Origin of the sequence: Pseudomonas spartinae, assembly GCF_965197125.1 — a bacterium.
GTDB lineage: Bacteria > Pseudomonadota > Gammaproteobacteria > Pseudomonadales > Pseudomonadaceae > Aquipseudomonas > Aquipseudomonas composti_A.
In genome coordinates this window covers 1-56661 of record NZ_CBDAMB010000010.1, presented here as the reverse complement: position 1 = coordinate 56661, position 56661 = coordinate 1, and the positions used below count along the sequence as shown (strand labels likewise).

Sequence of the window (56661 nt, the reverse complement as noted above, 5' to 3'; positions counted from 1 at the left end):
GTCGTGATAGAGCTGCTTGCAGCCGATGCTGACCTTCAGGCCGCGCTCCGCCAGCCCCGACTCTATGCGATCGAGCAGACGCCGCACTTCGGCATAGCGCTGCTTCATCGGCAACTTGAGGTTGACCACCGCCTCGCGGCACAGCCCCTCGCCCAGCCAGGTTTCGATCATCGCCGCCGTGCGTGCCGGTTTCTCGACGATATCGCAGACCATCCAGTGCACCGGATGCCGCGGGCGGAAGGTGAAGCCATCGGCGCGCTGGTGCACGACGAAACCGGAATACATCAGGCTTTCGGCCATCGGCCCGTTGTCCACGGCAGTCACGCGGATTTCTCGATTGACCAGTTGCCAGGTCCAGCCGCCCGGTGCGGCGCCCAGATCCACCGCCGTCATGCCGGGCGCCAGGCGCTGATCCCACTGCTCGCGCGGAATGAAATGGTGCCAGGCCTCCTCCAGCTTGAGCGTGGAACGGCTCGGCGCCTCGCGCGGAAACTTCAAGCGCGCAATGCCCATCGGCCACATCGCCTGGTTGTCCGCCTCGGCGATGCCGGCGAACACCTCACGGCCGCTCTTGAAGGTCAGCAGCAGGCGCGGCTTCTTCGCGTCGTCCACCAGCTTGCCGGCCTTGAGCAGCGCCTTGCGCAGCGGCACCTCGAACTTCTTGCAGAAGGTCGAGACCTCCTTGCCGTCATTGGTATCCACCACCTCCAGCCACAGGCTGCCACACACCGGATAATCAGCCAGGGCCTCGAGCAACACGCTGATGCGATCGCTCTCCGGCAACATGACGAAACCACCGCGCGCCCATTGCCGCGGGAATATCAGGCTCTTGAAGCGCACACTGCGCATCAGACGCTCGCTGCCATCGGCCTCACTGCAGACGAACTCGGCGCAGGCGCTGCCAGGCTTGGTCCTGGAGTAGCCCGGTACATCCAGACGCGCAGCGAGATCACTGATCTCGGCGCAGACCTCCCCCTCGAAACCGGGGCGGCAATGCAGAAACAGGGTATTCATCAAAGGGTCTCCTTCAGGCGCGCATGATACCCGAGACCGGAACCCCGAGCCGTTAAACCTGTCCAGCTATACATGTGCTGCCAATAGATACGGATCGACACCCCGGCCGCTGGCGAATGCGCCGCGATGAAGCCTGGCGATCCGATAAACAGGCAGCGCATGGCAACCCATAAAAGGATATGCGCTAGCCAGACCGCTCAAGCCGAACTAGCTTGAAGGTCTGCCGCCATCAGACACAGCCCGAACCGTGCGGGCGCAAGGAGATGTGCAATGCCCTCCCTCGATAGCCTGAACTGCCGCCGCGAACTGAAAATCGGCGACGCCACCTACCACTACTTCAGCCTGCCCGAAGCCGCCCAACGGCTCGGCAATATCGACCGCCTGCCCATGTCGCTCAAGGTGCTGCTGGAAAACCTGCTGCGCAACGAAGACGGCAAGACGGTGATGCCCGAAGACCTGCAAGCCATGGTCGACTGGCTCGACAAGCGCGCCTCCGACCGCGAGATCCAGTACCGCCCGGCACGCGTGCTGATGCAGGACTTCACCGGCGTGCCCGCGGTAGTCGACCTGGCCGCCATGCGCGACGCCATGGCCAAGGCCGGCGGCGACCCGCAGCGGATCAACCCACTGTCGCCGGTGGATCTGGTCATCGACCACTCGGTAATGGTCGACCGCTATGCCTCCTCCAGCGCCTTCCACGACAACGTTGAACTGGAAATGCAGCGCAACGGCGAGCGCTACGCCTTCCTGCGCTGGGGCCAGCACGCCTTCGACAACTTCAGCGTGGTGCCACCGGGCACCGGCATCTGCCACCAGGTCAACCTCGAATACCTGGCCCGCACCGTCTGGAGCAAAGAGGAAGACGGCGTCACCCTCGCCTACCCCGACACCCTGGTCGGCACCGACTCGCACACCACCATGATCAACGGTCTCGGCGTACTCGGCTGGGGCGTGGGCGGCATCGAGGCGGAAGCGGCCATGCTCGGCCAGCCAGTGTCGATGCTGATTCCCGAAGTGATCGGCTTCAAGCTCAGCGGCAAGCTGAAAGAAGGCATCACCGCCACCGACCTGGTGCTGACCGTCACCCAGATGCTGCGCAAGAAAGGCGTGGTGGGCAAATTCGTCGAATTCTACGGCGACGGCCTGGCCGACCTGCCCCTGGCTGATCGCGCCACCATTGCCAACATGGCGCCTGAATACGGCGCCACCTGCGGCTTCTTCCCGGTGGATGACATCACCCTCGGCTACCTGCGTCTGTCCGGCCGCCCGGACGCCACCGTGCAACTGGTCGAGGCCTACAGCAAGGCCCAGGGCCTGTGGCGCGAGCCAGGTGCCGAACCCGTGTTCACCGACAGCCTGAGCCTCGACATGGGCAGCGTCGAAGCCAGCCTGGCCGGACCCAAGCGCCCGCAGGACCGTGTCTCGCTGAGCCAGATCAGCCAGGCCTTCGACGACTTCGTCGGCCTGCAGCTCAAGCCGGCGGCCAAGGAAGAAGGCCGCATGCTCAGCGAGGGCGGTGGTGGTACCGCCGTCGGCGGCGACAAGCAAAGCGGCGGCATCGACTATGAGGACGATGGCCACACCCATCGCCTGCAGGACGGCGCCGTGGTGATCGCCGCCATCACCTCCTGCACCAACACCTCCAACCCCAGCGTGATGATGGCTGCCGGCCTGCTGGCCAAGAAGGCGGTAGAAAAAGGCCTGCAGCGCAAGCCCTGGGTGAAGAGTTCGCTGGCCCCCGGCTCCAAGGTGGTTACCGAGTACTTCGACGCCGCCGGCCTGACGCCCTACCTGGAAAAGCTCGGCTTCGACCTGGTGGGCTACGGCTGCACCACCTGCATCGGCAACTCCGGGCCGCTGCGTGAGCCCATCGAGAAAGCCATCACCCAGGCCGACCTCACCGTCGCCTCGGTGCTCTCCGGCAACCGCAACTTCGAGGGTCGCGTACATCCGCTGGTGAAAACCAACTGGCTGGCCTCGCCGCCCCTGGTGGTCGCTTACGCCCTGGCCGGTAGCGTGCGCCTCGACCTGACGAGCGACGCTCTCGGCACCGGCAAGGATGGCCAGCCGGTGTACCTCAAGGACCTCTGGCCATCCCAGGCCGAGATCGCCGAGGCCATCGCCAAGGTCGACACCGCCATGTTCCGCAAGGAATACGCCGAAGTCTTCGCCGGCGACGAGAAATGGCAAGCCATCGACGTGCCCCAGGCCGACACCTATGCCTGGCAAGGCGACTCCACCTACATCCAGCATCCGCCGTTCTTCGAGCATATCGCTGGCGAGCCGCCGCGCATCACCGACATTCGCGAGGCGCGCATCCTCGCCCTGCTCGGCGACTCGGTGACCACCGACCACATCTCGCCAGCTGGCAATATCAAAGCCGACAGCCCGGCTGGGCGCTATCTGAGCGAGCACGGCGTGGACAAGGCCGACTTCAACTCCTACGGCTCGCGCCGCGGCAACCATGAAGTGATGATGCGCGGCACCTTCGCCAACATCCGCATCCGCAACGAAATGCTCGGCGGCGAGGAAGGCGGCAACACCCTGCACGTGCCCAGCGGCGAGAAACTGGCGATCTACGACGCCGCCATGCGCTACCAGGCCGAAGGCACGCCACTTTTGATCATCGCCGGCAAGGAGTACGGCACCGGCTCCAGCCGCGACTGGGCGGCCAAGGGCACCAACCTGCTGGGCGTCAAGGCGGTGATCGCCGAGAGCTTCGAGCGCATCCACCGCTCCAACCTGGTGGGCATGGGCGTGCTGCCGCTGCAGTTCAAACCGGGCACCGACCGCACCAGCCTGAAACTGACCGGCAACGAAGTGCTGGCCATCGAGGGCCTGGAAGGCGTGGAACTGCGCCCGCAGATGCCACTGACCCTGATCATCGGCCGCGAGGACGGCTCGCACGAGGAAGTCGAAGTGCTGTGCCGCATCGATACCCTCAACGAGGTCGAGTACTTCAAGGCCGGCGGCATCCTGCACTACGTGCTGCGCCAGATGATCGCCAACTGATGCACCTGCCCTGCCGCCACTGGCGGCAGGGCCCTCCTTATCCGTCGGGCCAGAGATGGCCGAGGTCGTGACAGAAACGTGACGCCATTCAAAAAGCGTTTACACTGCCCAAAATGGATTTCGCCCTCAACTTTGCCGTTCGTCGGCCGATGACAGGGCATTACAACGACGGATACCTGCCATGCGTAACAACCAGCCGGTCACTCAGCGTGAGCGCACCTTCCCTGCGCAACAACGCCTGATATCCACCACGGATCTCAAAGGGCAAATCACCTACTGCAACGACGCCTTCGTCGACATCAGCGGTTTCAGTCGTGAAGAGTTGCTGCGCGCGCCACACAACATCGTGCGCCACCCCGACGTTCCGGCCGCCGTGTTCGAGCATATGTGGACGACCCTGAAAAGCGGCCGCCCGTGGATGGGTATCGTCAAGAACCGTAGCAAGAACGGTGACCACTACTGGGTCAACGCCTACGTCACACCCGTGACCGAAAACAACCAGGTTGTCGGCTACGAATCCGTCCGCGTCAAACCGACTGCCGAGCAGGTGCGCCGCGCCGAAATGCTGTACAGCCGGATCAACGCCGGCAAATCAGCCATTCCGGCCAGCAACCAGTGGCTACCCATCGTCCAGGCGTGGATGCCCTTCATCCTGGTCAGCCAGATCGGTTTCCTGATCGGCCATTGGATGGGCAGCAACTGGGGCTTCATCCTCGCCGCCCTGCTTTCCGTCCCGTTGGGCCTGGCCGGCATCGCCTGGCAGACCCGCGGCATCAAACGCCTGCTGCGCATGGCCGAGCAAACCACCTCCGACCCGCTGATCGCGCAGATGTACACCGACAGCCGTGGTTCCGAAGCACGCCTGGAAATGGCCATGCTCAGCCAGGACGCACGGCTTAAAACCTGCCTCACTCGCCTGCAGGACACCGCCGAACAACTGACCCAGCAAGCGCGTGAAGCCGACAAGCTCGCGCACAACAGCTCGGCCGGCCTCGAGCGCCAGCGCAGCGAGACCGAACAAGTCGCCACCGCCGTCAACGAAATGGCCGCCACCACTCTGGAAGTGGCCAGCAATGTCGCCCGCACCGCCATCGCCACCCAGGAAGCCAACCGCCTGACCAGCGAAGGCCGCACCATCGCCGCAGAAACCCGCGAAGCCATCCAGCGCCTGTCGCAATCGGTCGGCGATACCGGAGAAACCGTGACCCGCCTGGCCCAGGACAGCAGCGAAATCGGCGGCGTGGTCGACGTGATCAAGGGCATCGCCGACCAGACCAACCTGCTCGCCCTCAACGCCGCCATCGAGGCGGCTCGTGCAGGCGAAATGGGCCGCGGCTTTGCCGTGGTGGCCGACGAGGTGCGCTCGCTGGCGCAGCGCACCGCCGAATCCACCGAACAGATCCACGCCCTGATCGCCAAGCTGCAGCGCACCGCCGAAGAGGCCGTGCTGACCATGGAAATCGGCCGCAAGCAGGCCGACGAAGGCGTCGAACGCGTACTGCAGGCCGATCAGGCGCTGTCCGGCATCAGTGACTCGGTGGCCAATATTGCCGACATGGCCAATCAGATCGCCGCAGCGGCGGAAGAGCAAAGCGCCGTCGCTGACGAGATCAACCAGAACATCACCACCATCGCGCAACTGGCCGACCAGACCGCAGGCGAAGCGCAAAGCACCGCGAAACTCAGCGAAGCCCTGACCAACACCGCACAGGGTCAATACGCCTTGGTCGAACGCTTCAACCGCTGAAACAAAAGGCGCAGCGGCTCACCGCTGCGCCTTTCCCCCCTAAGCTCCGCCGCGCTTTTTATATAAGTGAGCTTGCTCACAATCCCCCTTGCTTCCCCTCCAGCTGCCCCGTATTCGCGTAATTGCCACTTGCCCGCCGTTATGCGACATGGTGTATAACCTTCCAAACACCCCATCGCCTCGCTATCTCCCGCGAGCTAGAGAAGGATCTTGAAAAATGACCAGGAAGGTTATCCACCAAAACTGCCCGCAGGTTATGCACCATTTGATGTCTATTTATAGTTATACGAAACCAATATGAAAGGCTGGCTTGAAGTCAACGAAGAGTTTGCAGTAGATGGATCATTGCGAGACATCTATGTGCTGGATGTTTGCGTTGATGCTTGGAATGAACTCATCAAAAAAGTCAAGAATGAGAGTTTTGAGTTTAAATTTGTGCACGGCAGTTCCGAGCGAGCGCTGCCCGACAATTTTTATAAAATAAAAGAACTGCAGAAAACCAATCCGACGACTCTATGCATTTGGCTCGATAACAACATCAAGGTTAACTGCCATTTTTTCATGGAAACAGAAATTGAACTCGATATTTCACCAAGGGAGATCAGAAGCTTGGCAGAATATAAAATACTAACAAGCTTCATGAAGTGGCTATCAAACATATTGCGTAAGCCTGCTATCCTGACGCATGAGGGTTCTCAAGATCAGGTCATTTTAAGTGTCAACGAGAGCGTCGTATAACAACTGGTATATGGACTCTCCCCACAAGTAGTGAGCAAAGCTTTTTTTTTGCACTTGTCGTCAGCGCGGTTGCATTCGTATATCCGGCCTGTGTTGGGCTTTTCCGCCCTGGCCATTCTGTAGTTCGCGCAGCGGGGGCCAAGCGTTCAATCGATCACGGGGATCATCATTGTTATCGGCCTTATTCCGCTGCAGGACTCGCCTGTTCCGACAGTGCTGCTGTTCACCACAACCACAACCACAAGAAAATCATCACATCTTTACTGATCACTCCCGCCGTCAGGCGGGCTTTGTGCTCTGCCAATTGCCATTGAAGCGCCGCTCATGGCACCACACCGCCCAGCAGATCCTGACCAATTTGTTGGCCAGCGCCACAGCCGCTTTGTTGTGGCCAATATGGGCTGCCATCTCGACGGCCCAGCGCTGTAACTGGGTCAATTTCTCTGGCGTGCGTGCCTGGCAACGCTGAGCCGCCAGCAAGGCTGCACGTGAGCCGTGGATCAATAACGTGCGTACATAGACATTGCCCTGTCGACTGATATGGCCAAGCTTGCGGCTATTGCCGCTGCTGAACTCCCGCGGCGTCATGCCCAGCCAGGCGCTGAGCTGGCGACCGTTAGCAAAGCGCTCAGGCTTGCCGACAGCGGTGGTCAGGGCGCTGGCAGTCAGCAGGCCAATACCACTGACTTCATCTAGTTTGCGCACGATTTCATCGTCAGCATGCCAGCACTTGAGTTGCTGTTCGCATTCGGCCATGCACTGTTCATACAGATTGATCTCGGCCAGGACGATATGCAGCAGACGGCCCAGGGGCTCGAGTTCAGGTTGCTCAACCAGCTCGCTGGCTGCCCGGATAAATGCAGTGCTCGAGGCTGGCGCGTCGATACCGGCTTCACGCAGGAGGCCGCGTAGCAGGTTGATACGTTGGGTTCGGCTCTTCTTCCAGGTTTCCCGCAGCCCGTGCAACTGCTGGAGCTGTTGTTACTCGTGGCTCTTCACCGGCACCGGATAAATATCCTTGCAGCGCGCCGCTTCCAGCATGGCGTCACAGTCGTTGCGGTCGGTCTTGTTGCGCCGTCGATAGGGGCGGACATAGCGCGCATGGATCAGCTTCACTTGATGACCGAGTGATTGCGCCAGCCGCCCCCAATAGTGCGCTGTGCCACAGGCTTCCATCACCCACTCGACCGGCTCGGCCTGCTCCTGTATATATCGACGGAACGCCTCTCGGTTCAGCCGCTTGCGCTGCACCACCTGGCCGGAACGGACACTCTCGGCAACTTGGTAAACGGACTTGGCCAGATCAACGGCAATGCGCTTCATAACGACTCTCCCGCTCAAAGAAACCTCGACACCTTGATATAGAACTGTGGTGTGGGGAGAGTCCATTACAGCATTCAAACCGTTCGCTTCGCTCACTGAAGCGGGCTATACAAATGTAAGCGAAACCACATAGAAACCATAGCGACAACGGAGGCCCGCGACTGAACTCCGCGGAAGTGACATGAATACAAATATCACGCTGGCATCCGCAAGTAGCATCCTTCCATGCTGGAACGGGAAATATATTACTTCCTTTATTGCGGCTGTCGAGTCTGGGTTACAGGCTGAACGAAGGCGTCTAGGGGAAAATCCATATATTGCCGTAGCATCGCGCCACCAGTACGACTACGATGGACTGACTCAATATGTTGACCTAGTGGAGGCATTTCCGTCCCAAGAGCTGGCACTAGCTTTCGCACACCAGGCGTCGAAGACTGCGTTAGTGAAGGCACTGGATATGCCGACCTACGGAAGTTACAAGTGGCATCAGGTCGACGGATGGTCTGAGTATTTCAATAGATGCAAGCAGCCACAGGTTCACGTCATTGGTAGCGAGCGCTTGCACCTGGAAAACGGCTCCGGCTTCGACTTGATTTACATCGAACACTTGATTTTACACATTCAAGCCTCAGAGCCATTGGGTAACGAATTGTTTGCTTATCTCGGAGACGAGTACGAAGTCATGAGATACCTTTCCATGCGAAGTGAGCCTCGCTCCCCCGCTGGGGCGTAACATCAGATACATTACCCAGCGATATCTGTCACTTGCCAAACAGCATTAAAACCGCTCACTCCGCTCGCCGTAATGAGCTACATCCAGCCCTCCAACCAAACACCATGCAGCCATGACAATTTAGTATTCAGTTATACATGGAGTAAAAATCAAGATGAAAACCAAACGTTCACTTGGCCATAGAGCGCTCAATGCCCTCAGCGTAATCCTCCTTCTTTCATCCGTGATTTATATCCTGGTCGCAGGATTTCATTCTGTTGCCATGGCCGCTGTAGCGCTATCTGTTGCCGGCGTAGCAACACCTGTCATCCTCACTGACAGCGGTCCATTGGAGATATTGTCAGGCATTCTAGAAGCCATAGTCGATGGTGTCCTAGCGATAGTCGAAGGTATAACCAGTGCGATCTCTGGACTGTTCGGCTAAACGCATGACGTTTCACTCACCACCCAGTCAAAGGCTTCGCTTTTACCTGGTCACTATTTCAATTGCCAGGCATATCGCAATCGGATCAACAACCAAAGGAAGACCATTATGGAAGAAGTCAATCTCGTCGTCATGATCGAAGTAATGCCAGGCAAACGAGACCTCCAAATTGAGGCATATAAAAATCTTAAACCGCTAGTCCTCGCGGAACCTGGCTGCCTGCAATATGAGTTATTTAGCGATGCCGCGGATGAAAACAAGTTCTTGCTCATCGAACGATGGACATCGCAAGACGCACTAGACGCGCACGATCAAACAGAGCACATGATTGCCGCTGACGCCCATAGCCCAACATTTCGTGCCAAGCCTGCCCAAGTCATAAAAATGGCCACGGTAACCGCCTGACCATAGGTTCAGATCGCTCGCGGAAGCGGACTGAGGCCGCCTCCTTAATCAAATACCAGGTGCTTTAACTGTGCGAAAGTTATTGGAGTCCGACAGTCTCATTCAGGTAAACCTGATAGCCAGCTACCTGCAAAGCAATGGCATCACCACAAAAATATTAAATGAACACCAAGACGCTATCCGCTCGGTGATTTCCTTCAACAAACCGATACACCCCGAACTCTGGGTACATCCTGAACAATTTGAAACCGCAGCCAAATTAGTCGGACGCTACCAACATGAACAAGAATTAAATGATTCACTCAGCGAAAACGAGTGGCCTTGCAAAAAGTGCAAGGAATACAACCCTGGCAATTTCATGTCTTGCTGGAGCTGCGGAAACTCAAAGTGACCATATCCAACTCAAATCGGTAGAACCCCAATGCCCTTCCCACACGATGAACACCAGGCCCTTCTGAACGTTAAAGGCGTAGGCCCGACCGTCGTGCAACGACTCGAACAGATCGGCATCAACTCGCTTCAGGAGCTGGCCGAAGCCAGCGTCGGCGATATCGTCACGGCGGTAGCCGCTCAGTTGGGCTCGACCTGCTGGAAGAACAGCCCGCAGGCACGCGCCGCTATCCAGGCGGCTATCGACCTGGCTAAATCACGTCAGTAATCCCCCCTTTCACTGCCAAGGAACTCGGCATGCCTGCTCACGAGAAGATCAATTACGTCGAATATCCCACCCGCAACCTGCCGGCCACCAAAGCCTTCTTTCAGGCCGCTTTCGGCTGGCGATTCACGGACTATGGCCCCGACTACGCCGCCTTCGCCGACGAAGGCCTCGATGGCGGATTTTTCAGCGCCGAGATGTCCGCACGCAGCGACAGCGGCAGCGCGCTGATCGTGTTCTACAGTGCACAGCTGGAAGGCACTCAGGCCAAGGTCGAGGCCGCCGGCGGAGAGATCGTCAAACCGATCTTTGCCTTCCCAGGCGGGAGGCGCTTTCATTTCGTCGAACCGGGTGGCAACGAGTTCGCCGTATGGTCGGAACCGAACGGCCAATAGTCGCCCACACCTCTGAGTAGCGAACCGTCGTTCCTGCACAGGCGGGAACCCGGCTCCCTGCAGCCCTGCCCTCTCCGGCCCAAAATCGTTGTAGAGACAATCTGTAACGCTTAAAACCGTGCGCCGACGGACCATCGTTTGACCCGCCGCCAGTCCCCCTATTAACGTCCGCAGCCACGGAAGATCCCTGCACAAATCAAGGAGGTACAGGATGCGAATCATGGTGATCGGCGCTAGTCGAGGTCTTGGCCGCGCCTTGGTAGACGGCTTGGCGCAAGACCACGAATTGGTCGGAATTTCGCGTAGTCATCCAGCCGATCTGCCTAGGGGCATCCAGTGGATCGAAGCCGATATGAGCGACCCACTGCGGGCGGTAGAAGCCATCGAAGCCCAGGCACCGCAACAGCTGGACGCGATCATCTACAACCTGGGTATCTGGGAAGCGCGCGCATTCGAGGATGACTACAGTTTTCTGCAGGACGAGGACGCACAGATTCTCGAGATGGTCAGCGTCAATATCGGCGCGACCTTGCTGCTGCTCAAACGCTTGCTACCGCGCCTGCTCGGCCGCGCCAAACCGCAATTGATCCTGACCGGTTCCACCTCGGCGCTGCCACAAAGCGGCCGTCCGGAAGTCACGTTCGGTGCCAGCAAATTCGCCCTCAAGGGCATTGCCGAGACCCTGCGCGAAGGTTTTCGCGATCAGCGTCTGGCCGTCACCTGCCTGCAACTGGGCTACCTCAATACCCAGGACGATCTGCAAACGCCGGTCGAGCGGGCCGCGCAGCATGGCCAGGGTCAGCTGATTCCACTGCACGATGTCGTCGCCCTGGTGCGCACACTGCTGAGTCTGTCCGATGCCAGCTACGTGCGTGAGCTGGTGCTGCCGGCCATTGCTGACGAGCGCTTCTGAACACAAGGAAACCCATGCCTGATCTTTGCGTGACACTGACAACGGATCGCCTACTGCTGCGTCCTCTGCAAGCAGCGGATGCGCCAGCGCTGTTTGCGACCTTCTCCGATCCGCAGGTCATGCGCTATTGGAACACCCCGCCCTGGGACACCGAGGCCGTGGCGCTGGATTACATCCACGCAGAACGACACGCCATGCACGAGGGCGAGCGCCTGACCCTGGCTATCGTCATCAGGGAAAGCGCCGAGCTGATCGGCAAGTGCCTGCTATTCAACTACCAGCCGGAATCTCGTCGCGCGGAGATCGGCTTTGGCATTGCATCCTCTGCCTGGGGCAAGGGTTACGTTCAGGAGGCGGCCGGCGAGTTGCTGCGCCATGGATTCGAAACCCTGGGGCTCAACCGCGTCGAGGCCGAGATCGACCCGAACAATAGCGCCTCCGGGCGCGCATTGGAGCGTTTGGGGTTCAGCCAGGAAGGGTTGCTGCGCCAACGCTGGATCATCGACGGACAGGTATCGGATTCGGCACTATTCGGACTGCTGAGCGAAGACTGGCGCAAGCGCCACAATCAACGGTAAGTCGCGAACGACAGGGGCAAGCATGCAGAGAATCGACCATATCCGCCTGATGGCACGCTACAACAGCTGGATGAACGAACGGCTCTACGCGGCGGCGTGCACCCTGCCCGACGAAGCGCTGAGTGCCGAGCGTGGTGCGTTCTTCGGCTCGATCCTCGGTACGCTCAATCATCTGCTGGTGGCCGACCGTATCTGGCTGGGGCGCTACCGCGCACACCCGGCGAACTTCCGGGCATTGCAGACTCTCGCAGAGTTGCAGACACCGACGCGGCTGGATCAGCCGATGGCGGCGGACATACGTGAGCTGGCCACACTGCGAAAGCAGCTGGACAGTTGCATCGAGGCCCTGGCTGCCGAGATGGGCGAAGAACAGCTGGATCAGCCGCTGAGCTACCACAACACCAAGGGTGTCGCCGCGCAAAAGCACTTCTTCGCCCTGCTGACGCACCTGTTCAACCACCAGACGCATCACCGAGGACAGGCCACGACGCTGTTGGCTCAGGCCGGAGTGGATGTTGGCGTGACCGACCTGCTGGCGTTGATCCCTGACGAGCCTTGAGCGGTGATCAAGCGCCTATCGAGCTTCGCCCTTGTCCACGCTCACAGCCCAGCCAGTTTCAGCCAGTGCGCGTAGAAACCCTCGGCGACCCGATTCAGCGCACTGACCTTTCCGCTCAGGTCGTCGCGCATCTCGGCAATGCTCTGCTGGCTGGGCTGGCTGGCATCGAGCAGATGGGCCCAGTCGCCGAGCCAGTGCTCGACCAGCGCCTGGGTCATTTCCGGATGCCCTTGCAGTGCTAGGACCTTGTCGCCCCAGGCAAAGCCCTGATTGTCACACCAGCGGCTGCTCAGCAAAGGCTGGGCGCCGTCAGGTAGCGCGAAGGTGTCGCCATGCCACTGGAAAATGCTGAATTCTTCAGGCAAGTGCGCCAGCCAGGGGCTATCGGACGCTTCTGAGCGCCGCTGCATACTCTGCCACCCCGCCTCGGTGTAGGGCATACGGCGGATGCTCGCGCCCAGCGCCTTGGCCAGCAGTTGGCCGCCCAGGCAGTGACCGATAAGCGGAATGTCGCGCGCGATGAAGCGCTGCAGCGCCGCCACTTCGTCGGCGATCCAGGGCAGCGGGTCGTTGACGCTCATCGGCCCGCCCATCACAGCAACCGCCTTGGGCCGCTCCAGGTCGTAGTCGCGCAATTGGCCCAGATCGACGCGCAACACGTCGAAACTGCAGCCACGCGCCTGCAGCACCTGCGCCAGGTGGGCGGGTGGGCAATAATCGATATGGGTCAGGATCAGAACATCGGCCATGAGTACCTCCGCCGCGCAGTCTGCGCGAGAAGGCGTGGCAAGTCGAGGTGGGCTGGGAGTTGAAGCCATCGGCCGGGTGGCCGGCCGATGGTCTGCTGACGGATGCCGCGGCAATCCCTAACGCATGGCTGACGCTTTCACCTCCTGCGTGACGCCCCAGCCATCCATCTTGCCGCCCAGCGGGACGACGATGGACTCCAGGTCGTGTTCGAACTCGCCGATACCGGCATGGGTGGCGTACATCACTTTGCTGATCTGCAGGTGCCAGATGCCGTCCTCACGGGCAGATATCTGGGCATTGAGCGACTCGCCGCGAAAGTTTCTGGCCGCCATTCTGGCCCGCTCTTCGTCGGGAAAGATGGCGTAGAACTCGATCGGGTGAAACTGGGCGAAGTCGAATCCCCCTTCTTTCATCCGACGCAGCACCGAAGTGCTGGAGTCTTCGTGGAAGGCTGTGCTCATAAACGACCCCCTCTCAGGCTATGGATGGATTAACCGCTTTCCCAATGCGACCGTCTTGTGGACGGTGTCGCGACCCCTGTTGGCGCCGCCCCGAGAATCGAGCAGGTGCTCGATGTGTCTACTGCAAGCGTATCGACGACTGCCCGGCAGAACACCGGACTGAAGACCGTCCTCTCAAGAGTAGCCCTTAAATACGCGATTGGCTTCGTTCAGAAAGCCTTTGTGACAAAGCCGACGACCAGCGGCAACTGGCCATCCCGGGCACCTCGCCTGCACTCATGGGCGACTGAAGCAGCCCATCAGCAACCTGTTGATCCACCTCGGCGTGACCTGCCCGAGGTTGAACAGCAGCCCCACCGGGCGATGCACGATGCTGGCGTGAGCCTGCTTCCAGGCTGATTCGGCGATCTGCTCGGCCTGCAGACGCATGTCCAGGCGACGCATCACCGGTGGACGCTGCGCCTGACTGCGCAGCATCGGCGTGTCGGCGAATGGCGGCATCAGGTCCCCCACGCGGTTGCCGTGCTCACGCCACTCCAGCTCCAGTGCTTCGTCAGGCCGCGTACAGCGAACTTGCTGGCCGAGTAGCTCGCAGCCGTAGAGCCCCGAGGCGGGGCCCATGTTGAACGCCAGCGCCTCTGGCGTGGCCTGGAGTTAAGAAAGACCGCGCACGCCGAATCGATGTGGGCCTCATGCATGGTTCTAGCCCTTTCGCCCAGGCCGAAGCTACGAGCGCGCCGGGATTTGAAAGTCATCTTCACGCTGACAAGCCGCAAGCGCCGAGCTAGGGTGCCAGCCATGAACATCATCACGCTGCTTCTGCCCTACCAACCGCCCTGGGACTGGCAACAGTTCCACAGCCATTTCGCCCTGCGCGCGATTCCCGGTCTGGAGTCGCTGAGCGCGGAGAGCTACAGCCGCGGTTTCAGCATCGATGGCGCACCGGGCTGGTTCAGGGTCGCTCCGCTGCCGGGGCAGAACGCGCTGGAGTTGCGCTGTCGCCTGGCCTCGCCCGCGCATCTCGATCCACTCGAACGACGCGTGCGGCGCATGTTCGACCTCGACAGCGAACCCGAGGCGATTGCCCTGCATCTGGGCACTGATGAGCTGCTCGCTCCATTGCTGCGGCGCAATCCGGGCCTGCGCCTGCCAGTGGCATTCGACCCGTTCGAGCAGGCAGTGCGCGCTATCGTCGGCCAGCAGGTCACGGTCAAAGCCGCGGTCACCATAGTCGGGCGCCTGGTACAGCGTGTCGGCACGCCAATCGAGACGCCGGAAACACTGGGTATCAGCCATCTGTTCCCCTCGCCGCAAGCACTTGCCGAGGCCGATCTGACCGGCATCGGCATGCCCGGCAAGCGTGTGCAGTGCCTGCAGCATTTCGCCGCGCGCATCGCCGATGGCAGCCTGAAGCTGGATATGGAAAAGGGCTGCGCGGCGCTGATCGAACGACTCTGTGCCCTACCCGGCATCGGTCCGTGGACGGCGGAGTATATTGCCCTGCGCGCATTCGGAGAGGCCGACGCCTTTCCCGCCAGCGATCTGGGGCTGCTCAAGGCGCCCGTCTGGGGGGCTGAAGGGATCGATGCGCGTCGCCTGAAACAACGCGCCGAAGCCTGGCGCCCCTGGCGTGCTTATGCGGCGGCGCACCTCTGGCATAACTATTCGGGAGGCTGAAACATGCACTACCGTTACCACGACAGCCCCGTCGGCCCGCTGTTTCTCGCGGCCGATGAAAGCGGCCTGCAACTGCTGCTGATGGAGCTGGACAGCCGGCCCTGGCGCATCGAAGAGCATTGGCAGCCCGCTGGCCGTGAGCTGGACGCCGTGTGCAGCCAGCTGGACGAATATTTCGCCGGCAAGCGCCGTCAGTTCGAACTGCGCCTGGCGCCGAAGGGCACGGCCTTCCAGCAGGCAGTTTGGCAGGCGCTGCAGGCGATCCCCTACGGGCGCACCTGCAGCTACTCCGAGTTAGCCAGGGTCATCGACAGGCCACAGGCGGTGCGTGCGGTGGGAACGGCCAATGGCGCCAATCCGATTTCCATCATCGTGCCCTGTCATCGCGTGATCGGCCGTGACGGCAGCCTCACCGGTTATGCCGGTGGCCTGCCGCGCAAACAGCAATTGCTGGAGTTGGAGGGTGTGTTGCAGCCGGCGCAGGCGCAACTGGCTCTGTAACCTAGGGCGCGGGTATGCGCGCCAGAGGTTCTGCACGCGGGCGCAGCGGCAACGCCAGAATCAGCCCTTCGCCCGAGGCAGGAAAGATGCCGGTCAGCGCGGTGATGTTGACCTGATGGGAAACCAGCAGCAACGGCGCACCAAGCGGCAGCTCGTTGATCATGCGAACCAGCTCGGCGGTCTGCTCGGCACCGTCCTCGGGCTGGCCGAAGAATGAATCCAGCGCGGCGAACGGCTGCACCGGGCCGCGCAGCATGCCGCGCGCAGTGTCCAGTGCGCGGCACCAGCGACTGCTGAGAAGGCGCGGCTGCTCGATCCCCTGACGCGCGAGCAACTCGCCCCAGCGCCGGGCCTCGGCACGCCCTTGATCGTTGAGATTGCGCTGGGTTTCGCAGCGTTCCAGGCGAAAATTCGCCGGGTCGCCCGTACCCGGCGCCGTTGCGTGGCGCATGAGCATCAACGCGCGACCCTCGCGCAGTGCCTGCCAGGCATTGGCGTTATCTGCTGCCACACTGAACAGTGGCAGCAGCGCCAAGGCCAGCAGCCACAGCCGGCTCATATCCTGACGTTGCCGCGCGGCCCCATCAGCGCCCAGATGATCAGACCGATCACCGGCAGCAGCACGATCAGCAGAATCCACAGAATCTTGATCCCGGTCTCGGCGCTGCTCTTGATCACGTTGAGGATGGCCCAGATATCCAGGGCAAGGATGACCAGGCCGATCAGGCCATTGAACATGGAACCCATGACGACACTCCTGTCTGAAAGGTTGCCTGCATAGGATAGCTGGCGACTGGCGTCGGTTCCCTCAATCACCGAGCCGGGCAAAACGGCTGGCGATATCGTCATCGGTACGCACGGGTGCATCCTCGCTGGCACTCAGGCGCACTACCAGTGCATGCGGTTCCTCACCCAGGTCGAACCAGTGGCGGGTGCCGGCTGGCAGCGACAGCAGGTCGCCCCTCTCGCCCTGCAGCATGTACACGTGGCCATCGAGGTGCAGGCTGAGCTGGGCAAACCCACCGAGGAACAACCAGGCACTGGCCGTCGACTGCGCCTGCTCATCCAGATGACGCGCACGCAGCTCCAGCTTCTGCGGATCATTGCGTTGCAGGTTGAACAGCTCCTGCTGCACGTGACCTTCCTTGCTCATGAATGCCTGCAGCCACAGGCCGTAGGCCGCATCCAATTCGGCCTGCTCGCAGCCAGGGCGCAAGGCAGCCGGCAGTTCCACCTGACGATAGTCGATGCCCGCCGCCGCCAGCGTGCTGGCGATGTCGTCAGCGTAGTTCAGTACCTTATTCGGCAGTTCCGGTGCGGTATCCAGGTAGACGGCGAGGCTGCTCATGACGGGTTCACTCGATTCAGGGCTGCTCGGGCGGCAGACGGGTGGCAATGATGAAGGCGGCCAGCAAGGCTACCAGACTGGCGATGGCGAAAGTCCAGGCCGGGCCCAGGCTCTTCCAGCTGTAACCGGCATATAGCGCGCCCAACGCGCCGCCGATCCCGGCCAGACTGACATACAGCGCCTGGGCCTGGCCCTGTTGGCGATCAGCGAAACTGCGCTGTACGAAATGGATGCACGCGGCGTGGAACGCGCCAAAGGTCGCGGCGTGCATGCACTGCGCCAGCAGCAACAGCGGCAGGTACTGGGCCAGGTTGCCCAGCAATAGCCAGCGCACGGCGGTGATCAGGAAGCTGGCCAGCAACACCGCACGCAGCGAGTAACGCTGCAGCAGGCGCGCCATGACCAGGAACAGCAGGATCTCTGCCACCACCCCCAGCGCCCAGAACAGACCGATGGCGCCGCGACTGTAGCCAACGCCCTCCAGGTGCAGAGTCAGAAAGGTGTAGTACGGGCCGTTGCTCAACTGCATCAGCCCAACGCAAACATAGAACGCGAGGATACCGGGGCGGCGCAATTGGCGCACAAAGCCCTCCGACTCCAGCGTATTCGCGCGCAGCAAGGGCTGCGCATTGGGTACCCAGAGACTGCTGGCGACGATGCCGGCCATGATCACCAGCAACGCCGCCGGGTAGGCGTCCAGACTCAGCCACTCGAACAACAGGCCGAGGCCGACCACGGCGACGATGAAGCCGATGCTGCCCCACAGGCGAATCTGGCTGTAACGCGCCGCCTGCTCGCGCAGATGGGCCAGGGTGATGACCTCGAACTGCGGCAGCACCGCATGCCAGAAGAAGGCGTGCGTGGCCATGATCAACACCAGCCAGGCGTAGCTCTGCCCGAGAAAGATGCCGGCGAAGCAAACCAGGGTGCACAGCGCGCCGAAACGCACGATCAACAAGCGCTGGCCGGTGTGATCCCCCAGCCAGCCCCACAGGTTCGGTGCCAGGCAGCGCATCAACATGGGAATGGCGATCAGCTCGCCAATCCGTGCAGGGGAAAAGCCCAGGTGATCGAAGTACAGCGCCAGGAACGGCGCCGTACCCCCGAGCAGGGCGAAGTAGAAGAAGTAGAAGCCGGACAGCCGCCAGTACGGCAAGGCCGCGCGCGCCCAGATCACAGTTGCGGCAGTACCGGCGTGGTGACGCGCACGTCGGCGTTCTGCGCGCGGTGACGCAGCAGGTGATCCATCAGCACGATGGCCATCATCGCCTCGGCGATCGGCGTGGCGCGGATGCCGACGCAGGGGTCGTGACGGCCCTTGGTGATGACATCCACCGGGTTGCCGTCGACGTCGATGGAACGCCCCGGCGTGGTGATGCTCGAGGTCGGCTTCAGCGCCAGGTGGGCAACGATCGGCTGGCCACTGGAGATGCCACCGAGGATGCCGCCGGCATTGTTGGAGAGGAAACCTTCCGGGGTCAGCTCGTCGCGGTGTTCGGTGCCACGCTGGGCAACGCAGGCGAAGCCGGCGCCGATCTCCACGCCCTTGACCGCGTTGATGCTCATCAAGGCATGGGCCAGCTCGGCGTCGAGGCGATCGAAGATTGGCTCGCCGAGCCCCGGCATGACGCCTTCGGCAACCACGGTGATCTTCGCGCCCACCGAATCCTGGTCGCGACGCAGCTGATCCATGTAGGCCTCCAGCTCCGGCACCTTGTCCGGGTCGGGACTGAAGAAGGCGTTGTCCTCGACGCTGTCCCAGGTCTTGAACGGAATCTCGATGGGGCCTAGCTGACTCATGTAGCCACGGATGACGATGCCCTGGCTGGCCAGGAACTTCTTGGCGATGGCGCCGGCCGCGACGCGCATGGCGGTCTCGCGCGCCGAGCTGCGGCCGCCGCCACGGTAATCGCGCAGGCCGTACTTGTGGTGGTAGCTGTAGTCGGCGTGGGCCGGGCGGAACAGATCCTTGATCGCCGAGTAGTCCTTGGACTTCTGGTCGGTGTTGCGGATCAGCAGGCCGATGGAGCAACCGGTGGTCTTGCCCTCGAACACCCCGGAGAGGATTTCCACCTCGTCGGCTTCCTGGCGCTGCGTGGTGTGGCGGCTGGTGCCCGGCTTGCGACGGTCGAGGTCGCGCTGCAGGTCTTCCAGGGCAATCTCGATACCCGGCGGGCACCCGTCGACGATGGCGACAAGCGCCGGGCCATGGCTTTCGCCTGCGGTGGTGACGGTGAACAGCTTGCCGTAGGTATTGCCGGACATGGGAAGACGCTCCGCGAAATTCAGCTCAGGCCCGGCGCTGCGCAGGCCCGATTCACAAGGTGGGCGAGTATACCTGCCACCTTCTTGCAGTTCACCCCGAACCTTGGTGCTCGGCTAGCGTCCAATGCCAGTCTGCCACTACCCTGCCCTCATCATGCTGCGAGCCCTGCTCTTGTCCCTCACCCTGATCACCGGTCTGGCCCAGGCCAGCACCACCCGGCAATCCCCCGTCAGCCTCGATACCGACCAGGGCACCCTGTATGGCAGCCTGCTGGTGCCACAAAGCGACAAGCCGCTACCGGTAGCGCTGTTGATCGCCGGCTCAGGCCCTACCGACCGCAACGGCAACAACCCCGAAGGCGGCTATAACGACGCTCTGAAGAAGCTGGCCCAGGTGCTGGCGCGCAATGGCATCGCCAGCCTGCGCTATGACAAGCGCGGCGTCGCTGCCAGCCGCGCCGCCACCCCGGATGAGCGCGACCTCAGCGTCGAACACTACGTGGATGACGCCGAAGGCTGGGCCAGGCTGCTCCGGAAGGATCCGCGCTTCGATCGCCTGATACTCATCGGCCACAGCGAAGGTGCGCTGATAGCCAGCCTGGCTGCGCCCGCCAGCCAGGCCGATGCGCTGGTGTCCATCGCCGGCCCCGCCTACCCCATCGGCCAGGTGCTGGACATGCAACTGGCCATGCGCCTGCCACCGCCCCTGCTGGACGAAAGCCGGCACATTCTCGCCAACCTGATTCGCGGCAAGCTGCAGCCCAAGGTGCCCAAGGAGCTGCAAGCGATCTATCGCCCCAGCGTGCAGCCCTACCTGATCAGCTTGCTGCGCCAGGATCCGGCAGAGAACTTCGCGGCATTGCAGATTCCCGCGCTGATCGTGCAAGGCACCCACGACGCCCAGGTCAGCCCGGACAATGCCGAGTTGCTCAAGCAGGCCAAGCCCGATGCCGAACTGGCGCTGATCCCTGGCATGAACCATGTCATGCGCATCACCCCGGCGCCCTGGAACGAACAGGTAGCGTCCTACGACGATCCGCAGCTACCCTTGGCCCGTGCTCTGGGCGAGCGGATCGTCGCGTTCATTCGCTCCAGCGCAGAGAAAAACGGTCGATAACCTGCAAAATGACCCGACCAAGCGCACAGGACGCCCATGAGCGAGAACCCAGCCCCGGAGGCGCAGGCCCCCGCAGCCGCAGCCGCAGCCAGCGAAGCGCCCGCCGCGCCACACCCCTGGTCTGAACTGCCAGCCGAGCAGTTCAGCCTGCTGCGCCTGGCGCCGCTACCCGTCGACCGCGAAACCGGGCCAAGACCGCTGCGTTTCGTCCAGCTTGGCCGGGTGGAGCGTCACACCCGGAGTCTGAGCATGCTGCGCCTGACCATTCAGGTGCCAGGCCAACGCCTGCATCGGCAGAGCAACCTGCTGGAAGTCTGGGCCGATCATCAGAACAAGGAGGTTCGTTTCGGCCCGGACAAGGGCTTCAGCGTGGAGCCGGCCAATCGCGGCCTGGGACGTTTTCTCATGGCCCAGGGCATTGCCTGGGCACGCAAGCAATTCGCCCATTACACCGTCGAAGGCGGCGCGCTGCCGACCAAGGACAACTTCAACGACGCTGCCCGCGCCCGCCGCGACCACGCGGTCAAGGCGCAGGGCTTCACCATCGAGTACAGCGACCCACTGCAGCTCAAGCCCTTCTACAGCGCGCCACGGGTCAGTTCGCTGCATGGCGACTGGCAGGCCGAGAAGGTGCAGATCATCGAACTGCTGGATGCCGCGGCGATGCTGCAGCAGGCAGACCAGAACCTGCAGGAGCAGGACGCCAAACTGCGCAAGCTGGGAGATCGGGTCGAGCGCCTCAAGCGCGAAGACAGCGGCCTGCGCTTCACCATCACCTGCCTGGTGGCGTTCAGCCTGTTTCAGGCGGGATTGCTGATCTGGATCGCCACGCGCTGATCCATCGCGGCCGAAGCGCAATGCTGGACCAGGTCATGGCGCCTTTCTCGGCATGAACCGGTGGGCTGCTCGCTTCGCCACGAGCAGTCGGCGCCCCGATCCGCCCTAGGCCCTGATAGATATCGCGGCTGAAGCCGCTCCTACCGTAGGAGCGGCTTCAGCCGCGAAAAACCATCCGCTCAGCCCTTCACCCGCGAACGAAACAGCTCCTGATGCTCGCGGCACTGCTTGGCCGCCAGCAGGAACACGCCGTGTCCGCCACGCTGGAAGTCCAGCCAGGTGAAGTCCACTTCCGGGTAAAGCGCTTCGACATGCACCTGGCTGTTGCCCACCTCGACGATCAGCACGCCGCGTTCGGTGAGATGATCGGCCGCCTCGGCCAGCATGCGCCGCACCAGATCCAGACCATCATGACCGCAGGCCAGGCCCATCTCCGGTTCGTGCTGGTATTCGGCGGGCATGTCGGCGAAGTCCTCGGCGTCGACATAAGGCGGGTTGGAAACGATCAGGTCGAAGCGTTGGCCTGGCAATTCGGCGAAGCCATCGCCCTGCACGCAGTACACGCGATCCTCCAGGCCGTGGCGCTCGATGTTGAGGTTGGCCACCTCCAGCGCATCGAACGACAGATCGCCCAGCACCACTTCCGCTTCAGGGAACTCGTAGGCACACGCGATACCGATGCAGCCGGAGCCGGTGCACAGGTCGAGAATGCGCACCGGTTCGCTCGGCAGCCAGGGCGCGAAATGACAGTCGATCAGCTCGGCGATCGGCGAGCGCGGCACCAGCACACGCTCATCGACGACGAAGGGCAAACCGCAGAACCAGGCTTCGCCCAGCAGGTAAGCGGTGGGGACACGCTCCTCGATACGACGCTTGAGCACAGCCTGCAGGTGCGCATGCTCGTCGTCTTCCAGACGGCAATCGAGATAGGCGTCGGAAATTTCCCAGGGCAGATGCAGCGTACCGAGCACCAATTGGCGCGCCTCGTCCCAGGCGTTGTCGGTGCCATGGCCGAAGAACAGTTGCTCGGCCTGAAAACGGCTGACAGCCCAACGGATGTAATCACGCAGGGTGCGTAAACGAGTAGAGAGAGCAGTCACGGGCGGCCTCCGGGTGAAAAGTGCGGAAGTTTAGCCCAGTGCAGGTCGCTCGCGCATGAATGACAGGTTAACGAAAGCTCAGGAGCGCTCGCGTTTCTTGCGCACCAGGTCATCATCCGGGCGCCGCAGCTCGCGCAGCACGGCGATGGCCACAGCGATGGAGAACAACAGCCAGAAATATTGGGGTAACTGCGACAAAAGCGACATGGCAACTCCTTTTGCGTACGACCCCGAGTCCTTCGGGGCAGTTCCGATTCTGCTCCGGCAAAACGCACCGAGCAAGCCTTGGCGCAGATAGAGGTTCACAGAGCGCTCTGGCAAGCGGACAATGGCACATCATCACCATCAGCCAGGAGCCCGAGATGTCCCATCCGCAAACCATGTTCCAGCTCACCGGTCGTGGCCACGCACCGGCCAGCCTGAACAATGCGACCCTGCTGATCATCGACGCCCAGGAAGAGTACCGCAGCGGCGTGCTGGCGCTGCCGGGGCTCGATGCTGCGCTGGCGGAGATCGCCAGCCTGCTGGCAGCAGCGCGCAGTGCCGGTGCCGACATCGTTCACGTCAAGCACCTCGGTATTCCCGGCGGCCTGCTCGACCCCAGCGGCCCGCGTGGTCGCCACCTGCCGGAAGCGGCCCCACTGGCTGGCGAGATCGTGGTCGAAAAACGCCTGCCGAATGCCTTCGCCGGCACCGAGCTGCATGATCGCCTGCAGGCGCTCGGCCATCTCGACCTGATCGTCTGCGGCTTCATGACCCACTCCAGCGTCAGCACCACCGTTCGCGCCGCCAAGGACTATGGCTACCGCTGCACCCTGGTCGATGCCGCCTGCGCCACCCGTGACCTGCCGGCGCCAGATGGCAGCGTGATTGCCGCCGCCGAGGTGCATCGCATCGAGGTGATCACGCTGGGCGATAACTTCGCCACCCTGGTGCCGAACGCCAAAGCGCTGGTGTGAACGCGCTAGCAGTCTCGCCTGCGCGGCGGAACCCAGGCGCAACCAGCCGGTCATACCGCCGATAAGCCAAAGGAAATCGGAATGAAGCTGTCCGACGATTTCGATGCACGCCGCCTGCGCCCACGCCAGCCGAGAAACTGGCGTCTGCGTATCGGAGCCGGTCTGGGTGCGCTGCTCGCCGCCTTCGGCATTCTCCTGGCAATGGCCGGCGTCGCCTCTCTGGCCGGCCGTGCGCCGGTCCTCGGGGCGCTCAACGACACCACGGGCGAAGCCATCGTCCTGCTGCTGTTGGGCCTGTTCCTGTTGTGGGCCGGTATCGCCTTCTGGCGTCGCTGCCGCAGGCGCTTGCGGCGCCCCAGCGATCTGAGCCTGTCGCCCTCGCTAATGAAAAAGCGCGACTGACCAAGCGAAACATCACCCACAACAGCCGCAGAAGCTGGCTTGCCAGCGACGCTGTTCGCCAAGTGGCCCGGTGAGCGCCAGTAGACCGGCTGCTACAAATTCGTCTTTCTACGCTTACACGACCGGCATTTGGGTAAAATGCCAGCCTGTTTCGCGGAGCCTCCGATGCAAGACGACGACTTTTCCCTGTTCCGGGCCGAGCTGCGCGGCGTCAAGCCGCTCAAGCACGACCGTGCCGACACTGGCAAACCCAAGCCTGACCGTAAACAGTTCAACACCCTGCGCCAGGCTGCGACCATCAGCCAGGGCGAGATCAAGGTGGACGGCCTGTCCGATCAGTTCGTCATCGACGTCGGCGCCGAAGACCCGTTGTACTGGGCCGGCAACGGCGTGCAGGACGGCCAGATGCGCAAGCTCAAACTGGGCCAGATTCCCTTCGACGGCAGCCTTGACCTGCACGGCATGAGCGTCGAGAAGGCACGCGATACGCTATGGGAGTTTCTTGCCGAAGCCACCAAACTGGAGATTCGCTGCGTGCGCGTCACCCATGGCAAGGCGGTGCGCATGGACGGGCGCAAACCGATGATCAAGAGCCATGTGAACACCTGGCTGCGTCAGCACCCACAGGTACTGGGCTTCAGCTCTTGCCTGGCCAAGCATGGTGGTACCGGCGCGGTGTACATCATCCTCAAACGCACCATGATGGATGGCCGCGACGAGTAATCAGAGCACCTGGCACTCTTGCCAGGCCCCTGTCGGCGCCCTACCCTGCGCCCTTCGATACCCAACAGGATTTTCCATGTCCCTGGAACAACACTACACCGCGATCCTTGGCCAGCTCGGCGAGGACGTTTCTCGCGAAGGTCTGCTGGACACGCCCAAGCGCGCCGCCAAGGCCATGCAGTACCTGTGCCGTGGCTACCAGCAGACGCTGGAGGAAGTCACCAACGACGCGCTGTTCAGCTCCGACAACAGCGAGATGGTGCTGGTGAAGAACATCGAGCTGTACTCGCTGTGCGAACATCACCTGCTGCCGTTCATCGGCAAGGCTCACGTTGCCTACATCCCCAACGGCAAGGTGCTGGGCCTGTCCAAGGTGGCGCGTATCGTCGACATGTTCGCCCGCCGCCTGCAGATCCAGGAGAACCTCAGCCGGCAGATCGCCGAGGCGGTCGAGCAGGTCACCGGCGCGCTGGGCGTGGCGGTGGTCATCGAGGCGCAGCACATGTGCATGATGATGCGCGGCGTGGAGAAACAAAATTCCTCAATGGTCACCTCGGTGATGCTCGGCGAGTTCCGCAGCAACCCGGCGACTCGCGGCGAGTTCCTCAATCTGGTTCGCTGAGCCAGACACCCGAAGACGGCCGCTCACTTGCGTGAACGGCCGTCGGCATTTCAGGAGTTAGAAAGATGTTGCTCAAAGCCCTTCGTATCGGCCTGGGCCAGCTCGTCGTGTTCGTCGACTGGATCAGCCGCCCGCGCAAGCTCAAGCGCAGTCCCGAGGCGCAAGCCGACGTCGAGCGCGCCACGGCCAACCTGGCGCTGTACCAGTTCCACGCCTGCCCGTTCTGCGTCAAGGTGCGGCGCAACCTGCATCGCCTGAACCTGCCGGTGCAACTGCGCGATGCCAAGCACGATGCCGAGCATCGCCAGGCGCTGGAACAGCAAGGCGGCCGCATCAAGGTGCCGTGCCTGCGCATCGAGGAAAACGGTCAAAGCACCTGGCTGTACGAGTCCAAAGCGATCATCGCCTATCTGGATCAGCGCTTCGCCAGCTGACGCGGTGGGCGTGGATCAGGTTTCATCGATCCACCCGCTGCGCTGGACCCGCTGCAACCGATCCATCGCTTTGGTGGATGATAAGAGCGTCATCCACCCTACCCGAGCCCAGCTGACAGCGTAGGGTGGAACACGCCTCTGCTGGCGGACCGTGCTCCGCGAGCCTTGGAGCAGCCCAGCACCGGTTATTTCGCGGCTGAAGCCGCTCCTACAAGATCGGCGCCTCTGTAGGAGCGAGCTCTGCTCGCGAACAGCACCCTAGGGTTCGATGCCGTAGACCTTGAGCTGGTCGACAAACTGCGCTTCATCCAGCACCTTGACGCCCAGTTCGCTGGCCTTGGCCAGCTTCGAGCCGGCACCGGGCCCTGCCACCACGCAATGAGTCTTGGCCGATACCGAGCCGGCCACTTTGGCCCCCAGGTTCTCCAGCTTGCCCTTGGCCACGTCGCGGCTCATGAGTTCCAGGGTACCGGTGAGCACCCAGGTCTGGCCGGCCAGCGGCAGCCCTTCGGCGACCTTCTTCTCGCTTTCCCAGTGCATGCCGAAATCACGCAGTTGCTGCTCGATGGCGCGCGCGAGCTGAGCGTTATCGGCATTGTCGAAGAACTCACGCACGGCCTTGGCCTGCTTTTCCGGCAGGGTCTGGCGCATGTCCAGCCAATCACCAACGAGCACGCCATCCAGACTGCCGAAACGCTCGGCCAGCTTCTGCGCAGCACCGGGACCGACACTGGGAATATTCAGCTTGTCGAGCATGCCGCCCAGAGTAGCAATGGCCGAGAACTCGGCGCTCAGCTCCCCCTCCTCTTGCAGCTCGAGGCCACACTCACCCAGCAAGGCGCTGATCACCTGTTGGTTGTGCGCGTCCTCGAAGAAGCTGTGGATCTCGTGCGCCACTTCCAGGCCGATATCCGGCAAGTAGGTGAGCACCTGCGGCAGCGCCTGACGCACGCGCTCCAGTGAGGCCAGGGAACGCGCCAGCACCTTGGCGGTTTCCTCGCCGACATCGGGAATGCCTAGGGCGTAGATGAAGCGCGCCAGGGTCGGTCGCTTGCTGTCCTCGATGGCTGCCAGCAGCTTGTTGCTGGACACCTCGGCGAAGCCTTCCAGGCCGATGATCTGCTCGAAGTTCAGCTTGTACAGGTCTGCAGGCGACGCGATCAGCTTCTCGTCCACCAACTGCTCGATGGTCTTGTCGCCGAGGCCTTCGATATCCATGGCACGGCGCGAGACGAAGTGGATGATCGCCTGCTTGAGCTGCGCCTGGCAGCTCAGGCGACCAACGCAGCAGTACACCGAGCCTTCGCTGAGCGACTCCTTGCCCTTGCTGCGCTTGACCAGTTGCGTGCGCTCCACCGCCGAGCCGCACACCGGGCATTGCTCGGGAATGTGCACCGGGCGCGCGTTATCCGGGCGACGCTCGGGCACCACGGCCATCACCTGCGGGATCACGTCACCGGCGCGGCGGATGATCACCGTATCGCCGATCATCACGCCGAGGCGCGCCACTTCATCCATGTTGTGCAGGGTGGCGTTGGCCACCATCACGCCGGCCACCTTGACCGGGTTCAGACGCGCCACCGGCGTGACCGCGCCAGTACGGCCGACCTGAAATTCCACGTCGAGCAACTCGGTCAGCTCTTCCTGCGCCGGGAATTTGTGGGCGATGGCCCAGTGTGGCGTACGCGCGCGGAATCCCAGCTGCTGCTGGTCTTCGATGTTGTTGACCTTGAACACCACGCCATCGATGTCATATTCCAGACTCAGACGCCGCTCACCGATGTCGCGGTAATACGCCAGGCAATCTTCGACGCCCTTGGCCAGTTTCAGCTCACGACTGATGGGCACGCCCCAGGCCTTGAGCTGCTGCAGCATGGCCACCTGGGTGCCCGGCAGCTCGCCGCTGACCTGGCCGACGCCGTAGCAGCAGAACTCCAGCGGGCGGCTGGCGGTGATCTTAGGATCGAGTTGGCGCAGGCTGCCGGCAGCGGCGTTACGCGGATTGGCGAAGGTCTTGCCGCCACTCTCGGCCTGACGGGCGTTGAGTTCCTCGAAACCGGACTTGGGCATGAACACTTCGCCACGCACCTCCAGCACTTGCGGCCAGCCTTCGCCCTGCAGCTTCAGTGGTACGTTGCGGATGGTGCGCACGTTGCTGGTGATGTCCTCGCCGGTGCTGCCGTCGCCGCGCGTGGCGCCACGCACCAGTTGGCCATTCTCGTAGCGCAGGCTGACCGCCAGGCCATCGAGCTTGGGCTCGCAGCTGTACTCCACCTCGGCGCCGCCACCGAACAGATCGCCGCCCTGAAGGCCAAGACCGTTCTGCACGCTACGGTCGAACGCGCGCATGTCGTCCTCCTCGAAGGCGTTGCCCAGACTGAGCATCGGCACCTCATGGCGCACCTCGCCGAAGGCGCTGAGCGCCTCACCACCAACGCGCTGGGTCGGCGACTCGGGCGTCACCAGTTCAGGGTGCTCGGCTTCCAGCACCTGCAACTCGCGGAACAGACGGTCGTACTCGGCGTCCGGTACGCTCGGTTCGTCCAGCACGTAGTAACGGTAGTTGTGCGCGTCCAGTTCATTGCGCAGTTCGGTAATACGTTGGGCGGCGTTGGTCATGCTCGGTCTCTCAAACGAAAAGAGCAGCCTCGGCTGCTCTTTTGCAATGCACTGGTGTTTCAGCGTTTCTGGGTCAACTGCCGGCGCTCAAATTCGACGATGCGCTGACGGTAGTGTTCGATGGTCTGTGCGGTCATCACGCTGCGCTGGTCATCCTTCAGCTCGCCGCCCAGTTCGTGGGCCAGCTTACGCGCAGCGGCGACCATCACGTCGAAGGCCTGCTTGGGATGACGCGGGCCGGGCAGACTGAGAAAGAAGCTCACCGCGCGGGTGCTGAAGCCTTCGATGTCGTCCAGGTCGAAAGTACCCGGCTTGAGAGCGTTGGCCATAGAGAACAGCACCTCGCCATTGCCGGCCATGCTTTCGTGGCGGTGGAAGATATCCATCTCGCCGAAGCGCAGGCCACTTTCGAGAATGTTCTGCAGCAGTGCCGGGCCCTTGAAGCCGAAATCATCGCGCGCGACCACGTTGATCACCAGCACTTCCTCCACCGGAGCCGCATCGGCTGCCGGCCTGGCGGCTTTCTTCGATTCCTGGGGCTCGTCATCGACCGGATTGAGCAAGGTCGGCACCGGCTCGTCGACGGCCAGATTGAGGTCGCCCTGCTGTGGCTCGTTGCGCTGACGACGCGGCAGGTCCTTGGCGCTCATCGACGGCAGGTCGTCTTCGTCCAGCTGCGGTTCGCGGTCATGATTCACCACGCGCGGCGGGCTGAGCAGATCCGGGTCACTGTCGTCATCGGGCATGTTGGCGAAGCTGCGGTCGAGCTTGAACTTGAGCCTGCCCTTGCCACCGCGCATACGGCGCCAGCCGTCGAAAAGAATGCCAGCGATGACGATGATGCCAATAACGATCAGCCACTCGCGCAGACCGAATTCCATGAAATACCTGACCCTTAACAATTCTGGTGAAAAAAAGATCCAATCAAACGGATCACAACTCGACTATAAAGCGCGGCGCCAACTTGATGTTCTATCTGACGTTTTCCGCGTGTAACAAAAGTGGGCAATAAGCTAGCACGACGAAAGACAACTTTACACAGGGAGCCACACAAGGTTTTGCCTATATTCAGTTAATCTCGCAGCGCTCTGCCATCATGCCTCCACCATCGCCAGCGCCTCCTCGACATCCACTGCCACCAGGCGCGAGCAACCAGGCTCGTGCATGGTAACCCCCATCAACTGATCGGCCATTTCCATGGCGATCTTGTTGTGGGTGATGTAGATAAACTGCACCGTGGCCGACATCTCCTTGACCAGGCGCGCATAGCGCCCGACGTTGGCGTCGTCCAGCGGTGCATCCACTTCGTCCAACATGCAGAACGGCGCCGGGTTGAGCTGGAAGATGGAAAACACCAATGCCAAAGCGGTCAACGCTTTCTCTCCACCGGAGAGCAAATGAATGGTGCTGTTCTTCTTGCCCGGGGGCCTCGCCATGATGGTTACACCGGTATCGAGTAAATCTTCGCCGGTGAGTTCCAAATAAGCGTTGCCGCCACCGAAAACTTTTGGAAAGAGTGCCTGCAAACCGCCATTGATCTGATCGAAGGTGTCCTTGAAACGATTGCGCGTTTCCTTGTCGATCTTGCGAATGACGTTCTCCAGGGTTTCCAGCGCTTCGACCAGATCGGCGTCCTGCGCATCCAGGTAGCGCTTGCGCTCGGACTGCTGCTGGTACTCGTCGATGGCCGCCAGGTTGATCGGCCCGAGGCGGGCGATGCGAGCAGCCATGCGCTCCAGCTCTTCTTCCCAGGCACTCTCGCTGGCTTCGGCCGGCAGCGTGGCGATCACCCCATGCAGGTCGTAGTTGTCCTCGGCGAGCTGATCGGCCAACGCCTTGCGCCGCACGTTGAGCGACTGCCAGTCCATGCGCTGCTGCTCCAGCTGGCCGCGCAGCAGTTGCGCCTGCTGCTCGGCCTGGGTGCGGCGCTTCTCGGCATCGCGCAATTCGCGGTCGGCATCTTCCAGCGCCAAACGCGCCTTACGCAGCTCGTCGTCCACCGCCATGCGCCGTTCGAGCAGCTCTTCGAGCTTGATGCGCAGCTCTTCCAGCGGCGCCTCGCCCTCTTCCAGGTTCAGCGACAGCTGCTCACGCCGCTCGTGCAAACGTTCGGCCTGCAGTTGCAGACGCTCCAGCGCCTGGCGGGTGGAGTCGTGCTGGGCCTTGAGCGAGCCAACGCGCACTGCCAGCTGGTGAGCATGATCCTTGTGCTGACGCGCGTCCTGGCGCACCCGGTCGAGACGCTCACGCAGGCTGTCGCGACTGGCCAGCAGGCTTTCACGTTGCTCGTTGTCCTGCGCCATGGCATCCAGCGCGTCCTGCAGTTGCAGGCGTGATTCGCCCAATTGCTCCTGCTCGATCTGGCGCTGCTCGGCCGCTTCCTGCAACTCGTCCTGCAAACGACGACGGCGCAGGCCCAATTGCTCGGCCTTGGCCTGGCTGGCCGACAGGCGCGCCTTCAGCTCGGCCAACTGGCGCGCCAGTTCCTGCCCCTGGCGTCGCTGCTGTTCGCGCAGTTCCTCCTGGCGGCGCTGCTCGTCACGCAGCCCCAGCAAACGCTCATCCAGTTGCGCCAGACCCGCCTCACGCTCCTCGCGATCAAGCTGCAGGCGCTCCAGTTCCTGCCCACGCGCCAGCACGCCGCTATCGGATTCTGCGGCGCGACGCACACGCAGGAAATGCCGACCGACCCAGTAGCCGTCGCGGCTGATCAGGCTTTCGCCATCCGCCAGTTGCGCACGGGCAGCCAGCGCCTGTTCCAGGGACTCGACCGGGCGCACGCTGGCCAGCCAGGGGGCTAGGTCGTGGCTCGACTCGACCCTGTCCAGCAGGCTGCCGGCGCGGCGCGCACCGCCACTGGCCGGGCTGGCCAGACGCAGTTCGCCCTGTTCCAGGGCGGAGAAATCCAGGCCGGCGAAATCATCCAGCAGCACGGCCTGCAAGTCGGCGCCGAGCACGGTTTCCACCGCCAGCTCCCAACCGGCCTCCACGCGCAGCCCTTCAGCCAGGCGTGGACGCTGCTGCAAGCCCTGCTCACGCAACCACTCCCCCGCGCCCTGGCCAGGATCGAGCGCCGCCTGCTGCAGCGCCTCCAGCGAAGCCAGGCGACCGTTCAGCCGCTGCAGCTCGCCCTGTGCCTGCTGCTGAGCCTGACCTGCCTGCTGCAATTCCTCGCGCAGTTGTTGCAGGCGCTCGGCCTGCTGCTCCTCGGCCAGTTGCAGTGCTTCGTGCTCCAGCTCGCCGACGGCCAACTGTTCGTTCAGTTCTAGAATGGCGGCGTCTTCAGGGTCGGCCGTCAGTTGCTGCAGTTCTTCATTGAGACGGCGCTGGCGTTCGCTCAGGCGTTCCAGGCTCTGTTCCAGCTGGGCGATGCGCGACTGCTGCACCTCGGCCTGACGGCGCGGCTCGGCGCTGCGCTGGTTGAAGCCATCCCATTGTTCCTGCCAGCCATGCATGCTGGCCTCGGCCTCTTCGAGGCTGGCAGCGGATTCCTCGGCAGCGGCGGCGGTCATCTCCTGCTCGGGCAGGAGCATCTCCAGTTCTTCGCCCAGGGTGGCCAGCAGCGTGCTGTCGTGGCCGAGGTGCGACTCGGTTTCCAGGCGCGCCTTTTCCGCTTCACGCAAATCATCCTGCAACTGGCGCAGGCGCTGCTGGCCATGCTGAATGCTCTGCTCGACGCGGGCGATATCGCCGCCCACGGAATAGAAGCGGCCCTGCACCAGATTGAAACGTTCGCTCAGTTCGTGATGGCCATCGCGCAGGCGCTCGATGGCCGCATCGGCACTGCGCTGCTCGGCGACCAGGGCCTCGAAGGCCACTTCCTGGTCGCCGATCACCTGCTCGCGGCTGCCGACCTGCTGGTTCAGGGTCTGCCAGCGCAGCGCCAGCAGTTGAGCCTTGAGCTGACGCTCCTCGGCCTTGTATTCCTGGTACTTCTCCGCCGCCTGGGCCTGACGGTGCAGGCGTTCGAGCTGGCGTTCCAGCTCTTCGCGCAGGTCGGTCAGGCGCGCCAGGTTTTCCTGGGTGCGGCGGATGCGGTTCTCGGTCTCGCGGCGGCGCTCCTTGTACTTGGAGATGCCAGCGGCTTCCTCGATGAAGTTGCGCAGCTCCTCGGGCTTGGCCTCGATCAGCTTGCTGATCATGCCCTGCTCGATGATCGAGTAGCTGCGCGGCCCCAGGCCGGTGCCGAGGAAGATGTCGGTGATGTCGCGGCGCCGGCATTTGGTGCCGTTGAGGAAATAGGTGTTCTGCCCGTCGCGGGTCACCCGGCGGCGGATGGATATCTCGGCGAAGGCGGCGTACTCGCCCACCAGCGAGTTGTCGCTGTTGTCGAAGATCAGCTCGATGGAGGCCTGGGTTACCGGCTTGCGGGTGTTGGAGCCGTTGAAGATGACGTCGGTCATCGACTCGCCGCGCAGGTTCTTCGCCGAGCTTTCGCCCATCACCCAGCGCACGGCGTCGATGATGTTGGATTTGCCGCAACCATTGGGCCCGACCACCGCCGCCATGTTGCTGGGAAAGCTCACCGTCGTCGGGTCGACGAACGACTTGAAGCCGGCCAGCTTGATGCTCTTCAGGCGCATCGCGGCTTAGCGCTCGGCCAGGGTCGCCAGCACCAGCTGGCAGTTGTGCTGACCGTAGGCCTGCAGGACTTCGCGGGCACGCTCGTGGTCACGGGCGATGATCGCCTGAAGCAGGCTGGCGAAGGTGCCCATGAACTGGCCCATCTCGCCTTTGCGGCGCTCCAGCGCCAGGTGGTAGGTGCGACTGATGGCCGGCAGCAGATTCTCCAGGGTTTCCTGCAGATAAGGGTTGTCGGCGAAGGGAAAGGCGGCGCGCATCACGTCGAAACTGCCCTCGACGAAGGCAGCGATATCGCCGCGTTCCAGGCTGGCCAGCAGACGCTGCTGGATCTCGATGAACGGCGCCAGATCGGTTTCCACCTTCCAGCGCTCGATCACGGCGCGCGCCAGCATGATGTAGAGCTCGATGCTCAGGGCATAGAGGCTGGTGACCTGATGCGGGGTCAGTTCACTGACCTGGGCACCGCGACGCGGCAGGATCACGATCAGGTGACGGCGCTCGAGAATCAGCAGCGCTTCGCGCACCGAACCACGGCTGACATTGAGGGCCTGGGTAACTTTTTGCTCCTGGATGCGCTCACGTTCCTTGAGCTCACCGCGAATGATGCGTTCGGCCAGGTAATGGGCAATTTGCTCGGCGAGGCTGTCCGGGGCCTTGAACGTCATGACATTCCTTATTTGCGTCGAACCAGGGCAGGCGGTCGAGTCTGGGAGCCCCGCCACGGCTGGGCGGGAGCAAGAAAATCTGGCGGCGAGTGTAACACAGCGTGTTACCGCGCCAAACGCCCTCGCGGCGCACTTTCCCTTCTAAAGGTTGGGCATGGAAGTCTGGTCACGAAAATCGATTGTCCTACAATCGAACACCAATTCAACAACAAGAATTGACCGGAGAAAACCATGCTCGAACGCCTTCCTTCGCACTGGATGCTCGCCCTGAAAAAGGTCGGCTACTGGGTCTGGCTGATACCGGTACTGGGTATTCCACTGAGCTACCACTGGTCACTGGGCAGCCTGCATGCCGACGCCTGGCCCTGGCTGGTGATCAGCGTGGTGTTCGGCGTCATTCCCCTGCTGGATTTCGTCGTTGGCCGCGATCCGGCCAACCCGGATGAGCGCGACGACGTACCGGCACTGGAAGCCCAGGGCTACTATCGCCTGCTGAGTCTGGCCACGGTGCCGATGCTGCTGGCGATGCTGATGTGGAGTGGCTGGATATTCGCCACTCACGAAGGCTGGAGCTGGGTCGGCCAGCTCGGCTGGATGCTCTCGGTCGGCACGGTGATGGGCGCCATCGGCATCACCGTCTCGCACGAATTGATCCACAAGGACGCGCCCCTGGAGCAGAACGCAGGCGGCCTGCTGCTGGCAGCAGTGTGCTACGCCGGCTTCAAGGTCGAGCATGTGCGCGGCCACCATGTGCATGTCTCGACGCCCGAGGATGCCTCCTCCTCGCGCTTTGGCCAGAGCCTGTACGCCTTCCTGCCCCACGCCTACAAGCACAACTTCCTCAACGCCTGGCGGCTGGAGGCCGAACGCCTCAAGCGACGCTGCCTGCCGGCCCTGCATTGGCGCAACGAGCTGATCTGGTGGTACGCCATCAGTGCGCTGCTGTTGCTCGGCTTCACCCTGGCCTTCGGCTGGCTCGGTGCACTGTTCTTCCTCGGCCAGGCACTGACGGCCTTCACCCTGCTGGAGATCGTCAATTACGTCGAACACTACGGCCTGCACCGGCGCAAACTGGACAACGGCCGTTACGAGCGCACCACGCCACACCACTCATGGAACAGCAACTTCCTGCTGACCAACCTGTTTCTCTTCCACCTGCAGCGCCACTCCGACCACCACGCCTATGCCAAGCGCCGCTACCAGGTACTGCGCCACTTCGACGACAGCCCGCAACTGCCCAATGGCTATGCCGGAATGATCGTGCTCGCCCTCTTCCCACCGCTATGGCGTGCGGTAATGGACCCCAAGGTGCGCGCCTACTATGCCGGCGAAGAGCACCAACTGAGTGAATCGCAGCTGACCTGAGCACCCCGCTCGAGCACATCCGATCAACCCCGGCAGCGCAGGCTCCCGGGGTTTTGTTTTGTAGGGTGCCTCCGGACCGCCCAGGTCGTGCGCGCCTGCGTTGCGAACAACCTGGGCGCACGCGGCCTGGACGGCCTCGCGGCAGCCGATGCACAGCCCTTGCTGGCATGAAAACCGCTACTCTAAAGCCATGAATCCGGCCGGCCGCGCTCATAACCGAAACGCATGACAAACAGCTGACCACAAGGTCAAATATTTGTTGACCCAAAAGTCAGAAAACTCTAGATTGCCCCCAATGGCCAATCACGCCCGGGCCCTGCAATGCGTGCACACCCGGCGAGCCAAACGATTCATAACAATAAAGTGCCTGGAGGTCGTCCTTGATCCAGTTTTTACTCAACCGGGAGCTGCGCACCGAGCATGCCCTGGACCCCAACGTCACTGTGCTGGGCTACCTGCGTGAGCACGTCGGCAAAACCGGAACCAAGGAAGGCTGCGCCTCCGGCGACTGCGGTGCCTGCACCGTGGTGGTAGGCGAGCTCGACGGCGAGCGCGTGCGCTATCGCACCCTCAACTCCTGCCTGACCTTCGTTTCCAGCCTGCACGGCAAGCAACTGATCACCGTCGAAGACCTAAAACACCAGGGCAAGCTGCACAGCGTGCAGCAGGCGATGGTCGACTGCCACGGCTCGCAGTGCGGCTTCTGCACCCCCGGCTTCATCATGTCGCTGTTCGCCCTGCAAAAAAACTCAGGCGGCTATGACAAGGGCGCTACGTTGGAGGCCCTGGCCGGCAACCTGTGCCGCTGCACCGGCTACCGCCCGATCATCGATGCCGCCGAGCAGGCCTGCTGCCAGAAGCAGCCAGATCAGTTCGATGCCTTCGAGAGCGATACCGTCGCCCAGCTCAAGGCCATCACCCCGCGTGAAACCGCCGAACTCAACAGTGGCGACAAGCGTTGCCTGGTGCCGCTCACCGTGGCCGACCTGGCCGACCTCTACGCTGCCAACCCCGAAGCGCGCCTGCTTGCCGGCGGCACCGACTTGGCCCTGGAGGTCACCCAGTTCCACCGTGAACTGCCAGTGATGATCTACGTCGGCCATATCGAAGACATGAAGCGCATCGAAGTGACCGACAGCGCCATCGAGATCGGCGCCGCCGCCGCGCTGTCCGACTGCTACCAAGCGCTGTCGCACGAATACCCGGACTTCGGCGAGCTGCTGCACCGCTTCGCCTCGCTGCAGATCCGCAACCAGGGCACCCTGGGCGGCAATATCGGCAACGCCTCGCCCATCGGCGACGCCCCGCCGCTGCTGATCGCCCTCGGTGCGCAGATCGCCCTGCGCCAGGGCAACACCCGACGCATCCTGCCGCTGCAGGACTACTTCCTCGACTACAAGGTGACCGCGCGCCAGGAAGCCGAATTCATCGAGAAGATCATCGTGCCGCGCAAACAGGCGAATCAGGCGTTCCGCGCCTACAAGGTGTCCAAGCGCCTGGACGACGACATCTCCGCCGTCTGCGCCGCCTTCAACCTGACTATCGAAGATGGCGTGGTGACGGACGCGCGCATCGCCTTCGGTGGCATGGCCGCCATCCCCAAGCGCGCCAGTGCCTGCGAGGCCGCGCTGGTCGGCTCGGCCTGGTATCCGGGCGTGATCGAACACGCCTGCGAGGCGCTGGGTGAGGACTTCACCCCGCTGTCGGATTTCCGCGCCAGCAAGGAATACCGCCTGCTCACTGCCCAGAACCTGCTGCGCAAGTTCTTCCTGGAGCAGCAGTCGCCCGAGGTCGAGACCCGGGTGACCGCTTACGCGTAAGCGTGCAGTGAATTGATCCGCCGCTGGCCCGCCCAGCGGTATGCGAAGTTTTGGAGGCGAAGATGTCCAGTCATATCGAACACAAATCCCAGGAAGAGCTGGCCGCCCTGTTCCGCGCCGGCATGACCAGCGGCGTCGGCCGCAGCGTCAAGCACGAGAGCGCAGACAAGCATGTGTCCGGCGAAGCGGTCTATGTCGACGACCGCCTGGAATTCCCCAACCAGCTGCACGTTTACGCGCGCCAGTCCGACCGCGCCCATGCGCGCATCGTGCGCATCGACACCCGCCCCTGCTATGAGATTGCGGGCGTGGCCATCGCCATTACCAAGGATGACGTACCGGGCCAACTGGATATCGGCCCGGTGGTCGCCGGCGACCCGCTACTGGCCGACGGCAAGGTCGAGTACGTGGGTCAGGTGGTGCTGGCAGTCGCCGCTGACAGCCTGGAAAACGCGCGCAAGGCAGCCATGGCCGCGATCGTCGAATACGAGGACCTGGAGCCGGTGCTCGACGTGGTCGAGGCCTACCGCAAGAAGCACTTCGTGCTCGCCAGCCACACCCACTGCATCGGCGACTCGGCCAGCAAACTGGCCAGCGCCCCGCGTCGCCTGCAGGGCTCCCTGCATATCGGCGGCCAGGAACACTTCTACCTGGAAACCCAGATTTCCTCGGTGATGCCGACTGAAGATGGCGGCATGCTGGTCTACACCTCGACGCAGAACCCCACCGAAGTGCAGAAGCTGGTCGCCGAAGTGCTCGGCGTGCCGATGAACAAGATCGTCATCGACATGCGCCGCATGGGCGGCGGTTTCGGCGGCAAGGAAACCCAGGCCGCCGGCCCGGCGTGCCTGTGCGCGGTGATCGCGCACCTGACCGGCCGGCCGACCAAGATGCGCCTGCCGCGCATGGAAGACATGAGCATGACCGGCAAGCGCCACCCCTTCTACGTCGAGTACGACGTCGGCTTCGATGACGACGGCCTGCTGCACGGCATCGAGATGGACCTGGCCGGTAACTGCGGCTACTCGCCGGACCTGTCCGGCTCCATCGTCGACCGCGCCATGTTCCACTCGGACAACGCCTACTTCCTCGGCAACGCCACCATCAACGGTCACCGCTGCAAGACCAACACCGCGTCGAACACCGCCTATCGCGGTTTCGGCGGCCCGCAGGGCATGGTCGCCATCGAGGAAGTGATGGATGCCGTCGCGCGCAGCCTGGGCAAGGACCCGCTGGAAGTGCGCAAGCGCAACTACTACGGCAAGACCGAGCGCAACGTCACCCACTACCACCAGACCGTCGAGCACAACGTCATCCACGAGATGACCGCCGAGCTGGAGCAAAGCTGCGAGTACGCCAAACGCCGTGAAGAGATTCGCACCTTCAACGCCAAGAACCCAGTGCTGAAGAAAGGCCTGGCCATGACCCCGGTGAAGTTCGGCATCAGCTTCACCGCCACCTTCCTCAACCAGGCCGGCGCGCTGATCCACATCTACACCGACGGCTCGATCCACCTCAACCACGGCGGCACCGAGATGGGCCAGGGCCTCAACACCAAGGTCGCGCAGGTCGTCGCCGAAGTGTTCCAGGTCGATATCGAGCGCATCCAGATCACCGCCACCAACACCGACAAGGTGCCCAACACCTCGCCCACCGCTGCCTCCAGTGGTGCCGACCTCAACGGCATGGCCGCGAAGAACGCCGCCGAGACCATCAAACAGCGCCTGGTCGACTTCCTGGTGCGCGAGTACAAGGTCACCCCGGAAGACGTGGAATTCCGCAACGGCCAGGTACGGGTGCGCGATCATTTCCTGTCCTTCGAAGAGATGATCCAGAAGGCCTACTTCGGTCAGGTCTCGCTGTCCTCGACCGGTTTCTACCGCACCCCGAAAATCTACTACGACCGCGACAAGGCGGCTGGCCGTCCCTTCTACTACTACGCCTACGGCGTAGCCTGCGTGGAAGTGCTGGTCGACACCCTGACCGGCGAATACCGCATGCTACGTGGCGACATCCTGCATGACGTCGGCGACTCGCTGAACCCGGCCATCGACATCGGCCAGGTCGAAGGTGCCTTCGTCCAGGGCATGGGTTGGCTGACCATGGAAGAGCTGGTGTGGAACGCCAAGGGCAAGCTAGAGACCTGCGGCCCGGCCAGCTACAAGATCCCGGCCATCGCCGACATGCCCATCGACCTGCACGTGAAGCTGGTGGAAAACCGCAAGAATCCGGAAGACACCGTGTTCCACTCCAAGGCCGTGGGCGAGCCGCCGTTCATGCTCGGCATCGCCGCCTGGTGCGCCCTGAAGGACGCCGTGGCCAGCCTGGCCGACTACAAGGTGCAACCGCAGATCGACGCCCCGGCCACCCCCGAGCGCGTGCTCTGGGGGGTGGAGCAGATGCGCAAGCTGAAGGCTACGGCCAAGGCTGCCAATGCGGCCGAGGTCGAAACGGCCTGACGCGACCGGCCCCCTCTCCCATTCATGGGAGAGGGTGGCTCAAGCAACTCGATGGAGCCGGCAACCCTCTCCCCCGCCCCTCTCCCGCAAGCGGGAGAGGGGAGAACAGCTCGTAGGGTGGACAACCGCGAAGCGTTGTCCACCAGAGTCGTGAATGAAGAACAAAGCAGGTGTACAACAATGACAAAACACACCGAACCGAATAATCCACCCGCTCGCCCGGCACCGGTACCGATTCTCGCCCCGTCGCCGAGCAACTGGCGCCTGCCGCGCCCGGGACAGACCACGCCTTCCTGGAGGCTGAGCAAATGAGTTGGATCAGCGCCCTCGCCGACCTGCAGCAACAGGGTGAAGCCTGCGTGCTGGTGACCATCATCGAGGAACGCGGCTCGACGCCGCGTAATGCCGGCTCGAAAATGGTGGTCACCGCCGAGCGCATCTTCGAGACCATCGGCGGCGGTCACCTGGAATACAAGGCCATGCAGATGGCCCGCGAGATGCTCGCCAGCCGCAGCCAGGACACCCGCCTGGAGCGCTTCTCCCTTGGCGCCAGCCTCGGCCAGTGCTGCGGCGGCGCCACCGTGCTGCTGTTCGAGCCCATGGGCCAGCCGCAGGCGCAGGTCGCCGTGTTCGGCGCCGGCCACGTCGGTCGCGCGCTGGTGCCGCTGCTCGCCAGCCTGCCGTGCAAGGTGCGCTGGATCGACTCGCGGGAAAACGAATTTCCCGAGCACATACCAGCCGGCGTGGAGAAGATCGTGAGCGAGGACGTGGTCGACGAGGTGGAGAACATGCCACCCGGCAGTTACTACATCGTCATGACCCACAACCACCAGCTCGACCTGGAGCTGACTGCGGCGATCCTCAAACGTGGCGACTTCGCCTACTACGGCCTGATTGGCTCCAAGACCAAGCGCGTCAAGTTCGAGCATCGCCTGCGCGAGCGCGGCTTCGCTGACACACTGATGGCGCGCATGCGCTGCCCCATGGGCCTGACCGAGGTAAAGGGCAAGCTGCCGGTGGAAATTGCCGTATCCATCGCCGGCGAGGTGATCGCCACCTACAACGCGAGCTTCGGCCAGGACGTGAAGAAAGGCGAATCCAGCGTCGCCAAGCTTTTGCCGGCCTCGCGCCGGTCCTGACTCTCGGTGCGCTGTGCGCACCAGCCCCCATTTTTATGGTGCGCACGGCGCACCCCACGCACGAGATTCGAATGATGAGCAACACCCGCAAAGCTTACCGCGCCGCCATCCTGCACAGCCTTGCCGACCCGGCCGTGGTCGGTATCGAGCAGTCCTACGAGTATTTCGAGGACGGCATCCTGCTGATCGAAAACGGCAAGGTCGCCCAGGTGGGCGCGGCTGCAGAGTTGCTGCCGAAACTATCCGGTGTGGACGTCCAGCATTACCCTGACGCGCTGATCACACCCGGCTTCATCGACACCCACATCCACTACCCGCAAACCGGCATGATCGCCTCCTACGGCGAACAGTTGCTGGACTGGCTCAACACCTACACCTTCCCCACCGAACGGCAGTTCGAAGACAAGGCCCACGCCAGCGACGTGGCGGCGATCTTCCTCAAGGAACTGCTGCGCAACGGCACCACCACCGCGCTGGTGTTCGGCAGCGTGCATCCACAGTCCGTGGACGCCTTCTTCGAGCAGGCCGAGCTGCTCAACCTGCGCATGATCGCCGGCAAGGTGCTGATGGATCGCAATGCCCCGGATTACCTGACCGACACCGCCGAAACCGGTTACGCCGAGAGCAAGGCGCTGATCGAACGCTGGCACGGCAAGGGCCGCCTGCACTACGCGGTCACCCCGCGCTTCGCCCCCACCAGCACGCCGCGGCAACTGGAACTGGCCGGCAAGCTGCTGGGCGAATACCCGGACCTGTACATGCACACCCACCTGTCCGAGAACCGCAAGGAGATCGAGTGGGTGAAAGAGCTGTTCCCCGAGCGCAAGGGCTACCTCGACGTTTACGACCACCACAAGCTGATCGGCCCACGCGCGGTATTCGCCCACGGCGTGCACCTGTGCGACGAGGAATGCGCCCGGCTGGCCGAGACCGGCTCGGCGGTGGCCTTCTGCCCGACCTCCAACCTGTTCCTGGGCAGCGGCCTGTTCGACCTGAACAAGCTGCAAGCCCATGGCGTACGAGTCGGCCTGGGCACCGACGTCGGTGCTGGCACCAGCTTCAGCCAGCTGCAATCGCTGAACGAGGCATACAAGGTGATGCAGTTGCAGGGCAACAAGCTCGATCCGTTCAAGTCGCTGTACCTGGCCACGCTGGGCGGCGCCAACGCGCTGTATCTGGACTACAAGCTGGGCAACTTCCTGCCTGGCAAGGACGCCGACTTCCTGGTGCTGGACTACAACGCCACGCCGCTGATGAGCTATCGCATGCAGCAGGCCAAGAGCCTGGAAGAGCGCCTGTTTGCCCTGACCATGCTCGGTGATGACCGCGCCGTGAAAGAGACCTTCGCAGCCGGCGTATCGGTGCACCAGCGCGACTGAAGTCGACGAACCGAGCGCCTCGTAGGAGCGGATTTATCCGCGATCAGGCTCGACAGCATCGCGAATGAATTCGCTCCTACACAAATGCGCCTCACCTCAGCCACATCGTCTCCATAACGAAAAAGCCCCGATGCGCGAGCATCGGGGCTTTTTCGTTACACGCAGTCGATCAACGATTGGCAGCGCTGCGACCGGGCTTCTTCTTGGTCTGCAGCAGGTGCGAGAACACCGCATGCAGATCGTCCGAGGCGCTTTCCTCGTCCAGATTCAGCTTGCTGTCGATGTGATCCATGTGATGCATCATCAGCTGCACTGCACGCTCGGCATCGCGCGCCTCGATGGCGTCGATCAGCTGGTTGTGCTCGTCATAGGAGCAATGCGAGCGGCTGCCGCTTTCGTACTGGGCGATGATCAGCGAGGTTTGCGACACCAGGCTGCGCTGGAAACTCACCAGCGGCGCATTGCGTGCGGCCTCGGCCAGCTTCAGGTGGAACTCGCCGGACAGTCGAATGCCCGCGCCACGATCACCGCGCGAGAAGCTGTCCTGCTCGTCCTTGACCATCTGGCGCAGCTCGGCCAACTGCTCGGCGGTGGCGTGCTCGACGGCCAGCTCGGTGATGGCGCGCTCGACCAGGCGGCGCGCATAGAAGATCTGCCGCGCTTCATCAACGCTCGGGCTGGCCACTACTGCACCGCGATTTGGCCGCAGCAGCACCACGCCCTCGTGGGCCAGACGCGACAGGGCGCGACGAATGATGGTGCGGCTGACGCCGAAGATCTCGCCCAGGGCCTCTTCGCTCAGCTTGGTGCCAGGCGCCAGACGCTGCTCGAGAATGGCGTCGAAGATATGGGCATACACGACATCGTCCTGAGTCCCGCTGCGGCTGCTTTTGCCCGCGCGCGGCTGCTTCTTGAGAGGCTGCAATTGATCGTTCATTCTGGCTCGCGTCAATGAGAGTCGGCGACACTGCGACTCTACTGTGTTCTACCCAGTAGCTGACAAGCGCCGAGCAAAAAAACATCGGAAAAAAATTGAGGCAATTGTACACAAATCAATCAGCCTCCACACCATCCGCTGTCTGACGTCATAGCTGAGCTGCCGACAAGGCATCATTCACAACCGCGCACAGAACGACAAATTCTTTCCTTATATACAGCTGCCTTCTCAGTTCATTAGAGGCTAAGAGCCTGCTCCAGGCGTCGGAACGGCGCCCGGCAGACAGCTGCAGGCACGCTAGATATATCCCTATCTAATTGATTTAAAAGAATTTAGCTTTGAAGAGCAAAAGGATTGTCGCCGAATCCGCTCACTTCCCTGCCAAAGCCCTCGACTGGTTCGATTAATGCAACATTAAAAACATTAATTGCATTTTTTGTATACAACATCATAATCGCGCCTGAGTGACTTCTTGACCGCTCGGTCAACAACTTAGCCAGGAAGCACCATCGAGAACACCGCCTACCTCAGAGAGCATTGTCTTGCGCAACGCTCTGGGCGGTACACAACAAGAGAGATGAGGAGTACCCGCTGTGGAAAGCGTCAAACAAGAACAACACGCGACTCAACTGGCAAGAGGTGGCCTGCTCGACCGCTTCTTCAAACTGACCGAGCACCGCACCACCATCAAGACCGAACTGATCGCTGGCGTGACCACCTTCGTCACCATGGCCTACATCATCTTCGTCAACCCCAACATCATGGCCAGCGCCGGCATCGATCATGGTGCAGCCTTCGTCGCCACCTGCATCGGTGCGGCGCTGGGTTGCTTCCTGATGGGCCTGTACGCCAACTGGCCGGTCGGCCTGGCGCCGGGCATGGGTCTGAACGCGTTCTTCACCTACACCGTCGTCGGTGAAATGGGTTACAGCTGGCAGATCGCCCTGGGCGCGGTGTTCATCTCCGGCGTGCTGTTCATGATCATGAGCCTGTCGAAGATCCGCGAGTGGCTGCTCAACAGCATCCCGATGAGCCTGCGCTTCGCCATGGGCGCCGGGGTCGGCCTGTTCCTCGGCCTGATCGGCCTGAAGACTGCTGGCATCGTCGTCGACAGCCCGGCCACGCTGTTGACCATGGGCTCGTTCGGCAATCCTTCGGCGCTGCTTGCCGCCGTGTGCTTCCTGCTGATCGCCGTGCTCAGCCACCGCAACGTGTTCGGCGCCATCCTGTTCAGCATGCTCGGCGTGACCGCCATCGGCTGGGCGCTGGGCCTGGTGGAGTACGGCGGCCTGGTGTCGATGCCGCCGAGCCTGGCACCGACCTTCCTGGCCATGGACATCGCCGGTGCGTTCAACGTGGCGATGATCAGCGTGATCCTCGCGTTCCTCTTCGTGAACATGTTCGATACCGCCGGCACCCTGATGGGCGTCGCCCATCGCGCCAACCTGGTGGATGACGACGGCAAGATCCAGAACCTGTCCAAGGCGCTGAAAGCCGACTCCACCTCCAGCGTCATCGGCGCGATGGTCGGCTGCCCGCCGGTGACCAGCTACGTGGAGAGCGCGGCCGGCGTCGCTGCCGGCGGCCGCACCGGGCTGACCGCCATCACGGTCGGCATCCTGTTCCTTGCCGCGATGTTCTTCGCCCCGCTGGCCGGCATGATCCCCGCCTACGCCACCGCCGGCGCGCTGATCTATGTCGCGATGCTGATGATGAGCGGCATGGCTCACATCGACTGGAAGGACCACACCGACACCATCCCGGCCATCGTTACCGTGGTGATGATGCCGCTGACCTTCTCCATCGCCAACGGCATCGCCCTGGGCTTCCTCACCTATGCCACGCTGAAGCTGCTGACCGGCCAGGGCAACAAGGTGTCGCTGAGCCTCTACGCGCTGTGCATCATTTTCATCGCCAAGTTCGCCTTCCTCTGACGGCACCCTGACGCTGAACGATCCCCGGCCTTGTGCCGGGGCTTTTCGTTTGGCTCCGTCGCCGGCAGGCAACGCGTTGCGCCAGTTGGGTTCCGGATTTCATCCGGGCTACGGACTGCTTAGTCAAGGTTGCGCGCACCTAGCTACCCATCTCCCATTTATTGGCGCGCGCCGAGCGCAGAGGGATTGCCGGAGAAGGCTAAAAACAATGCAGGCAAAAAAAAGCCCGCAGTGTGAGCGGGCATAAGGACTCAAACGAGTCTGAGGGTGACAAGCATTCGTCTGGCAGGCGGCGGCCTGCCAGTCACTCAGCTACCGCGGTAGGTGGAGTAGCTGTATGGGGAAATCAGTAGCGGTACGTGGTAGTGCTCCTGGCCGGCATCGATGCCGAAGCGCAGGACGACCACGTCGAGGAATGCCGTGTCCGGCAGCTTCACGCCGCGGGCACGGTAGTAGTCGCCGGCGTGGAAGTGCAGCTGATAGACGCCCGTACGGTAATCATCACCCTGCAGCACCGGCGCATCGCAACGGCCATCGTGGTTGGTGGTAACGGTGGTGATCAGCTCCAGCTGCGCGCCTTCGACGCGATACAGCTCGACCTTGATGTCACTCCCTGGGCAGCCGTGCGCGGCATCCAGTACATGTGTAGTCAAACGTCCCATGGGTCTCGGATGCCCGCGGCGCAGAGCGGCCCACGAACACCACACCTCCTCTACTCTGTTGAAATCGGCTCGTCGCAATGCTCCGACGCAGTGGCAGGATAGCATGCAGGTCGAATATAAAACACTTTACTCACAAATTGTACACAATAAATCCAATGGAGATGCCATCAACGCACCAAAGCGGTTCGCTGCCTTCCTTATCGCAAACCAGCATTCATGCCGCCATCCGCGCAGATTGCTGACCAGCAAGGCAGTTTCACCGGCTGCACGCGCACTGAATAAAATGATGAAAAGTCGATTTACAAACGGCAAGCAACTTTGTATACAATTAGCCATCCCGGTCGCGTAGCCATCGATAACCCGGCACGCAGTGACCGCAACGCTCCAGATAGGAAGACTGCAGTGAACGCTGATTACCCACGCGATCTGATCGGCTACGGCGCAAACCCACCCCATCCGCACTGGCCGGGCGACGCCCGTATCGCCTTGTCCTTCGTGCTCAACTACGAAGAGGGCGGCGAACGCAACATCCTCCATGGCGACAAGGAATCCGAGTCCTTCCTCTCCGAGATGGTCGCCGCCCAGCCGCTGCAGGGCCAGCGCAACCTATGCATGGAGTCGCTCTACGAGTACGGCAGCCGCGCCGGTGTCTGGCGCCTGCTCAACCTGTTCAAGAAACACGACATTGCACTGACCGTCTTCGCCGTGGCCATGGCCGCCCAGCGTCACCCTGAGGTGATCAAGCAGATGGTCGCCGCCGGCCATGAAATCTGCAGCCATGGCTATCGCTGGATCGACTACCAGAACATGGACGAAGCCGGCGAGCGCGAGCACATGCTCGAGGCCATCCGCATCCTCACCGAGCTGACCGGCGAACGCCCGCTGGGCTGGTACACCGGCCGCCTGGGCCCGAACACCCGGCGCATCGTGCGTGAAGAGGGTGGCTTCCTCTACGACTCCGACACCTACGACGACGACCTGCCCTACTGGGACCCGGCCAGTACCGTGGAGAAGCCGCACCTGGTGATTCCCTACACCCTGGACACCAACGACATGCGCTTCACCCAGGTGCAGGGCTTCAACAAGGGCGACGACTTCTTCGAATACCTCAAGGACGCCTTCGACGTGCTCTACGCCGAGGGCGAAGCCGGCGCGCCGAAGATGCTGTCGATCGGCATGCATTGCCGCCTGCTCGGCCGGCCGGCCCGCCTGGCGTCGCTGGCCCGCTTCATCGAATACGTGAAGCGCCATGACAAGGTCTGGTGTGCCCGCCGTGTCGACATCGCCAGGCACTGGCACGCCACCCACCCCTTCCGCGCGACCGAATGAGAGAGCCGCCCATGAGCCGTTTCCAGACCCTGACCCCTTCCCAGCTGAGCCGTGACGCGTTCGTCGCGGCCTTCGCCGACATCTACGAGCACTCGCCCTGGGTGGCCGAGAAGGCCTATGACCTTGGCCTCGACGCTAGTGTCGACGACATCGACAGCCTGCAGCAGCGCATGGCCGACATCCTCCTGAGCGCCAGTCATGAAGCGCAACTGGCGCTGATCAACGCGCACCCGGACCTAGCCGGCAAAGCGGCCGTGCGCGGCGAACTGACCGCCTCCAGCACCGCCGAGCAGTCCGGCGCCGGCATTCATGAATGCACCGCCGAGGAGTTCGCGCGCTTCACCGAACTCAACGATGCCTACAAGGCCAAGTTCGGCTTCCCCTTCATCAAGGCCGTCAAGGGCAGCAACCGCCATCAGATTCTGGCGGCCTTCGAGGAGCGCATTCACAACACGCCGGAGCAGGAGTTCACCACCGCTCTGGCCGAGATCAACAAGATCGCCCTCTTCCGCCTGCAGCAGCTGTAATGCTGTCGCCTCACTCCAACGAACAATATAAGTAGAACAGCCATGCGTAGCCTGACCATCGAGCCCCTGAGCAAAGAAGCCTTCGCCCCTTTCGGTGACGTGATCGAAACCGAAGGCAGTGATTTCTTCATGATCAACAACGGTTCCACCCGCCGCTATCACAAGCTGGCCAGCGTGGAGACCGCACAGCCGGAGGATCAGGCCATCATCAGCATCTTCAGCGCCGAGTCGCTCGAGATGCCGCTGACCATTCGCATGCTGGAACGCCATCCGCTGGGCAGCCAGGCTTTCATCCCGCTGCTCGGCAACCCCTTTCTGATCGTGGTCGCGCCACTTGGCGATGTACCTGTATCAGGGTCCGTCCGTGCCTTCCTCAGCAATGGCAGGCAGGGCGTCAATTACCATCGCGGCGTCTGGCACCACCCGGTGCTGACGATCGAAAAGCGGGATGACTTCCTGGTGGTTGATCGCAGTGGTTCCGGCAACAACTGCGATGAGCATTTCTTCAATGAGGACGAGCTTCTTCTCCTCAACCCCCACCAATAAGAGAAGCCCGGGGCTGGCGTGCCTCCCCCGGGGAAAGAGGTACAGATCGTGGAAGCACATTTCACCGAATGGCTAAACCTGGGCATCCGCTGGATCCATATGATCACCGGTATCGCCTGGATCGGCGCGTCATTCTATTTCGTCTGGCTGGAGAACAACCTCAACCGTAGCAACCCACGCGAGGGCCTGTCGGGCGACCTCTGGGCGATTCACGGCGGCGGCATCTACCACCTGGAAAAATACAAGCTGGCCCCACCGAAAATGCCGGAGAACCTGCACTGGTTCAAATGGGAGGCCTACTTCACCTGGCTGTCGGGCGTCGCCCTGCTGCTGGTGGTCTACTACCTCAATCCGAGCCTGTATCTGGTCAAGCCGGGTGTCGATCTGGCGCCCGCCGCGGCCATCGCCATCGGCCTCAGCTCCATGGCCGTCAGCTACCTGATCTACCACTTTCTGTGCGACTCGCCACTGGGCAAGCGCCCCGCTCTGCTCGGCGCCGTGCTGTTCGTGCTGATCATCGCTGCCGCCTATGGCTTCAGCCAGATCTTCAGCGGCCGCGCGGCGTACATCCATACCGGCGCCATCATCGGCACCATCATGGTCGGCAACGTGTTCTTCACCATCATGCCGGCCCAGCGCGCGCTGGTTAAGGCGATCGAAACCAACACCACACCCGATCCCCTGTTGCCGGCCAAGGGCCTGCTGCGCTCGCGCCACAACAACTACTTCACCCTGCCAGTGCTGTTCATCATGATCAGCAACCACTTTCCGAGCACCTACGGCAGCCAGTACAACTGGGCGATCCTGGCCGGTATCGCGATTCTGGCCGTGCTGGTTCGTCACTATTTCAACACCCGCCACGACAGCAGCAAGTATGTCTGGACCTTGCCGGCCGCGGCGCTGGGCATGATCTGCCTGGCCTACGTCACCTCCCCGGCGCATCGCGCACCGGCCGCCGCTCCGGTGGCCGCCGTCGAGCAACCGGCGAGCGAGACCGTGGCAAAGGTCGAGGAAGTCGGTGAAGCCGCACCAGCCGAACACTCCTCCAGTGGCAATGGCGCCGCGGCCAGCAGCGCAGAGGGCGGCGACTTCGCCAAGGTCGAGAACGTGATCCACGAGCGCTGCACCGTGTGCCACTCGGCGAATCCGACCAGCCCGATGTTCAGCGCGGCGCCAGCCGGCCTGATGCTCGATACGCCGGAGCAGATGCAGGCTCAGGCGGCGAAGATCCACGCCCAGAGCGTTGCCTCGCAGATCATGCCGCTGGGCAACATCACCCAGATGACCCAGGACGAACGCGACCTGATCGGCAGCTGGATCGCCAAGGGCGCTCAGATCAACTGATTGCCACACATGTCGCGTCCGTGACTGGGCGCGGCATCTTTTACGCCCCCGAACCGCCGGCAGCGCAAGCTGACCGGCGGTTCTTTTTTTGTGCACAATCTGTAAATAAATTGTTTTTAACCGTGTCCACATATTGCTATAGTCGCCACATCCTGACCACCTAGACAACTTTCTAGCAAGCAGGAAAGAGGTGCCGTGAAGCCTCGTGTAAGCCCATGACCGTATAAAAACAAATGGCAGGCTATGACATGACCACAGACAGCAACGCCCCCACCCCAGCTACGCCCGTCGGCAACAATGACCTGATCTACCAGCTGGACGACACGCCAGCGTTCGCTCCCGCCATCTTCGCGGCGCTGCAACATGTGCTGGCCAGCTTCGTCGGCATCATCACCCCCACCCTGATCGTCGGCAGCGCCCTGGGCCTCGGCGCCCATGTGCCCTACCTAGTGAGCATGGCGCTATTCGTTTCGGGCCTCGGCACCTTCGTCCAGGCCAAGCGCATCGGCCCGATCGGTTCTGGCCTGCTGTGCCTGCAAGGCACCAGTTTCGGCTTTCTCAGCGTGGTGCTCAGCGCCGGCTTCATCGTCAAGGGCCGTGGCGCCAGCGAGGAGGAAATCCTCGCCACGCTGTTTGGCATCTGCTTCTGTGCAGCCTTCGTCGAGATCGCCTTCAGCCAGTTCATCAACAAGCTGCGCAAGGTCATCACCCCGGTGGTCACCGGCACCATCATCTGCCTGATGGGCCTGTCGCTGATCAAGGTCGGCATGACCGACCTGGCCGGCGGCTACGGCGCGCCGGACCTCGGCGCGCTGCACCACCTGGCCCTGGGCGGTCTGGTACTGGGTACCATCGTCGTGCTCAACCGCGCCGCGTCGCAGGTGCTGCGCCTGTCGGCGGTGATCATCGGCCTGACCCTCGGCTTCGCTGTAGCCTGGTTCACCGGCCAGGTGAACTTCGCCAATATGGCCGACGTGCCGCTGATCAGCGTGCCGCAGCCGCTCAAGTACGGGTTCGGTTTCGACTGGATCGCCTTCGTGCCCATTGCCGTGATCTTTCTGATCACCCCGCTGGAAACGGCCGGTGACCTGACCGCCAACTCGATCATTTCCAAGCAGCCGGTGAAAGGCCCGCTGTACATGCGCCGCATCAAGTCCGGGGTACTGGCCGATGGCTGCAACTCGGCGGTGGCCGCGCTGTTCAACAGCCTGCCGATGACCACCTTCAGCCAGAACAACGGGGTCATTCAGCTCACCGGCGTCGCCAGCCGTCACGTGGCCTTCTATATCGCCGGCATCCTGGTCCTGCTCGGCCTGTTCCCGGTCGTCGGCGCCGTGCTGCAACTGATGCCCAAGCCGGTACTCGGCGGCGCCACCCTGATCATGTTCGGCACCGTCGCGGTGGCCGGCATCAAGATTCTCAGCGAAGCCGGTCTGCACCGCCGCAACGTGCTGATCGTGGCCATTTCCCTGGGCCTCGGCCTGGGTGTAGCCGGCGTGCCAGAAGTGCTTTCGCACTTGCCGGACGTGCTGAAGAACATCTTCGGCTCACCGATCACCATCGGGGCCTTCAGCGCCATTGCGCTGAACATTTTCCTGCCGGACGAGCAGCAGGAAGTGGAAGAAGACGACTACGATCCCGAGGCGCACCTGCACACCGTGCTGCAGAACCGCCAGGACGATGGCGTCGATGAGCATAGCCTCACCACCTTGAAGCGCGACCTTACCCCGGACGCGCGCACCAGCTGACCCCAGCATACCGATCCACTCCCGGCAGCCTGCTGCCGGGGGACACCTGCTTGCACCTCAAAACAAGGACAATTCATGAAACTCAAGCATCTGCCTCACTGCTTCGCGCTGTCAGCCGGACTGTTCTCCGGTCAGCAGGCGCTCGCTGGCGACCTGCTCTACTGGCAGGACAACAGCCTGTCGTACCTGTATGGCGAGAACTTCCAGCGCATGAACTTCAACGGCGAAGAACAGCGCACCCAGACCACCTTCACCTTCGAGCACGCCAGTGGCTGGGCCTGGGGCGACATCTTCTACTTCCTCGACTACATCCACGCCGACAACGTGCAGACGCGCGGCAGTTTCGACAACGGCAGCTTCCGCCAGCACGACAAGGATTCCTTCTACTACATGGAATTCTCCCCGCGCGTCAGCCTGAGCTGGCTGAGCGGACAGAAGCTGGCCGCCGGACCGATCAAGGACGTGTTCGCTGCCTTCACCTATGAAAAAGGCACCGGCGGCCCTGGCCCGGAAAACTACCTGTTTGGCGTCGGCCTGGACTGGGAAGTCCCCGGTTTCACCTACTTCAAGACCAACCTGTATCAGGTGAAGATCAACAATCACACCTTCTTCGCCGACCGTGACAGCAACGGCTACGCCACCCAGCTGACCGTCAGCGCGGCTTACCCGTTCAGCCTGGGCGACCAGGACTTCGTCGTCGACGGCTTCCTCGACTGGCGCTCGCCATCGCGCGATGCCGGCACCCAGACCTCGGTCGGCTCCTCGATCCAGGTCAAGTGGGACGCGGGCAAAGCCCTGTTTGGCAAGGAGCGTCAGCTCTACGTGGGGACCGAGATCAACATGTGGCGCGCCAAGTACGGGGTGAAGCCGGTGGACGGCTCGGATGATCGCTTCGACCAGACCGCCGTGCAGGCACTGGTCAAGTACCACTTCTGATCACGGCCGCAACGAACCTCGCCGACGTCGGGTAGGGACGGCGGCCAGGTAAAAGGGGGATGGGCGTTCGCGCCCTTCTCCCTTTTTCTTTGAGCTGCAAATGCCAGGTCCGCACGGCGCCCAGCCTTTGGCAAAGCGGCCTGAACTATCGCACCAACCCAGCACCCAGAAGCAGATCAAGCACCATCTCAGTGCGCAATCGGATACATCCAAACCACTTCCCGACCAGCACCTTGCAATCACACAACTGACTGCGAGGTCAAGTTTTTGATCACAAAATACAGATTTTTTGTGTGCAATTTATCCGAAAGCCATATTCATCAATGCATTTTCTGTGTACAAGACAATCAGGTTCCTACCGAATCACTGTCGAATTGGCTGTATACATTGAATCAGTCATGACGCGAATACAAAACCGGAACGAAACCTGCAGACAAATCTCCTCATAGAACGCCGCGGCGCAAGAACAAAACTGGGAGCTGTCCATGTCCAACACCGAAGACTTTCGCATCAAGAACATCGATCCCTCGCTACACAACGAGGACCTCGCCCCGCTGGCTCCCGAGAAACGCACCTGGGGCTGGTTCGAGATCTTCAACGTCTGGTCGAACGACATTCAGAGTCTGTTCGGCTACACCCTGGCGGCGACGCTGTTCATCTCCTACGGGCTCAATGGCTGGGCCGTGCTGGCCGGCATCGTGCTCGCCGGTTTCATCGTCATGGGTCTGGTGCAACTGACCGGCAGACCGAGCGTCAAGTACGGCATCCCCTTCCCGGTGTTCGCCCGCGCCAGCATGGGCGTGCGCGGCGCCAACTTCCCTGCGCTGGTGCGCGGCATCGTCGCGATCTTCTGGTACGGCGTGCAGACCTACTTTGCCTCCACCGCCGTGGCACTGCTGCTCAATTCATTGCTGCAACCACAGGACCCGGCCCTGTACCTGGGCCTGACCGCCATCGGCTGGCTGTCCTACGTGATCGTCTGCCTGTTCCAGGTCGGCCTGTTCGTCTGCGGCATGAGCTGGATCACCCGCTTCCTCAACTGGGCCGGGCCACTGGTCTACGTGGTGATGATCGCGCTGATGGGCCTGATCTGGTACAAGGCCGGCCCGAGCCTGCTCAGTGAGCTGGGCAACATCTTCAGTGGCACAGGTGAATACAAGGCCGGTCCGGTGACCGCGTTCTTCGCCGTGGTCGGCACCATGGTCGCCTACTTCGCTGCGGTGGTAATCAACTACGGCGACTTCGCCCGCTTCGTCAAAAGCGAAAAGCAGATGACCATCGGCAACTTCCTCGGCCTGCCGGTTAGCCTGGCGTTCTTCTCGCTGATCGCCCTGGTGATCACCGCAGGCACCGTGGTGGTGTTCGGTGAAACGCTGACCAACCCGACCGACATCGTCGCACGAGTGGACAACCTGACCCTGACCATCATCGCCGCGCTGACCTTCTTCGCCGCGACCGTGGGCATCAACCTGGTAGCCAACTTCATTCCGCCAGCCTATGACCTGGCCAACCTGGCACCGGCGCATATCAGCGCACGGACCGGGGGCTTCATCGCTGCCGGCATCGCCTTCTTCATCGGCGCCCTGTGGGTGGCCTTCATCAGCAACGTCGGCATCGCTGCCTTCGTCGACACCCTGGGCGCCGTGCTCGCGCCGCTGTACGGCATCATCGTCGCCGACTACTACCTGGTGCGTCGGCGCAAGCTCGACCTGCAGCAGCTGTTCAGTGCCGAGGTGGGTTCGACCTACTACTTCGATGGCGGCTGGAACCGCAAGGCGATGCTCGCCTTCGTCGTCGGCTCGGTGTTCTCCGTCGCGTCGGTGTGGGCGCCTGGCCTCAGCCAGCTGTCCGGCTATGCCTGGCTGCTCGGCGCCCTGCTCGGCGCAGTGCTGCACTATGGCCTGATGCACGGCCATGCACAGGCACTGAAACGCGCCGACGCCAGTCTCTGAGCAATCACTGACGGGACGAAGCCGGCGCCTGCGCGCCGGCTTTTTCTTTCTGCCGCTCGAGAAAGTCCACCTTCCATTGCTCGACCCCCATGTACTCACTATCGAGATTGGCCCCTACCCGATAGCTCGCCTTGAGCGCCGCCACCTGGGCCGCGTGTTCCGCGAGAAAACGATCGAAACGGGTGATCAGCTGCGGATGGCGCAGGCTCGACAGATGAAAACTGCCACGGGTGTGCGGCAACTTGGGGTCGAACACCAGGGCACCAGGCCGGGCGCGAATGTTGTCCAGATAATGGGTGGCCACCACCACATTGAAGTAAGCGCCGTCAGTCTCCTGCTTCAAGGCCTGACGAATCATCTGGCGCAGGTCCTCGCTGTAGCTCAGCTGGATCTGCCCGCTGTCGATGGCCTGCTCGTAACCCCGCGGCGTCCAGCCCTGCACCATGGCCAGCCGATGGATGCCCGCCAGCGTTCGCCCCTTACGCTGCGGCGCCACCAGTACACCATCGACGTAATCGACCACGGCCTGACTGTAGTGCAGCGTCATGCCGGCCTTCTGTGCTGCGGCCCAGTGCGGACTGTCGGGATACTTGAGGTCGATCTCGCCACGCTGCAAAGCCGACAGCAACTGATCCACCGGCAGCGCCTTGTAGCTCAGGCTGACACCACTGTCGGCGGCGAAAGCATCCAGCAACTCGCGAGCGAAACCACGGTACTGGCCTTCGTCATCGAGGCTGTAATGCGGTGCGAACGGCAGATCCTCGACGCCGACCACGTAGGTCTGGGCCAGGGCGCCGGGGGCCACAAGGGCAAATAGCAGACACAGTCGTACGGGCTTCATGTAGAGCCTCCTTATTGTTGTAGTGGAATCCGAAGGCGGTTCTACCCGCCGGTCATGCTCATGAAGCGCACCACTTGGACCTGCTCGTCGGTGGCGAAGTGGTGCCGCTCGGGCTTGAGCCGCAGCGCGTCGATCAGCGCCTGACGCAGGCGCTCGCCGTCACCCGGATGAGCGCGCAGCAGGCGCTTGAGATCCAGTGCGTTGTCGTGGCCGAGGCAGAGCACCAGCTTGCCCTCGGCGGTGACCCGCACACGATTGCAGTCGCCGCAGAAGTTGTGGCTGTGCGGTGAGATGAACCCTACCTGAGTCTGCGTACCGACCACTTGCCAGTAGCGCGACGGCCCGCCGGTGACCTTGCTGCTGCGCACCAGCGCATGACGCTGCTCGATGCGCTGGCGCACTTCGTCACTGGAGCAGAAGGTCTGCTCGCGGCTGTGGCTGACCACGCTGCCCAGCGGCATCTCCTCGATGAAGCTGATATCCAGGCCGCGCGCGATGGCGAACTCGACCAGGTCCAGTACTTCGTCGTCGTTACGCCCGCTCTGCACCACGCTGTTGAGCTTGATCCGCTCGAAGCCGGCGGCACGCGCCGCGTCGATGCCGGCCAGCACCTGATCGAGCTTGTCGCGCCGGGTAAAGGCGGCGAAACGCTCGCGCTGCAAAGAATCCAGACTGATGTTCAGGCGCCTCACGCCCGCTGCGCGCAGCGGCGCGGCCATCTCCACCAGTTGCGAACCATTGGTGGTGATCGCCAGGTCATCCAGCTCCTCGCGCTGCCCCAGGCGCCGCAGCAGGCTCAGCAGGTTCTTGCGCACCAGCGGTTCGCCGCCGGTGATGCGAATACGCTGCACACCGAGGCCGATGAAGGCGTCGGCCACGGCGTAGAGTTCTTCCAGGCTGAGAATCTGCGCGCGCGGGGCAAACTGCATGTCTTCGCTCATGCAGTAGGTGCAGCGAAAATCGCAGCGATCGGTCACCGACAAACGCAGGTAGGTGATGCGCCGACCGAAGGGATCAACGAGCTGATGGGTATTCACGGTGGGTCTCCTGCAGCGTCACGCGCCGAGACTTTTTGTCATGGATAACGCTGTGCGCGATAGAAACAGAAAAGCGATTTCCTGTATACGAAAATTTGACTACGGAGTCAGTTAAGCGCTGAGCAGCCCGTGGCCACTGCCTTGAGCCTCGCGCAAAGCCGGTGCTACCATGCCCGACCGCCGTCCGGCGGCAGAGCAAACCACAGGGCCTTATGACCAGCATCCGCGAGCGTAACAAAGAGCTCATCCTGCGTGCAGCCAGCGAGGAGTTCGCCGACAAGGGCTTCGCCGCCACCAAGACCAGTGATATTGCGGCCAAGGCAGGCCTGCCCAAGCCCAACGTCTACTACTACTTCAAGTCCAAGGAAAACCTCTACCGCGAGGTCCTGGAAAGCATCATCGAGCCGCTGCTGGCCGCCTCTGCCCCCTTCAACCAGCCGGGCCACCCGAGCGAAGTACTGACTGCCTACATCCGCTCGAAGATCCGCATCTCCCGCGAACTGCCCCATGCCTCCAAGGTGTTCGCCAGCGAAATCATGCACGGCGCGCCGCACTTGTCAGCGGAACAGACCGAACAGCTCAACGCCCAGGCCAAACACAACATCGCCTGCATCCAGCGCTGGATCGATCAGCGGCAAATGGCGCAGGTCGACCCACACCACCTGCTGTTCAGCATCTGGGCAGCGACCCAGACCTACGCCGACTTCGACTGGCAGATCTCCACCGTCACCGGCAAGGCCAGCCTCGATGATGCCGACTACGAAGCCGCCGCGCAGACCATCATTCGCCTGGTACTCAAAGGCTGCGACGTCAGCCCGATGCCGTCGAAGGCTTCCGAGCTGATCACCAGCGCCTGAGTCGAGTCCGCGGCATATACCGAACCCGTAGGGTGCGCCGCGCGCACCGAGTTTACGACACGGACGCTCGGGAAGCCTTGGTGCGCACGGCGCCCCTGCGAACTGGTGGATGTAAAAAGCGACATCCACCCTACGCATAGCCGAAAACCGTGGAAGGCGCTTTAGCAGCCTGTTGAAATTCGCCTACGCCCTGTCTGGCTTTGCGGCGTAAGGTTTACGATATCGGCTCCAATCTGCCGGGAACCCCGATTTCCATGCGTGGCGCCGATATCACTCAGGAATCCTTGTT

General features: G+C 62.4%; 53 protein-coding genes and 2 pseudogenes (1 of these 55 only partly in view). 35 read left to right on the top strand and 20 right to left on the bottom strand.

The genetic code is table 11. The features are described from left to right. Positions 1 to 1014 carry the 5' portion of a 23S rRNA (cytidine(2498)-2'-O)-methyltransferase RlmM gene (gene rlmM / locus ACN8M7_RS20085; protein WP_490261913.1) on the bottom strand. The gene continues 42 nt to the left of window position 1, outside the view, so the window shows 1014 of its 1056 coding nt (coding positions 1–1014); it begins with the start codon at positions 1012 to 1014; the stop codon falls past the left edge of the window. Positions 1015 to 1284: 270 nt separating this feature from the next. Between rlmM and acnA the strand changes: the two genes are divergently transcribed. The 3 genes from acnA (at position 1285) to ACN8M7_RS20070 (ending at position 6511) form a co-directional block, all read left to right on the top strand. Beyond that, entirely contained in the window at positions 1285 to 4026 is a 2742-nt protein-coding gene (gene acnA / locus ACN8M7_RS20080; protein ID WP_490261912.1) for an aconitate hydratase AcnA, read from the top strand. Between the two features lie 181 nt (positions 4027 to 4207). Continuing rightward, complete coding sequence (locus ACN8M7_RS20075) at positions 4208 to 5773, top strand: methyl-accepting chemotaxis protein (protein ID WP_490261911.1); 1566 nt, start codon at positions 4208 to 4210, stop codon at positions 5771 to 5773. Between the two features lie 297 nt (positions 5774 to 6070). Further along, on the top strand, positions 6071 to 6511 hold the full coding sequence (locus ACN8M7_RS20070) for a hypothetical protein (RefSeq protein ID WP_490261910.1): 441 nt from the start codon (positions 6071 to 6073) through the stop codon (positions 6509 to 6511). A 279-nt stretch (positions 6512 to 6790) separates the two neighbouring features. On the opposite strand, the pseudogene ACN8M7_RS20065 reads toward ACN8M7_RS20070, so the two are convergent. Next, positions 6791 to 7834, bottom strand: a pseudogene (locus tag ACN8M7_RS20065) (IS110 family RNA-guided transposase). A gap of 181 nt (positions 7835 to 8015) precedes the next feature. Between ACN8M7_RS20065 and ACN8M7_RS20060 the strand changes: the two are divergent. The 9 genes from ACN8M7_RS20060 (at position 8016) to ACN8M7_RS20020 (ending at position 12496) form a co-directional block, all read left to right on the top strand. Beyond that, complete coding sequence (locus ACN8M7_RS20060) at positions 8016 to 8567, top strand: hypothetical protein (protein WP_490261909.1); 552 nt, start codon at positions 8016 to 8018, stop codon at positions 8565 to 8567. A gap of 154 nt (positions 8568 to 8721) precedes the next feature. Continuing rightward, the gene (locus ACN8M7_RS20055) at positions 8722 to 8991 is read left to right on the top strand and encodes a hypothetical protein (protein ID WP_490261908.1); all 270 of its coding nucleotides are present in this window, start codon (positions 8722 to 8724) and stop codon (positions 8989 to 8991) included. A 108-nt stretch (positions 8992 to 9099) separates the two neighbouring features. Continuing rightward, the gene (locus ACN8M7_RS20050) at positions 9100 to 9396 is read left to right on the top strand and encodes a putative quinol monooxygenase (RefSeq protein WP_490261907.1); all 297 of its coding nucleotides are present in this window, start codon (positions 9100 to 9102) and stop codon (positions 9394 to 9396) included. 70 nt (positions 9397 to 9466) lie between these two features. Next, positions 9467 to 9787, top strand: a complete 321-nt coding sequence (locus ACN8M7_RS20045; RefSeq protein WP_490261906.1) for a putative signal transducing protein — start codon at positions 9467 to 9469, stop codon at positions 9785 to 9787. 30 nt (positions 9788 to 9817) lie between these two features. Beyond that, on the top strand, positions 9818 to 10054 hold the full coding sequence (locus ACN8M7_RS20040; protein ID WP_061242468.1) for a helix-hairpin-helix domain-containing protein: 237 nt from the start codon (positions 9818 to 9820) through the stop codon (positions 10052 to 10054). A 29-nt stretch (positions 10055 to 10083) separates the two neighbouring features. Further along, complete coding sequence (locus ACN8M7_RS20035) at positions 10084 to 10446, top strand: VOC family protein (RefSeq protein ID WP_490261905.1); 363 nt, start codon at positions 10084 to 10086, stop codon at positions 10444 to 10446. A 211-nt stretch (positions 10447 to 10657) separates the two neighbouring features. Continuing rightward, positions 10658 to 11359, top strand: a complete 702-nt coding sequence (locus ACN8M7_RS20030) for an SDR family NAD(P)-dependent oxidoreductase (RefSeq protein ID WP_490261904.1) — start codon at positions 10658 to 10660, stop codon at positions 11357 to 11359. 14 nt (positions 11360 to 11373) lie between these two features. Next, positions 11374 to 11937 (top strand): GNAT family N-acetyltransferase, encoded by a 564-nt coding sequence (locus ACN8M7_RS20025; protein WP_490261903.1) that lies wholly within the window; start codon positions 11374 to 11376, stop codon positions 11935 to 11937. Between the two features lie 22 nt (positions 11938 to 11959). After that, entirely contained in the window at positions 11960 to 12496 is a 537-nt protein-coding gene (locus ACN8M7_RS20020; RefSeq protein ID WP_061242474.1) for a DinB family protein, read from the top strand. A gap of 41 nt (positions 12497 to 12537) precedes the next feature. Here ACN8M7_RS20020 and ACN8M7_RS20015 read toward each other — a convergent pair whose 3' ends face one another. The 3 genes and pseudogenes from ACN8M7_RS20015 to ACN8M7_RS20005 form a co-directional block, all read right to left on the bottom strand. Then, the gene (locus ACN8M7_RS20015) at positions 12538 to 13245 is read right to left on the bottom strand and encodes a type 1 glutamine amidotransferase (protein WP_490261902.1); all 708 of its coding nucleotides are present in this window, start codon (positions 13243 to 13245) and stop codon (positions 12538 to 12540) included. Positions 13246 to 13362: 117 nt separating this feature from the next. Then, the gene (locus ACN8M7_RS20010; RefSeq protein WP_061242478.1) at positions 13363 to 13707 is read right to left on the bottom strand and encodes a ribonuclease E inhibitor RraB; all 345 of its coding nucleotides are present in this window, start codon (positions 13705 to 13707) and stop codon (positions 13363 to 13365) included. 276 nt (positions 13708 to 13983) lie between these two features. Beyond that, positions 13984 to 14361: pseudogene (locus ACN8M7_RS20005) on the bottom strand (SDR family NAD(P)-dependent oxidoreductase); the annotation flags it as partial. Between the two features lie 144 nt (positions 14362 to 14505). Here ACN8M7_RS20005 and ACN8M7_RS20000 point away from each other — a divergent pair. Both ACN8M7_RS20000 and ACN8M7_RS19995 read left to right on the top strand, forming a co-directional pair. Further along, a complete protein-coding gene (locus ACN8M7_RS20000; protein WP_490261901.1) occupies positions 14506 to 15384 on the top strand; it encodes a DNA-3-methyladenine glycosylase family protein in 879 nt (292 codons plus the stop codon). A gap of 3 nt (positions 15385 to 15387) precedes the next feature. Next, positions 15388 to 15885, top strand: a complete 498-nt coding sequence (locus ACN8M7_RS19995; RefSeq protein ID WP_490261900.1) for a methylated-DNA--[protein]-cysteine S-methyltransferase — start codon at positions 15388 to 15390, stop codon at positions 15883 to 15885. Position 15886: 1 nt separating this feature from the next. On the opposite strand, the gene ACN8M7_RS19990 is transcribed toward ACN8M7_RS19995, so the two are convergent. The 5 genes from ACN8M7_RS19990 to aroC all read right to left on the bottom strand — a co-directional run bounded on the left by ACN8M7_RS19990 (position 15887) and on the right by aroC (position 19498). Beyond that, positions 15887 to 16444, bottom strand: a complete 558-nt coding sequence (locus ACN8M7_RS19990) for a histidine phosphatase family protein (protein ID WP_490261899.1) — start codon at positions 16442 to 16444, stop codon at positions 15887 to 15889. Beyond that, positions 16441 to 16632: a PLDc N-terminal domain-containing protein gene (locus ACN8M7_RS19985; RefSeq protein WP_061242486.1), complete on the bottom strand. Its 192-nt coding sequence runs from the start codon at positions 16630 to 16632 to the stop codon at positions 16441 to 16443. The genes ACN8M7_RS19990 and ACN8M7_RS19985 overlap by 4 nt, the downstream gene beginning before the upstream one ends. Positions 16633 to 16693: 61 nt before the next feature. After that, on the bottom strand, positions 16694 to 17233 hold the full coding sequence (locus ACN8M7_RS19980) for an acireductone dioxygenase (protein ID WP_061242488.1): 540 nt from the start codon (positions 17231 to 17233) through the stop codon (positions 16694 to 16696). Between the two features lie 16 nt (positions 17234 to 17249). Further along, complete coding sequence (locus ACN8M7_RS19975; protein WP_490261898.1) at positions 17250 to 18410, bottom strand: MFS transporter; 1161 nt, start codon at positions 18408 to 18410, stop codon at positions 17250 to 17252. Next, complete coding sequence (gene aroC / locus ACN8M7_RS19970) at positions 18407 to 19498, bottom strand: chorismate synthase (protein ID WP_490261897.1); 1092 nt, start codon at positions 19496 to 19498, stop codon at positions 18407 to 18409. The genes ACN8M7_RS19975 and aroC overlap by 4 nt, the downstream gene beginning before the upstream one ends. A 124-nt stretch (positions 19499 to 19622) precedes the next feature. Here aroC and ACN8M7_RS19965 point away from each other — a divergent pair, with 124 nt between their 5' ends. Further along, positions 19623 to 20615, top strand: coding sequence for an alpha/beta hydrolase (locus tag ACN8M7_RS19965; RefSeq protein WP_490261896.1), 993 nt, complete (start codon positions 19623 to 19625; stop codon positions 20613 to 20615). Between the two features lie 36 nt (positions 20616 to 20651). Then, positions 20652 to 21452 carry a hypothetical protein gene (locus ACN8M7_RS19960; protein WP_490261895.1) on the top strand — a complete coding sequence of 267 codons (801 nt, stop codon included), beginning with the start codon at positions 20652 to 20654 and terminating at the stop codon, positions 21450 to 21452. A 179-nt stretch (positions 21453 to 21631) separates the two neighbouring features. Here the strand turns inward: ACN8M7_RS19960 and prmB are convergent, their stop codons facing one another. Both prmB and ACN8M7_RS19950 read right to left on the bottom strand, forming a co-directional pair. Beyond that, positions 21632 to 22552: a 50S ribosomal protein L3 N(5)-glutamine methyltransferase gene (prmB, locus tag ACN8M7_RS19955; protein WP_490261894.1), complete on the bottom strand. Its 921-nt coding sequence runs from the start codon at positions 22550 to 22552 to the stop codon at positions 21632 to 21634. A 78-nt stretch (positions 22553 to 22630) separates the two neighbouring features. Continuing rightward, entirely contained in the window at positions 22631 to 22759 is a 129-nt protein-coding gene (locus ACN8M7_RS19950; protein WP_490261893.1) for a hypothetical protein, read from the bottom strand. A gap of 155 nt (positions 22760 to 22914) precedes the next feature. Here ACN8M7_RS19950 and ACN8M7_RS19945 point away from each other — a divergent pair, with 155 nt between their 5' ends. From ACN8M7_RS19945 to ACN8M7_RS19925, 5 genes are all read left to right on the top strand, one after another. Beyond that, positions 22915 to 23511 carry a cysteine hydrolase family protein gene (locus ACN8M7_RS19945; protein WP_061242501.1) on the top strand — a complete coding sequence of 199 codons (597 nt, stop codon included), beginning with the start codon at positions 22915 to 22917 and terminating at the stop codon, positions 23509 to 23511. An 81-nt stretch (positions 23512 to 23592) separates the two neighbouring features. Next, positions 23593 to 23913: a hypothetical protein gene (locus tag ACN8M7_RS19940; RefSeq protein ID WP_490261892.1), complete on the top strand. Its 321-nt coding sequence runs from the start codon at positions 23593 to 23595 to the stop codon at positions 23911 to 23913. 165 nt (positions 23914 to 24078) lie between these two features. Further along, the gene (locus ACN8M7_RS19935) at positions 24079 to 24636 is read left to right on the top strand and encodes a Smr/MutS family protein (protein ID WP_490261891.1); all 558 of its coding nucleotides are present in this window, start codon (positions 24079 to 24081) and stop codon (positions 24634 to 24636) included. 76 nt (positions 24637 to 24712) lie between these two features. Beyond that, positions 24713 to 25258 (top strand): GTP cyclohydrolase I FolE, encoded by a 546-nt coding sequence (gene folE / locus ACN8M7_RS19930; RefSeq protein WP_490261890.1) that lies wholly within the window; start codon positions 24713 to 24715, stop codon positions 25256 to 25258. 65 nt (positions 25259 to 25323) lie between these two features. Then, on the top strand, positions 25324 to 25692 hold the full coding sequence (locus tag ACN8M7_RS19925; protein WP_061242506.1) for a glutaredoxin family protein: 369 nt from the start codon (positions 25324 to 25326) through the stop codon (positions 25690 to 25692). A 258-nt stretch (positions 25693 to 25950) separates the two neighbouring features. Here the strand turns inward: ACN8M7_RS19925 and ligA are convergent, their stop codons facing one another. The 4 genes from ligA to ACN8M7_RS19905 all read right to left on the bottom strand — a co-directional run bounded on the left by ligA (position 25951) and on the right by ACN8M7_RS19905 (position 33560). Continuing rightward, on the bottom strand, positions 25951 to 28311 hold the full coding sequence (ligA, locus tag ACN8M7_RS19920) for an NAD-dependent DNA ligase LigA (protein WP_490261889.1): 2361 nt from the start codon (positions 28309 to 28311) through the stop codon (positions 25951 to 25953). A 59-nt stretch (positions 28312 to 28370) separates the two neighbouring features. Continuing rightward, the gene (zipA, locus tag ACN8M7_RS19915) at positions 28371 to 29192 is read right to left on the bottom strand and encodes a cell division protein ZipA (RefSeq protein WP_061242510.1); all 822 of its coding nucleotides are present in this window, start codon (positions 29190 to 29192) and stop codon (positions 28371 to 28373) included. Between the two features lie 213 nt (positions 29193 to 29405). Then, a complete protein-coding gene (gene smc / locus ACN8M7_RS19910; protein ID WP_490261888.1) occupies positions 29406 to 32894 on the bottom strand; it encodes a chromosome segregation protein SMC in 3489 nt (1162 codons plus the stop codon). A 6-nt stretch (positions 32895 to 32900) separates the two neighbouring features. Next, entirely contained in the window at positions 32901 to 33560 is a 660-nt protein-coding gene (locus ACN8M7_RS19905; protein ID WP_490261887.1) for a GntR family transcriptional regulator, read from the bottom strand. Between the two features lie 231 nt (positions 33561 to 33791). Between ACN8M7_RS19905 and ACN8M7_RS19900 the strand changes: the two genes are divergently transcribed. The 5 genes from ACN8M7_RS19900 (at position 33792) to guaD (ending at position 41722) form a co-directional block, all read left to right on the top strand. Then, positions 33792 to 34925: an alkane 1-monooxygenase gene (locus ACN8M7_RS19900; protein WP_490261886.1), complete on the top strand. Its 1134-nt coding sequence runs from the start codon at positions 33792 to 33794 to the stop codon at positions 34923 to 34925. Between the two features lie 380 nt (positions 34926 to 35305). Continuing rightward, on the top strand, positions 35306 to 36745 hold the full coding sequence (gene xdhA / locus ACN8M7_RS19895) for a xanthine dehydrogenase small subunit (RefSeq protein WP_490261885.1): 1440 nt from the start codon (positions 35306 to 35308) through the stop codon (positions 36743 to 36745). 62 nt (positions 36746 to 36807) lie between these two features. Continuing rightward, positions 36808 to 39204: a xanthine dehydrogenase molybdopterin binding subunit gene (gene xdhB / locus ACN8M7_RS19890; RefSeq protein WP_490261884.1), complete on the top strand. Its 2397-nt coding sequence runs from the start codon at positions 36808 to 36810 to the stop codon at positions 39202 to 39204. A gap of 308 nt (positions 39205 to 39512) precedes the next feature. Further along, positions 39513 to 40343, top strand: coding sequence for a xanthine dehydrogenase accessory protein XdhC (xdhC, locus tag ACN8M7_RS19885; protein ID WP_490261883.1), 831 nt, complete (start codon positions 39513 to 39515; stop codon positions 40341 to 40343). 74 nt (positions 40344 to 40417) lie between these two features. After that, the gene (gene guaD, locus ACN8M7_RS19880; protein ID WP_490262018.1) at positions 40418 to 41722 is read left to right on the top strand and encodes a guanine deaminase; all 1305 of its coding nucleotides are present in this window, start codon (positions 40418 to 40420) and stop codon (positions 41720 to 41722) included. A 169-nt stretch (positions 41723 to 41891) separates the two neighbouring features. On the opposite strand, the gene ACN8M7_RS19875 is transcribed toward guaD, so the two are convergent. Next, the gene (locus ACN8M7_RS19875; protein WP_061242525.1) at positions 41892 to 42659 is read right to left on the bottom strand and encodes a GntR family transcriptional regulator; all 768 of its coding nucleotides are present in this window, start codon (positions 42657 to 42659) and stop codon (positions 41892 to 41894) included. 593 nt (positions 42660 to 43252) lie between these two features. Here ACN8M7_RS19875 and ACN8M7_RS19870 point away from each other — a divergent pair. Further along, positions 43253 to 44593: an NCS2 family permease gene (locus tag ACN8M7_RS19870; protein ID WP_061242527.1), complete on the top strand. Its 1341-nt coding sequence runs from the start codon at positions 43253 to 43255 to the stop codon at positions 44591 to 44593. A gap of 308 nt (positions 44594 to 44901) precedes the next feature. On the opposite strand, the gene uraH is transcribed toward ACN8M7_RS19870, so the two are convergent. After that, positions 44902 to 45255, bottom strand: coding sequence for a hydroxyisourate hydrolase (uraH, locus tag ACN8M7_RS19865; RefSeq protein WP_017679213.1), 354 nt, complete (start codon positions 45253 to 45255; stop codon positions 44902 to 44904). A gap of 402 nt (positions 45256 to 45657) precedes the next feature. On the opposite strand from uraH, the gene puuE reads away from it, so the two are divergent. The 7 genes from puuE to ACN8M7_RS19830 all read left to right on the top strand — a co-directional run bounded on the left by puuE (position 45658) and on the right by ACN8M7_RS19830 (position 53637). Then, the gene (gene puuE / locus ACN8M7_RS19860) at positions 45658 to 46584 is read left to right on the top strand and encodes an allantoinase PuuE (RefSeq protein WP_490261882.1); all 927 of its coding nucleotides are present in this window, start codon (positions 45658 to 45660) and stop codon (positions 46582 to 46584) included. Between the two features lie 11 nt (positions 46585 to 46595). Continuing rightward, positions 46596 to 47111 carry a 2-oxo-4-hydroxy-4-carboxy-5-ureidoimidazoline decarboxylase gene (gene uraD / locus ACN8M7_RS19855; RefSeq protein ID WP_490261881.1) on the top strand — a complete coding sequence of 172 codons (516 nt, stop codon included), beginning with the start codon at positions 46596 to 46598 and terminating at the stop codon, positions 47109 to 47111. 42 nt (positions 47112 to 47153) lie between these two features. Beyond that, positions 47154 to 47657, top strand: a complete 504-nt coding sequence (locus tag ACN8M7_RS19850) for an ureidoglycolate lyase (protein WP_061242533.1) — start codon at positions 47154 to 47156, stop codon at positions 47655 to 47657. Between the two features lie 48 nt (positions 47658 to 47705). Then, the gene (locus tag ACN8M7_RS19845) at positions 47706 to 49001 is read left to right on the top strand and encodes a urate hydroxylase PuuD (RefSeq protein ID WP_490261880.1); all 1296 of its coding nucleotides are present in this window, start codon (positions 47706 to 47708) and stop codon (positions 48999 to 49001) included. A gap of 233 nt (positions 49002 to 49234) precedes the next feature. Beyond that, positions 49235 to 50749, top strand: a complete 1515-nt coding sequence (locus ACN8M7_RS19840) for a nucleobase:cation symporter-2 family protein (RefSeq protein ID WP_061242538.1) — start codon at positions 49235 to 49237, stop codon at positions 50747 to 50749. Between the two features lie 75 nt (positions 50750 to 50824). After that, positions 50825 to 51685 carry an outer membrane protein OmpK gene (locus ACN8M7_RS19835; RefSeq protein WP_490261879.1) on the top strand — a complete coding sequence of 287 codons (861 nt, stop codon included), beginning with the start codon at positions 50825 to 50827 and terminating at the stop codon, positions 51683 to 51685. Between the two features lie 485 nt (positions 51686 to 52170). Further along, positions 52171 to 53637, top strand: a complete 1467-nt coding sequence (locus tag ACN8M7_RS19830) for an NCS1 family nucleobase:cation symporter-1 (RefSeq protein WP_490261878.1) — start codon at positions 52171 to 52173, stop codon at positions 53635 to 53637. Between the two features lie 4 nt (positions 53638 to 53641). On the opposite strand, the gene ACN8M7_RS19825 is transcribed toward ACN8M7_RS19830, so the two are convergent. Together ACN8M7_RS19825 and moaA are read right to left on the bottom strand one after the other, a co-directional pair. Beyond that, entirely contained in the window at positions 53642 to 54478 is an 837-nt protein-coding gene (locus ACN8M7_RS19825; protein WP_490261877.1) for a substrate-binding periplasmic protein, read from the bottom strand. A gap of 41 nt (positions 54479 to 54519) precedes the next feature. Next, a complete protein-coding gene (gene moaA / locus ACN8M7_RS19820; RefSeq protein WP_490261876.1) occupies positions 54520 to 55515 on the bottom strand; it encodes a GTP 3',8-cyclase MoaA in 996 nt (331 codons plus the stop codon). Positions 55516 to 55727: 212 nt separating this feature from the next. On the opposite strand from moaA, the gene ACN8M7_RS19815 reads away from it, so the two are divergent. Further along, positions 55728 to 56372 (top strand): TetR/AcrR family transcriptional regulator, encoded by a 645-nt coding sequence (locus ACN8M7_RS19815; RefSeq protein WP_061241288.1) that lies wholly within the window; start codon positions 55728 to 55730, stop codon positions 56370 to 56372. Positions 56373 to 56661 lie beyond the last annotated feature (289 nt).

What these genes read in the sequence shown, in the direction of transcription:
- acnA (WP_490261912.1), top strand. Translation starts at nt 1,285, where the DNA reads ATGCCCTCCCTCGATAGCCTGAACTGCCGCCGCGAACTGAAAATCGGC.
- ACN8M7_RS20075 (WP_490261911.1), top strand. Translation starts at nt 4,208, where the DNA reads ATGCGTAACAACCAGCCGGTCACTCAGCGTGAGCGCACCTTCCCTGCG.
- ACN8M7_RS20070 (WP_490261910.1), top strand. Translation starts at nt 6,071, where the DNA reads ATGAAAGGCTGGCTTGAAGTCAACGAAGAGTTTGCAGTAGATGGATCA.
- ACN8M7_RS20060 (WP_490261909.1), top strand. Translation starts at nt 8,016, where the DNA reads ATGAATACAAATATCACGCTGGCATCCGCAAGTAGCATCCTTCCATGC.
- ACN8M7_RS20055 (WP_490261908.1), top strand. Translation starts at nt 8,722, where the DNA reads ATGAAAACCAAACGTTCACTTGGCCATAGAGCGCTCAATGCCCTCAGC.
- ACN8M7_RS20050 (WP_490261907.1), top strand. Translation starts at nt 9,100, where the DNA reads ATGGAAGAAGTCAATCTCGTCGTCATGATCGAAGTAATGCCAGGCAAA.
- ACN8M7_RS20040 (WP_061242468.1), top strand. Translation starts at nt 9,818, where the DNA reads ATGCCCTTCCCACACGATGAACACCAGGCCCTTCTGAACGTTAAAGGC.
- ACN8M7_RS20035 (WP_490261905.1), top strand. Translation starts at nt 10,084, where the DNA reads ATGCCTGCTCACGAGAAGATCAATTACGTCGAATATCCCACCCGCAAC.
- ACN8M7_RS20030 (WP_490261904.1), top strand. Translation starts at nt 10,658, where the DNA reads ATGCGAATCATGGTGATCGGCGCTAGTCGAGGTCTTGGCCGCGCCTTG.
- ACN8M7_RS20025 (WP_490261903.1), top strand. Translation starts at nt 11,374, where the DNA reads ATGCCTGATCTTTGCGTGACACTGACAACGGATCGCCTACTGCTGCGT.
- ACN8M7_RS20020 (WP_061242474.1), top strand. Translation starts at nt 11,960, where the DNA reads ATGCAGAGAATCGACCATATCCGCCTGATGGCACGCTACAACAGCTGG.
- ACN8M7_RS20015 (WP_490261902.1), bottom strand. Translation starts at nt 13,245, where the DNA reads ATGGCCGATGTTCTGATCCTGACCCATATCGATTATTGCCCACCCGCC.
- ACN8M7_RS20010 (WP_061242478.1), bottom strand. Translation starts at nt 13,707, where the DNA reads ATGAGCACAGCCTTCCACGAAGACTCCAGCACTTCGGTGCTGCGTCGG.
- ACN8M7_RS20000 (WP_490261901.1), top strand. Translation starts at nt 14,506, where the DNA reads ATGAACATCATCACGCTGCTTCTGCCCTACCAACCGCCCTGGGACTGG.
- ACN8M7_RS19995 (WP_490261900.1), top strand. Translation starts at nt 15,388, where the DNA reads ATGCACTACCGTTACCACGACAGCCCCGTCGGCCCGCTGTTTCTCGCG.
- ACN8M7_RS19990 (WP_490261899.1), bottom strand. Translation starts at nt 16,444, where the DNA reads ATGAGCCGGCTGTGGCTGCTGGCCTTGGCGCTGCTGCCACTGTTCAGT.
- ACN8M7_RS19985 (WP_061242486.1), bottom strand. Translation starts at nt 16,632, where the DNA reads ATGGGTTCCATGTTCAATGGCCTGATCGGCCTGGTCATCCTTGCCCTG.
- ACN8M7_RS19980 (WP_061242488.1), bottom strand. Translation starts at nt 17,233, where the DNA reads ATGAGCAGCCTCGCCGTCTACCTGGATACCGCACCGGAACTGCCGAAT.
- aroC (WP_490261897.1), bottom strand. Translation starts at nt 19,498, where the DNA reads ATGTCCGGCAATACCTACGGCAAGCTGTTCACCGTCACCACCGCAGGC.
- ACN8M7_RS19965 (WP_490261896.1), top strand. Translation starts at nt 19,623, where the DNA reads ATGCCAGTCTGCCACTACCCTGCCCTCATCATGCTGCGAGCCCTGCTC.
- ACN8M7_RS19960 (WP_490261895.1), top strand. Translation starts at nt 20,652, where the DNA reads ATGAGCGAGAACCCAGCCCCGGAGGCGCAGGCCCCCGCAGCCGCAGCC.
- ACN8M7_RS19950 (WP_490261893.1), bottom strand. Translation starts at nt 22,759, where the DNA reads ATGTCGCTTTTGTCGCAGTTACCCCAATATTTCTGGCTGTTGTTCTCC.
- ACN8M7_RS19945 (WP_061242501.1), top strand. Translation starts at nt 22,915, where the DNA reads ATGTCCCATCCGCAAACCATGTTCCAGCTCACCGGTCGTGGCCACGCA.
- ACN8M7_RS19940 (WP_490261892.1), top strand. Translation starts at nt 23,593, where the DNA reads ATGAAGCTGTCCGACGATTTCGATGCACGCCGCCTGCGCCCACGCCAG.
- ACN8M7_RS19935 (WP_490261891.1), top strand. Translation starts at nt 24,079, where the DNA reads ATGCAAGACGACGACTTTTCCCTGTTCCGGGCCGAGCTGCGCGGCGTC.
- folE (WP_490261890.1), top strand. Translation starts at nt 24,713, where the DNA reads ATGTCCCTGGAACAACACTACACCGCGATCCTTGGCCAGCTCGGCGAG.
- ACN8M7_RS19925 (WP_061242506.1), top strand. Translation starts at nt 25,324, where the DNA reads ATGTTGCTCAAAGCCCTTCGTATCGGCCTGGGCCAGCTCGTCGTGTTC.
- ligA (WP_490261889.1), bottom strand. Translation starts at nt 28,311, where the DNA reads ATGACCAACGCCGCCCAACGTATTACCGAACTGCGCAATGAACTGGAC.
- zipA (WP_061242510.1), bottom strand. Translation starts at nt 29,192, where the DNA reads ATGGAATTCGGTCTGCGCGAGTGGCTGATCGTTATTGGCATCATCGTC.
- smc (WP_490261888.1), bottom strand. Translation starts at nt 32,894, where the DNA reads ATGCGCCTGAAGAGCATCAAGCTGGCCGGCTTCAAGTCGTTCGTCGAC.
- ACN8M7_RS19905 (WP_490261887.1), bottom strand. Translation starts at nt 33,560, where the DNA reads ATGACGTTCAAGGCCCCGGACAGCCTCGCCGAGCAAATTGCCCATTAC.
- ACN8M7_RS19900 (WP_490261886.1), top strand. Translation starts at nt 33,792, where the DNA reads ATGCTCGAACGCCTTCCTTCGCACTGGATGCTCGCCCTGAAAAAGGTC.
- xdhB (WP_490261884.1), top strand. Translation starts at nt 36,808, where the DNA reads ATGTCCAGTCATATCGAACACAAATCCCAGGAAGAGCTGGCCGCCCTG.
- xdhC (WP_490261883.1), top strand. Translation starts at nt 39,513, where the DNA reads ATGAGTTGGATCAGCGCCCTCGCCGACCTGCAGCAACAGGGTGAAGCC.
- guaD (WP_490262018.1), top strand. Translation starts at nt 40,418, where the DNA reads ATGAGCAACACCCGCAAAGCTTACCGCGCCGCCATCCTGCACAGCCTT.
- ACN8M7_RS19875 (WP_061242525.1), bottom strand. Translation starts at nt 42,659, where the DNA reads ATGAACGATCAATTGCAGCCTCTCAAGAAGCAGCCGCGCGCGGGCAAA.
- uraH (WP_017679213.1), bottom strand. Translation starts at nt 45,255, where the DNA reads ATGGGACGTTTGACTACACATGTACTGGATGCCGCGCACGGCTGCCCA.
- uraD (WP_490261881.1), top strand. Translation starts at nt 46,596, where the DNA reads ATGAGCCGTTTCCAGACCCTGACCCCTTCCCAGCTGAGCCGTGACGCG.
- ACN8M7_RS19850 (WP_061242533.1), top strand. Translation starts at nt 47,154, where the DNA reads ATGCGTAGCCTGACCATCGAGCCCCTGAGCAAAGAAGCCTTCGCCCCT.
- ACN8M7_RS19840 (WP_061242538.1), top strand. Translation starts at nt 49,235, where the DNA reads ATGGCAGGCTATGACATGACCACAGACAGCAACGCCCCCACCCCAGCT.
- ACN8M7_RS19835 (WP_490261879.1), top strand. Translation starts at nt 50,825, where the DNA reads ATGAAACTCAAGCATCTGCCTCACTGCTTCGCGCTGTCAGCCGGACTG.
- ACN8M7_RS19830 (WP_490261878.1), top strand. Translation starts at nt 52,171, where the DNA reads ATGTCCAACACCGAAGACTTTCGCATCAAGAACATCGATCCCTCGCTA.
- ACN8M7_RS19825 (WP_490261877.1), bottom strand. Translation starts at nt 54,478, where the DNA reads ATGAAGCCCGTACGACTGTGTCTGCTATTTGCCCTTGTGGCCCCCGGC.
- ACN8M7_RS19815 (WP_061241288.1), top strand. Translation starts at nt 55,728, where the DNA reads ATGACCAGCATCCGCGAGCGTAACAAAGAGCTCATCCTGCGTGCAGCC.